Origin of the sequence: Schaalia odontolytica (assembly GCF_002847525.1) — a bacterium.
GTDB classification, from domain to species: domain Bacteria; phylum Actinomycetota; class Actinomycetes; order Actinomycetales; family Actinomycetaceae; genus Pauljensenia; species Pauljensenia odontolytica_B.
The window spans coordinates 1-57036 of sequence record NZ_PKKM01000004.1; the positions used below are offsets into that span (position 1 = coordinate 1).

The following is a 57036-nucleotide window of genomic DNA, read 5'->3' on the forward strand; positions in this document are numbered from 1 at the left end:
GCCGACGCTACCTCAGCCTCGATGTCCTCACCAAATCACGACTCACACCCCAACCCACCCAACAGGAGGACACCACACTCAAACTCACCGCATAACCCACTCCGAAGGACACAAAACGATTACACCACTCCACAGGACTTGACCCCGACCGAAGACAACAACCTTTATCGTTGACTTCTACCCGCGCAGCGGGATCATTAAGGCCATCCGTGAGGCGTGAGCCGAACGCCCCCCGGCAGTTTTCTGAAAGCAGGAGGAATTGAGCATGTATCCGCGTCGTTCGCGTTTCTCCCCTGAGATACGTCCGGGCAACGCTCGGCAACAGCTCAGCATGACCATATGGGCCTGCGTGTTTCTCGCGTCCATAGTCGTCATGTTCGCTGCGTTTGTTCTGTCCGGTAATTTCGGTGTCCGTGAGTTGGTCTGTGTGATGATCGGCTCTGGCGCAGCGGTTGTCCTCGGCATCTGCTGCTTTGTCGCCCTCCCAACGCTCGTTCGCGCAATGCGCGATGCGCTGCAGGGACCGGGCGACAGCCGCCCAGCAATCGGTACATTCATCATGATTGCTGCCGCAGCACTCATCGGAACGACTATGGTCGTCATGGGAGGCGGGGCCTTCGCAGAAGGCTACGAAGACGCCCGTACCGGCCCCCAGACGAAGGCCGTCACAAGCTGCGAAAGATTCCGTACTGAGACCGAGCGAGGGCGTCGTGGCAGCACATACTACCGCAACTATTTCACTCTCCATTTTGACGACGGAAAGTCGCGTCGCTTCGAGATCAGGACGGACACGAAAGACGAGTTCGCACAGCCGACGAGCCCCTACTATGCCCTCTATCAGGCCTGTGTCGTCCGCCCTTTCACAACGTCTATCGTCGTCGACGTCTACCCGCGCAGCGGGATCATTAAGGCCATCCGTGAGGCGTGAGCCGAACGCACCCCGGCCTCGTCAATCCCAAACACGTCAGTGAGACCATGAGCAACCAGTCCCCCTTCTTTCCCTCGAGCGGTTTCCCCAGCCACGGCCAGGCCTCATCGTTTCTCGGGCACATGCCGCGGCTCTCGACGCGCGCGAACCTGATCGCGTTCGTCGTCATCGGTTTCTTCGGCACCATTGCCTACGCCTTCGCGTCGCTCGGCAAGTACGTGCACTTCGGGTTCTGGCGGCTCGTGTGGGTGGCCGCATGGTGCACCATTGGCCTGATTGCCGCGATCGCGTGCGTGCTCCTCTGTACCTATCTGCGCAGGCGTGGGTGCCGCGCGCAGGCCGGAGGGAACGCATCCTCCGGCAAGCTCTACGCCATTGTCACAATCGCGGTGGGTGTTATCGGAACCGTCGTCGTTGTTGTCTCGGGTGTCTACGGGATCGCCGTGATCCGGGACTTCGTGGAGGGGCCACACACGATGAAAGTCACCTCGTGTCAGCTCACCCAGAAGGAGCACTACAAGTCATCGGACGATTACAGCAAGGTCATCGACTACTACGACAATCACTTCGCCATGACCCTGGAGGACGGGACAACGCGCACACTCACGCTCGAGACCGAGAGCTCCGATGACCTCGCCAAGGAGGGCGGTGTCTCTCAAACCATCTACGAGACCTGCAAGGCGCGTTCCGGCGCGACTTCCCTGACCGTCGATGTCTACAGCCACAGCTGGATCATCGTCGACGCGCGGGTGAAATGAGCGGCACATGACCAAGGAGAAAACCACCACCCGCGAGAATCTGCTCGTCTGCGCAATCATCATCGCTTTCATGTCCCTCAACATCGTCTTAGGGTCCTTCTTCTCACCTCGCTCATGGGCACCGGCCGTCGTCACCGCAGCGGCCTCCTATCTGATTATCTTCATCGTGGTCGCAGCCGCCGCCGGCATCCGATTCCTGTACAGGGATTGGAAGACGCCTCCCCGCCACGGCGTCGGCCACCCATCTGCGACACTGCCCGCGAACCTCACTGGGCCTACCCCGACCCCTGCCCGCGCCCAGGCGGCCAGCCGCGAGCGCCCGGCCGCTCCCACACCGCCCGGCAATTTTGCGACCATCGACGGTGCCATCAGCTACGCGCAGCAATCCGGCTTTTCCATCATCAACCTGTTCGCCGAGCACACGCCGCTCAACGACTTCCGCGAGGCCGTGGGCGCGGAAATCATCTACCTGGTTCTCTCCCACATCGCCGAGCTCGACAAGAACGCCTCGGTCACCGTCACCGGGTCCGCGATGGACGGGGCGCTGACGCTGACCATCAGCGCCCTCACGCCTGAGGCATCCGTCCTGGGCGCGCGTCGCATGGGTGAGATCCGTGCCCTCATCGATAGCGTGAGCGGTAGTGTTGAGACTAACGAGCAGGTAGGTGCCTGGTCGCTCACCGCGCACATACCCGCCGCGGAGGACACACCTGCCTAGCCACGGCCTCGTCGATCCCAACCACCAAGAGAGACCATGAAGCCCTCCGACGCCCTCCCAGCCCCGTCCGGCGAACCTATCCAGGTCGACCCTCCGCTTTCTGCGAGCGGAGCCGGGACGACTCCCGTCACCAACGGCACATCGTCCCACGGCGCTGCGCCCACGTCCTCGAGGCTCTCCAGCGGCCAAGGAACCCGAGCATCGACGCCAACTCAAAAGGCCAGCCCCCTCGCTCTCTTTGTGGGTTTCTCGCTCGCAGCGTTGTTTCTGATCTTCTTTGTGTCCGCCGGCGTCTTCAACGCGCTCTTTCAAAGCGGTCTCGAGGCCCTGGTCTGGACACTCGTCAAGTCCCTCGCTGCACTGATCGCGGCGTTTCTCTGTTTTCCCTTCCGAGCGCTCAAACAGTTTCTGGAACGGGAGCTTCGGGGTGAGGCTCACGTCGAGGAGCCGTCCACACGCCAGGGCATGCGTGTCATTGCGGGCATCGCCGGAGTCGCGCTGTGCTTGTACGGGCTGGTCACCGGAGTACCCGCGGTCATCGATGCCGCAGTAGGTCCCCAACCCAAGGCAGTGTCCTCGTGTCATTTCTCGGAGAACCAGATCACCCAGAAGACTCGTCGATACGGGACCCGCACCTCCTACGACAATATCTTCGAGCTCACCTTCGAGGATGGCACGTCGCATACGACAACGCTGACAACCTCCGGCAGAAACGATATCGGGGGTAAGCCGGGCGTGGGCACCGATCTCCTCAGAGCCTGCGCACATCGTTCTCCCGACAAGATAACGGTGTACTACTACCCCTTCACGTGGATCCTCGCGGACGTGCGAATCGACGACTAGTCGCCGCACGGTCCCCGGCCTCGTCCAGGTCTGCCCCATCTGAGAAGGTCCCTATGAGCAACGATTTCTCCCCATACCTCTCTCAGCCCCCGGCGGCCCGGGAGCCACTCTCCCCCAGTACAGCGGCGCGGGTGTCACCGACGAACGTGTTCGCGACGCCCCCGCCCCCGCGCACGCCAGAAGGCCCCTCGAGGGGAAGGGCTCGCGGTATCGTCGCGCTTGTCATCACTGTATTCATCAGCGAGTGCATGGCGATCTTCCTGTGGGTAAGCACCACGACCTATGGCTTCACCAGGATCCTGTCGCTCGCGTTGGCATACAGTGTTGCGTTCCGGATCATGTTCGTGTGTCTGGCAGCGATCATCTGGCAGCTGCCCCGCTTTCGACGGGCCCGTCGGGCAGGATCGGCATCCGGCCATCGCAAGCGGCCCGCAGCCCTCGCGTTGTCGGTCTTCCTCCTCGTTCCGAGCGCATACATTGCTCTGGCCCACGGAACGCCCGTCGTCGTTGACCTCATAACGGGGCCTCGCACCGTCACCGTGTCCTCCTGCACCCACGAGATGCGTACGCACCAGATTAAATTTGTAGACTACCGAGGCAGACCGACGTTCAGTCGAGAATTCACGATGACTCTTCCCGACGGAACCACCCGTCAAACAGTGATCGGGCTTCGCCAGTTCGGGCATGCCGCTGAGATCGAGAAACCTCTGTTCGAAGCGTGCGTCAGGCATGACGGGGAGACCTCGATGACACTCGACGTCTACTACCGTTCCTGGGTGATTAGCGGCGCCAGGCTGGACTGACGAGGCTCGCCGTCTCTCCGTCCGCACGTACGCTTCGGTTGCTTCTCGTCTTCGTTCAACGAAGCCGTGAACCGGGGCGTGAAACGGGTCGGCTCACACCTGGGTGAGATGCGCGCCCTCATCGAGGCCGTGAGCGGTAGTGTGGAGACCGACGAGCAAGTCGGCGCTTGGTCGCTCACCGCGCACCCGGATCCTCCCGGAAGCGCACCCGTTCCCGAGGAAACACCCTAGGCTCGTCGTCACGCACCCGTCCGACAGGTAGCAGCCATGAGCAATCAATACCCTTATCTCTCCCCCTACGATCCGTCCACTGACGGCAGTCAACCCGCCAACCAGCCGCAGGTGCCGCAGCCGCAAGCGGGCGACGCGCAGCCTTCCTTGCCGCCGCTGTCATACCAGGGCTGGGAATACCAGGGGTCCCCATACGGGGAGGCGTATGCCGCGTCGTCCGACGCCGACGAGGTCTCTCAGAGTGTTCCTTCCCCCACCGATCCTTCCGGCGAGGACACAGCACCGAAGAAGCACACGGGGTGGTGGCTTCTCCTCCTGCTCGTGGGACTCCCCGTCGGCATGGTCTTCTATTTCTTCGGCGAGATGTTCGACTTTGGCACGGAACGGATCGTCTGGACCCTCATCAAGTGCGCCGTCGCGCTCGTCTTCGCCCTCGCCACGATCCCCCTCTATGCTGGTGCACGGCGCAATGCCCTCATGGCGAGCGCACGGGGCGACGAGAAACTGGCACAAACACGGCAGCTCGGCAAGGTCATGGCATCTCTCTTAGGCCTCGGGCTGTGCTTATACGCGCTGTCGAACGGCGTTCCCGCGGTGCTTGACGTCGCCGACGGCCCACACACCGTCACGGTCACGTCATGCAGCTTCGACCAGTACAAGACGAGTCGGTCACGCGCCCGCGGCGGCACCTCGACCGTGTATAAGAACCAGTTCATCATGACGTTTGAGGATGGCTCGACCCACACGCAGACCGTTGAGACGGACAGCAAGGATGAGATTGCGAGGCAAGGGGACGTGACGGCCGTCCTCTACGAGGCCTGCGCCCTGCGCTCCGGCAACGCAACCATGACCATCGGTTACTACACGCATTCGAGGGTCGTCGCGAGCGCGAGGATCAACAACTGATCGGTCCGCCCGCACGCGCGGCAGGCCCGCGCACGGGCCCCGGCCTCGTCCCCAACCTCTGCAACCCGAGAAAGACCCCATGTCACGCACCCCCGCTTCCTCTCCTCGTCGGGCGTCCTCACCCGCGCAAGGCCCGACAGGCGCAGGCGTCCTCAAGAAGGTCGCCACCGCCATCGGGGCCGTCCTCATGGCTCTGGTCATTGCTGCCATTTCCCTCTTCTGGTTCATCGGAGATCACACGGATTTCGGCCGCGAGCGCGTCGTGTGGAAAGCGCAGGCCTGCGGCGTTGGGCTCGTCCTCGTCGCCGGGCTCCTCATCGCGTGCGCGTTCGCGTACCTCGGCGTTTGGCGGGCCAAGCGCGACGTCGATATTGAGAAGTACAACCAGCGTTCCTTCGGCATCGTCGTCCTGTGCGTCACCGCGTTATTCGTGGGATTCCAGTCGATCAGCCGCGGCCTTCCCGCCTTCCGCGACCTGAAGGAGGGCGCCACCACCGTCACCGTCACCTCGTGCAGCTTCGAGCAGATGCCGCGGTCAAACTCGAAGACGCGCACTGATCGTGCGCCCGACAACGGATGGGACAACACCTTCACGATGACCCTCGCTGACGGCACCAAGCGCGCCACGGTCATCGAAACAGACAACGCTGACGACATCGCCTCGCGCAGCGGTCTCACGGGCGTCCTCTACGAGGCCTGCGCTCGGCGCTCCGGGTCCGCCTCCATGACCATGGAGGTCTACCCCCACACGTGGTCCATCGTCGATGCACGCATCGACTGAGACTGCCGCCTCCCGCCGCTCGGTAGTGTGCCATTGGCGCGCACGTCCCTCGCCCAATCGGCCCCTGGTGTGCGAGCCTCGACTAGTCGTATCGGTACCGGGCGACGCGGGGTTGCCTGCAACCGTCGTCCTCGATCAACGAAGCCGTGAAACGGGTCGTCTCACGCCTGGGTGAGGATCCCCGAGATGAAGCGCGCGCTGTGGTCGAGGGCGGCCTCGGCCTCGGGAATGACGGGGACTGAGAGCACGTAGACGTGGAATCCATCCGGCTCCACGCGCAGGCGCACGTCCACGCCAGCGCGAGCCGCCTTGCGGGCGAACTCGATCGCGTCTGGGCCCAAGATATCCGCGTCACCCTGGAAAATCCGCATCGGCGGCAGTCCCGACGGGTCACCAAAAAGGGGGCTGACCCGCCAGTCTGCGGGGTCCAGATCGCCCGCCCACGCGCGGCCCGCCCACTCCAGTCCGGGCGCGCGCAGGATCCTATCGCGGCCCTGCACCTCCTCAATCGCCGGGTTCGTCATGGTGACGTCCACCCACGGCGCGTACAGGACGAGGCCATCCACCTGGCGGTTGCCCGCGTCGCGTCGCTGCATGGCGAGGGAGAGCGCCAGGCCGCCACCCGCCGAGTCGCCGAAGACGATGACGCGACCGAACTCGGCCTGCGCCTCGTCGATGATGGGCTGGACGAAGTCGAACGCTTCGGTCGCGGTGTGCTCGGGGGCAAGGGGGTAGTCCGGAATGATGACGGGCAGGCCCGTACGGTCGATGAGGCCCTCAACGATGCCCCACTGGCCGTCAACCAGCGGGAAGAGGTAGGCACCGCCGTGCAGGAAGATGAGGGCACCACCCGAGCGCAGGCCCTGCTTCGGGAACACGCGGGTCACGCCTTTGTTGCTCGTCGCCGTGAAACGCGCTCGCATCGACGCGGGCATGGGGTGCTGCTGCGGGGCGTGCGCCGCCATGTCGCGCGCGGATTCCTCGGTGTGCAGCGCGGGAGGCGTGAGCCCCTTGCGGGCGTGAACGAGACGCATCTGGAGGGACATGGAGCCTCTTTCGCTCTGGCGGATCAACAAACGGTTTCTGTTCGCATCGGGACGCACCCGCGCGCCAACAGGTACCAGGATACGCTGCGTCCGCCCATCCTCACCCATCGCAGGGATTCTTCGCCACTGCCCCAGGAGTGTGAGTCCGGCACCCCGCAGGGGCACGAGTCCGGTGCCTTCCACGCCGAAGTCGAAGGCTTCTGCACTTCTCACGGAAGTTCGAGGCGCCCGGTTGTATCAGGATCTGACACGAGCACATCGGCCGATATCCGGATGCTCGTCCAAGTGTCGCGCGCACGTATTCGGCTCGCTGGAAATTGTGGAGTTGGCTTGTGGATAGGAAACGTTGTTCTGGATAGGAACTAGTTATCTGGATAGGTTATTAAGCTATCCAGAACGCAATAACCTATCCAGATTTCCGTTTCCTATCCAGATGGTGCGTGAGGCTCCTCCTCGTTGTTCTCTATGGGGCGTTCCTCACTCCAACAGCGTGCAATCAGATATCTGCTCCCTCACACACCCCATCGCTAACAGCTCTCCGCGCGCGTCCGCCCTCATCCTGACAGGCAACTCCCGACACCTCACTCCTCGCCGTTATGCACAGGGGCACAGAGAGAGACCCGGTTATCCACAGGCCTTCCTTTTCGACTACCCCCAACTCGAAGCTCTGTTCGAAGCTGGATACATGAACCAGGTACCTGTTGTCGTCACGGATGTCTTACAGACACCAAAGAGCCAAGCGCATTCGCCCGTCACCGTACGCATCATGCGCGGCATTGCAGCTGCTATCCCACTCCATCCAGACGAGTCAACTCCTTGGGAAATATGGAACGCAGTTGCCCTCGCCCGAATCCATGCAGTGAATGCCTCCCTGCAACACCAAGCACTGTACGTAGGACGTAGCTGCCTTCTACTCAACGGAATTCAGGGATGGTCCGCTAATCCACAGATAACCATCTACAGGCCAACAAGACGATCCACTTCCCGACTTCCAGCGTGTTCGGTCGGCTCAACGACAGTACCCGAAACAGGTGTCACCTGTTCCAGCATCCCTCCACTCTCTGAGGAACGCAGACGCACTAACGGATTGGAAACGGAACACCCGTACGATGCACTCATCCGTTGCGTTCAGCAAGAGGAACCATTGGAGGCTTTCGTCCTCGGATGCATGGCACTGCATAAGTGGAGCAAATTTTCAATGTTTGAGCAGATGGAATCACGTGAACGGGCAGAGGAAATCCGCGTAGCGCTCCTCAAGCGCCTCGAACGCTCCCCCACGAAAAGAGGACTGCGCCGAGCACGCGCCATTCTTCGCGCGATTGATCCTGGATGCGAAAATCCTGCTGAAGCAGCCTTGCTTTGGCTTGTGCGCTCGATCAGCCCATTCCCATCACTGACTCAAGTGCACATCGAGGTCCGGGGCCGTCACTATTACGCAGATATTGTCATCGCAGATGTTCGAATCATCATTGAATTTGACGGCATCGGAAAACTAGGCGACAACCAATCCGATCTTACGCGCGCAAAACGGGAGTGGATCCGCAGGGATCAGGATCTTCGCGATGCAGGGTGGAACGTTATTCGTGTCAGCTGGCCGGACTACAACGACTGGGAGGATCTACGGTTGAGGCTCATGAGAGCGCTAGGGCGTACGAGCTCATCACTCGATCATCGCCTTCTATGGAGCCCTCCCACCGAGCGCTGTGATGGGCGAAATAGACGTTTCCGGATCGGACGCACCCCACAACGAGTTCATGTTCTGGATAGGAAACAGCGTATTGGATAGGTTATCGCGTTCTGGATAGCTTAATAACCTATCCAGATACGTGGTTCCTATCCAGATGCGTGGTTCCTATCCAGAACGAGGGCCGGTGGATTGACACCACCCATAGACGGGCTACTCACGCCACCACGAGCATCCTCAACACCAGCCCAGCACACGGACAACCTATCCGCATGCACGGGTGCGCGATCACGCTCTGCAGCGAAGGATAGCCTCGCACCCCGTTTTGATGGGCTGCAGGGACGCAAGCAAGCGTCACGTGCCCACCACAGGGCACGCCACCAAGCAGCGTGCACCCAGCACACTGCGCTCGCCCCTCGCGCACCGTTTTGCTGCGCTGCGAGGCCACGAACCATGCGTTGCACGCCCCAGACACGGCGCACGCCTGGTCCCGCACCCGCGCGCCTCGCGCGGCCGCACCTGGTCCCCACCACCCGCGCATACAAAACGCGTATACAAAACGCGCCCGGACCAACCGGTCCGGGCGCGCAACGTATTCGGCTCAGGCGTTAGGACGCTTGCCGTGGTTCGCGCCGTTCTTACGACGATCGCGACGCTTACGACCCCGCTTCGACATGTCATTCTCCTTGGGTTTGTTGTCTAGACTGAAGCATTTTTGCACACATTGGCCCAAACCACCAAGGCACAGGCCGTTCGCGGCGACGAAGGTCACCGAAAAACGGGCGGCAACCCCGACCTCGTCAGCCGGCGTCACGCCACGCGGCCGCGCGTTGTCGCAGCGCGCTTAGCGCCAGGTGACGGACACGCTGGTGATTGAGGCGACGACGCGGGCACGCAGCGCATCCGAGGCCTGCTCGGTCTCGTAGCAGCCGCGCATGAGGGCGCGCACGTGGCGTTCCGCGTCCAGGGCATCGGTGCAGTGCGCGCAGGTGGCGACGTGCTTGATCATGAGGGCGCGGGCGCGGGCATCAGGCCCGGGTACGGATCCGGCGTCGATGAGGCCGCTGCGGCGGTCGCACTCCTCGCAGTCGATCAGTTCGTACAGGGCGTCCTGAACATCCTGGCAGGTGATGTGCGTGGTCACTTGGCTCCTCCGATCCCGTATTCCGCGGCGACGTCGGCCAGCGCGGAGCGCAGGTTCTTGCGCGCCCGGTTCAGTCGGCTCATGACGGTCCCCATGGGAACTCCTAGTTCTTCGGCGATTTCCTTGTAGCTCATACCCTCAACGTCAGCCATGAGAACAACCATCCGGTGTTCCTCTGAGAGCGAATCGAGGGCGTCGCGCAGCTGCGAGGAGGGCAGCGCCTCGAGGGCCTCGACTTCCGCAGACTTGAGGCCGACCTCCGAGTGGGAGGCGGCGTCGGCCAGCTGCCAGTCCTCGACGGTGTCGCTGGAGGCGCGCTTGGGCGAGCGCTGCGCCTTGCGGTAGCTGGTGATGTAGGTGTTGGTGAGGATCCGGTACAGCCAGGCCTTGATGTTGGTGCCGGGCTGATACTGGTGGAACTTCTGGTAGGCCTTGAGGTACGTCTCCTGAACCAGGTCCTCGGCGTCGGCTCGGTTGCGGGTCATACCCAGGGCCGCGCCGAAGAGTTGGTTCATGAGGGGCATCGCTTCGTCCATGAAGCGGGCCTCGAGCGTGGCGCCGTCCGGGGTGGACGAGGCCGGGGCAGGCTCGGGTGCCTGCGGCGTCGGTGAGGGGGTTGTCGTATCCATCGCGTCCCAGCGTAGTCGCGCGGGCATGCGGCGCGACTGGGAGTGGGCGATGAGTGGTCATACTGAGGGCAACGCCTCACGCCCCTCTTTATTCCACAACCCCCACTAACTGTGCGTTGCGCCACTTTCATCCCGTTGTTTGGGAGTAGCCGGGCCGTTCGGCTTCCCCCGAGGGCAAAGGTGTCGAACAATAGGGGTATGAATCTGCTGCGCGTTGTTGCCCGTCCCCTGCTCGCCGCCCCGTTCATCGCTGACGGGGTTGATGCCCTCATGCATCCGCATTTCCACGTGGAGCGCGCCGCGGGCGTTCGTCCTCTCATCAACAAGGCGACCGACGCGGTCGGCCTGGAGCCGCTCACGGATCAGCAGCTGGCTGTCGCGACCCGTGTGACGGGCGCGGTGACGGTTGTCGCGGGCCTGCGTTTCGCGTTGGGCCGCAAGCCCCGCGTGGCCGCCCTGACCCTGGCTGCAATCGGCGCGCCGATGGCCCTCGTGAACGCTCCCCTGCCCGGCACGACGCGAGGCCTGTCCAAGGAACAGATCAAGCGCCGCCGCTACCGCACGCTGAATAAGGCGGGTCTGGCCGCCGGCGTCCTTCTCGCGTCGACGGACCGCGTCGGACAGCCCTCGGCCCTCGTCGCCCACGCGATGCGCCGCGACCAGCGCCGCGCGATCGCTGCGGCCGAGGCCGCCGTCGTGGAGCGTCTGACCGGCACCGCTTCGTGAGCGCGCCCTGGCCCGCTCCCCTGGCCACCTCCCCCGTGGATGCCACGGTCGAGGTGCCGGGCTCGAAGTCGATCACGGCACGTGCCCTGTACCTGGCGGCCGTCGCCGATTCTCCCTCCGTCATTCGCGGTGCCCTGGACGCGCGCGACACTCGCCTGTTCGCGGCTGCTCTGGAGGTGATGGGCGCGCGCGTCGAGGACGAGGGCGCGGGCACGCTGCGCGTCACCCCGATGGAGCTTCCGCCGCGCGGCGGTCGCATCGAGTGCGGCCTGGCCGGCACGGTCATGCGTTTCCTGCCTCCCCTAGCGGCGCTGTCGCCCGAAGAAACGCTCTTCGACGGGGACGAGCAGGCCTACGCGCGCCCGCTCGGCCCGCTCCTGGACACCCTGGTACGCATGGGCGCGACGGTCACCTATCACGGTGAGCGCGGGCACCTGCCCTTCACGATCCAGGGCCCGATCCACACGCCGCTGGGCGCGCAGGCCTGGGTGGACTCCTCGTCCTCTTCGCAGTTCCTGTCCGCCCTGCTGCTCGTCTCTCCCCTGGTCGGCGATCCCCTCTTCGTGTCGGCTCCGGGCATCGTCCCGTCGATGCCGCACGTGGAGATGACGCTGGCGTCCCTCGCGGGCGCGGGCATCGACCTGGAGGTCGTGGACGAGGGCCGCGCGAACCTTTCCACCTGGCACATCTTCCCGTCGCGCCCCCTCGGCGGCGACATCACCGTCGAGCCGGACCTGTCTAACGCCGGTCCCTTCCTGGCCGCCGCAATGGTGACGGGCGGGCGCGTGCGTATCCCGGCGTGGCCGGGGGAGACGACGCAGGCGGGCGACGCCTGGCGCGCACTGCTGGGCCACATGGGCGCGACTATCACCCTGGACGAGGAGGGCCTGACCCTGAGCGGTCCGGGCGCCGGCAACTACCCGGGCATCAAGGCGACCATGGCCGAGGTCGGAGAGCTGACCCCCACCCTGGCCGCGATCTGCGCCTACGCCTCGACTCCCTCGCACCTGAGCGGGATCGCGCACCTGCGCGGACACGAGACGGACCGCCTAGCGGCGCTGGTCGCCGAGATCAACCGCGCGGGCGGGCAGGCCGAAGAGACCGAGGACGGCCTGATCATCACGCCGCGCCCGCTCCACGCCGCGCAGATCCGTTCCTACGCGGATCACCGCATGGCGACCTTCGGCGCGGTCCTGGGCCTCATCACGCCCGGCATCACGGTCGACGACATCGCGTGCACCTCCAAAACCCTGCCCACCTTCGAGGCCATGTGGGCCACGCTCGTGAGCGAAAACGGTCAGGGAAGCACCCCGCCTGCCCCGGCCTCGTTGATCGAGGAGGAACAGTGATGGCCCGCCGCGACACCGGGACCGACGACCCGCGCGTGCGCGTGCGCGCCGGCAAGGGCTCGCGCCCGCGTACGAAGGACCGGCCTGACTGGTCCTCTAAGCCGCTTGGCCGCATCATCGGCATCGACCGTGGCCGCTACCAGGTGAGCCTGGAGGCTGACGGCACCCGCGTGGTCGCCGTGCGCGCCCGCGAGCTGGGCCGCGGCTCCGTCATCATGGGCGACCGCGTGCGCCTGACCGGCGACCTGTCCGGGCGCCCCGACACGCTCGCGCGCATCGTCGCCGTCGAGGAACGTTCCTCGGTGCTGCGCCGCTCCCTCGAGGACGCGCCGGATCAGCGCGGCGAAAAGGCTATCGTCGCGAACGCGGACATGATGTGCATCGTCGTGGCGCTGGCGGATCCGCCGCCGCGCACCGGCATGATTGACCGTTGCTTGGTCGCGGCCTTCGAGGCAGGCCTGGACCCCGTCCTCGTGCTGACGAAGGCGGACCTGGCCAGCGCGGACGAGCTGATCGCCGCCTACGAGGACTTCGACGTGCGCGTCGTGCTCACGAGCGCCGAGGCCGGGGAGTCCGATCCGGGCGTCGCCGAGCTGCGGGACCTGCTGGCCGGCCACTGGTCGGTGCTCGTGGGGCATTCGGGGGTCGGGAAGTCCACGCTCATCAACCTCCTGGTGCCGGGCGCGGGCCGGGCGACGGGCCACGTCAACGAGGTGACGGGACGCGGGCGCCACACCTCCACGTCCTCGGAGGCCTTCGAGCTGGACGAGGGCGGCTGGATCGTGGATACGCCCGGCGTGCGTTCTTTCGGGCTGGGGCACGTGAGCGTCGCCGACGTGCTCGGTGTCTTCCCGGACGTCGCGGAGGCGGCCGCCTGGTGCCTGCCGCTGTGCTCGCACGGCGAGGAGGAGCCCTCGTGCGCGCTTGACAGTTACGCGCGAGCCACCGGTCCTTTCGCCCTCGACGAGGCCGGGGATGAGGATGCGGATCAGGTGCGCTCCGAGCGCGCTTCCCGTGTGGCGTCGGTGCGCAGGCTCCTCGAGGCCGTGGCGACGGCGGAGGCCGCCAGCAAGGCGGCTCGGTAAGCAAAAATGTGTGCCGAAAGGCCTTGACAGCGCTCCCCCTGCGTGGACAATGAGGATATAGCGATGGTCGCTATCTCTGGTTCACAAGGTCGTGATCGCTATGTCCACCATTGAGTCTCTCTTTATCGGCAACACTGCGGGGCTTTCGCGTGGCGACAAGGCCCTCCGCTACTTCTTCTTCGCGCTGTTGATCGGCACAGTAGTCTATTCGATTGGCGGCACCTTTTTCGGGATAGACAATCGGCTCAGGGACTACACGCTTGCTGCGGCGGTGGCGGGCCTCGCTTCTCAAATGCCAGGATATTCGCGCGCGATTCCTGGCGCTCATCCTGTCCTTCGAGCCTGCGAGTGGGCGGTGATGGGTTGCGCCCTCGTATGCACCGCCGCTGTCATCGTCGGCGATATCACGGACGGGGGCGTCGACCCCGAACCCTACAACACACCATGGAACGTTGCCATGGGGGCCGTGTTCGTTGCCCTCTGTTTCTATACGATTCTCCTCGTCTCCAAGGAGCGTGCACGCCGACGCGGGCTTCTTCCCCCCGCCCGCTAGACACGCAGACAGGCGCCCACGGCGAGAGTCCGCGGTGAGGGTGCCCCTCGCCCGCTAGCTGGCGAGGGGTGGCTGCCTCGTGCCGCGTCCCACTAGAGTGGTGGGCATGTCGAATCCCGAAAACTCTTCCCCGGAGCGCCCTGACAGCGAGCAAATGATCCGCGTTGTCTTCATTGTTGCTCTCATCGCCATCGTGTTTCTCATGGTGTACTCATTCACCGAACTTGGCCGTTTGAGGACTTCTTCCTTCACGTTGGCTGTCTGCGCGACCACCTTTGGCATGCAGCTGCCGGGATCTGCGCGCAAAATTTACGCGCCAACCCGTGCTAACTTCGTTGTCGAGCGCATCGGCCTCGTCTGCGCGGGTCTGTGCGTCATCACAGCAATGGTGAGCGCATTCGTGCCGCGCACGGGCGAGATGACGGCCTACCGCCACTCAATGATGACGACTTCCGTCCTGGCCATCGTCACCATGGTGATCTTCTTCTACCTACGCCGCAAGGCCCGCTAACCGCACCGCGCAGCGCGGCCCCGCGCGCCGGGCGGCACTCAGCGCTGGAAGCGGCGCACGAAGTTTTGGAGCACGAGGCGCGAGGGATCCGTGTCCACGGTCGCGACCTGGGCGCGGATCGCCTCGGCCTTCTCCACCGGGTAGTAGCGGCCCGCGTACTGGTCGATGCGCACGTTGACACCCTCGAGGTCCATCTCGGGGTGGAACTGGGTCGCCCACGCCGCCTCGCCCACGCGCACCATCTGGATCGGGGTGTCATCCCCGGCCAGGAGAACCTGCATGCCCGGGGCCAGCTCGCGCACGGCCTCGTGGTGGCCGACGTATGAGTGGAAGCGGTCGGGCGTGCCCTCCAGGAGGGGGTCTTCGCGCCCCGCGTCGGTCTTCGTCAGCGCGATGCCGCTGATTTCCTCGCCGTGGTGGGTGTCGATGACGCCGCCCAGGTGCAGGGTGAGGGTCCCCAGCCCGTAGCACAGTCCCAGGATCGGGAAGGATTCGCCCAGCGCCCGGTCGTAGAAGGACCGCAGCCACGCCTCGGCGCGCACCTGGCGTTCTTCCTTCAGGTGGTCGTCGGCGTTCGCATCCCACGGGGACCCGCAGATAAACGCACCCGAGTACTCGGACAGGTCGAGGTCGGGCAGTTCCCTCTCCATGCGTACCTGGCGGACCTGGTCGGGGGTGAGTCCCGAGAAACGAGGCAGGTCGGCACACTCGGCGGCCAGGACGGGGCCGTCGTCGCGCGAGGTCAGCATGAGGAAGGGCTTGGTCATGCCCACCATGCTATCGACTACCTGCGCGCATGCAGAAGGTGTCCGCCTTCCAAGCGTGTGTGACGGACGCAGATGTGGGCGCCCTCTGCCACACTGGGAGCATGTTGATTCTGCACACCTCCGACTGGCACCTGGGACGCACCCTGCACGGCGCGTCCCTGGGCGACAGCGCGGACGCGTTCATCGAGTGGTTGGTGGCCCTGGTGCGTGAGCGCGGCGTGGACGCCGTGCTCATCTCGGGCGACGTGTTCGACCGCGCGGTCCCGCCCGTGGATGCGCTCGCGCGGATGCGCCGCGCCCTGCGCGAGCTGACGGAGATCACGACGGTCATCCTGACCTCGGGAAACCACGATGGGGCGGCGCGCCTGGGGCTTTTCGCCGACATGCTGACCCCCTCGCTGCACGTGGTGACGGACCCCGAGGCGATCGGCACGCCCGTCGAGGCCGGGGGCGCCCTCGTCTACCCGATGCCCTACCTGGAGCCCGACCTCGTGCGCCAGAGCCTGTCGGACCTGCCTGTGCGGGGCGAGGACGACCTGCCCGCTCCCCTGCCCCGCTCCCACCAGGCGGTCCTGGCGGCCGCCCTGCGCCGGGTGCGCGCGGACCTTTCGGACAGGCGCGACGCGGGCGACGAGCGTCCGGCCATCGCGATGCCGCACGCCTTCGTGACGGGCGCCCAGGCCTCGGACTCCGAGCGCGACATCCAGGTGGGCGGCGTGCCCTCCGTATCGGCAGACCTGTTCGACACCCTCGGGGCTGAGGAGCCGCTGGCCCACGGCCTGGACTACGTGGCCGCCGGGCACCTGCACCGCCCGCAGGACATCTCGGGCGCATCCGTCCCGATCCGCTACGCGGGCTCCCCCATCGCGTATTCCTTCTCCGAGGCCGGGGCCGCCAAGTCGATCACCCTCGTAACCACGGACGCCACCTCGGTGACAGACATCGAGGTGGTTCCCATCCCGACGCTGCGCGCCGTCGCGGTGCTCGAGGGAACCATGGATGAGCTGCTCGCGGATCCCGACGAGGCCACCACGGCCTCGTACCTGTCGATCACGGTTACGGACGACGCGCGCCCCGAGCGCATGGTTCCGCGTATACGCGAGGTCTACCCGCACGCCCTCGTCGTCGTACACCGACCCTCCCAGGCCCCCTCGCTGGCTCCCGCGATGGCCGTGCGCGCATCCCGCGATCCGCGTGAGGTCACGGAGGAGTTTTACGAGGCCGTGGGTGGGCGGGCGCTGAGCGCTCAGGAGCGCGAGCTTGCCCTGGACGTGTGGTCGGCGCTTCGAGGAAAGGACATGCAGTGAAGATTCGGTGGCTGCGTATCACGGGCATCGGCCCCTTCGCGGGCGAGCACACGGTCGACTTTTCGGCCTTCGAGGACTCGGGCCTGTTCCTGCTGGACGGGCCGACGGGCGCGGGAAAGTCCACGCTCATCGACGCGATCACCTTCGCCCTATACGGCGACGTGGCGCGCACGAAGGACGCATCGAAGGACCGGCTGCGCTCCAACCACATTTCGGATTCGGATCCGTCGGAGGCGGACCTGGTGTTCGAGGTGGCGACGGGCATCTACCGCGTGACGCGTACGCCCGCGTACACCCCGTCGGGCAAGAAATCCCAGCGTAATTCGAAGTCGACGCTCACTCGCGTCGTGGAGGACCCGGACGCTCCGGACGGGTGGCGCACGGTCGAGCCGATCGCGTCAGGTCCGCGCGACGTGGGCTACGAGATTCCGCGCATTGTCGGTCTGGATAAGGACCAGTTCCTGCAGACGATCGTCCTCCCGCAGGGCAAGTTCTCCCAGTTCCTCAACGCCACGTCGGATGCTCGCGAGCAGATTCTACGCGACATTTTCGACACGCAGATCTACGTGGACTTCACGAAGGCTCTCGTCGATGCGGCTGCCTCGTCGAAGCGCGGCATCGAGGAGCGGCGCCTCGCCGCCGTTGGCGCTTTCGAGCGCGTGCGGTCGCTGGATGACGCCCTGAGCGAGGACGCGCACACGGATGCACCCAGCGCGCAGGAGCGCTCAGCCGAGATCGAGGAGGCCGCTCAGTTGGATGCGGGCGCAGAGGATTCCAGCGCCGTGACGCGCTGGGCCGAGGAAGCATGCAATCGCGCGCGAGAGGCGCACGCGCAGACCCTGCGCGTTGCCGAGGCGGCCACGGCAACCGCGCGGGAGGCTTCCCGTGCCCTGTCCGAGGGGCGTGCCCTCGCTGAGGCCCAGGCGGAGCACGCGCGCGTCAGCGCGACGCTCGCCGAGCTCACCGCGTCGGAGGAAGCAATCGCATCCGACCGTGAGCTCGCGGGGCAGGCCCGCCGAGCGCTGGCCGTGGCGCCCCTCGACGCGGCCGAGGTCTCGGCACATGCTCGCTTGGAGGCCGCGGGAGACCAGGTCGCGGCCCTGTCCCCCGCCCTCGGAGACGAAGATTCCATCGATCCCTCCTCCCTCACACCCGAGACCGTGTCCGCTCTCGGCGAGCGGGCGCAGGACCTGCGCGACGAGGCGACGCGCACGCGCGGCTCGCTCGAGGAGGCCCTGGCCGTCGAGCGTTCGCTGCCCGAAGCACGCGCCCAGATCGAGTTGCTGCGCTCCCAGCGCGAGCAGGCATCTGCGCGCATCGCGTCCATCGAGGCCGAGCGCGAGGAATTGCCCCTCGCGATTCAGCAAGCCACCGAGGCCCTGCGCCTCATGCGAGCGGATGCCGACACGCTGCCCGAGGCCGCGTCCGCGCTGCGTGCCATCAACGAGCGACTGGACGCCTCCATGCAGGCGGATCTGCTGCGCTCGGCCCTCCTCGGCGCATCGGACGAGCTGCGCGAGGCCACGGTCACCGCAAAGCTCGCGAACGCCGCGGCGGCGGACGGCCACGACCTGTGGATCGCGCAGAGCGCATCGGCGCTCGCACGCGAACTCGAAGAGGACATGCCCTGTCCCGTGTGCGGGTCCACCGCTCACCCCGCTCCCGCACCTGCCGCGGACGGGGAGATCACGCGCGAGCAGGTCGCGGAGCTGGACCAGGCGCGAGACCGCGCGGAGGGTGCGCTCCGAGATGCGCAGGCTCGCCACCAGGATCTCGTACGCCGTATCGCCCAGCTCAACGAGGTGGCCGGCGCCCCCACTCCGACTCTCGAGACCGAGCGGGATCGGGCCGCCGAACTCGTTGCGAAGCTCGAGGCTCTCAGCCCGCAGATCACAGAGATCGAGGCGGCCCTCGCGCAGGAGCGAGCCCGCCTCGATGGACTGACGGATGCCCTCGCGAGCGCCCGAGAGGCCGCCGCGTCCCTCGCCTCCACCCTGCAGGAGCGCGAATCCGCCCTGGCTGCGGCTGTGGCTCGCGTGGAGACTGAGCGCGCCGACTTCGCCTCCCTCGATGCGCGCGCGGCGCACCTGGATGAGCGCGCACACCGGGCGGCGGCCTTGGCCGGGGCCTGCGCCGATTGGGCTAACGCCCGCGCTGCGCTCGCACAGGCGCGCCACGCCCTTGCGGATGCGCTGACGGAACAGGCCCTCGAGGCGGACTCGTGGCGCGCGCTCCTGCTTCCTCTTCCCCAGGTCGAGGCTCTCGAGGCGCGCGTGGCCGCGCACGAGAAGGCGATCTTCGCGGCACACGAAGCTCTTGCTTCGGAGCGCCTCACCCGCGCGACAGCAGCGTCCGCACCGGACCTTGAGGCTCTCACCGAGAGCGCCCGCAAGGCCGAGGAGGACGCCGCTGCAGCTTCCCGAGCCTCGGGCATTCTCGAGCAGCACTGCGCGCAGCTCGACGCCGCCCACGCCTCGCTCGAAGATGCGTTGGAGGCACTCGCGCGCGCCCGGGAGCAGGCCGGCCCCATCCGCCGCCTCGCAGACATTGCCGCCGCGTCCGGTCCCGAGAACCTGGCCTCCACTCCCCTGTCGGCGTGGGTGCTCATCGCGCGACTAGAGGAGGTCCTGGCGGCCGCGAACCCGCGCCTGACGGCAATCTCGTCGGGACGCTACGAGCTCGTGTCCGTCCCCGACGACGGCACCGCCTCGCGTAAGTCCGGCCTCGGCCTGGCAATCATCGATCACGATACGGACGCGCTGCGCAGCCCGCGCACGCTGTCGGGCGGGGAAACGTTCTACACATCCCTCGCGCTGGCGCTCGGCCTCGCGGACGTCGTCTCAGCCGAGGCCGGAGGCGTCGAACTGCGCACGATGTTCATCGACGAGGGCTTTGGCTCGCTGGATTCGCACACGCTGAGCCTGGTCATGGCGCAGCTCCAGGCGCTGCGCTGCGCGGGCCGAACGGTCGGCGTCATCTCACACGTGGAAGAGATGGCGACCCAGATCGCGGATCAGATCCAGGTGCGGCCTCTGCCGGAGGGTGGATCGACCCTCAGCGTGCGCGCATAGGCGTCAGCCCTTGTGCAGGGCGAGGACGGCGGGGCGCTCGGAGCGGTCGAACCACGCCAGGGAGGACTCCCACAGGGCGGCCACGGCCTCGTCGGCGCTCTCCTGAGTGTCGGCGCTCAGGACGGCCTGGACCGCGGGCGAGGCGTCGGGCAGGTCCGCGAGGATAGCGGCCACGTCCGACCAGGTGTATTCGAAGGCCGCCGCCTCGAAAATGTGGGGTTCGATCTGCTCGCCGGGAGTCAGCGTCGTCGAGGTCGGGGTGTCGACGGCGAGGACGACGCGCGCCAGCCCCGCCCCCTCCGTCTCGCGCGCTAGCTCGAGGGAGGACAGTGCCGCCTCGGTGATGGCGTCATCCTCGAGGACCTCGATGTCCTCGCCGCTCATGCCGCCCTCGGGCACACACAGGACTCCGCTGCGCACGGGCGGCAGCAGGACGGACAGGTCGGACAGGACGGCGGGAACGTAGACGCGCATGATCACAGTGTAGGCATCCACTGCTCGACAATGGCTTCCAACGCGTCGGAAGCGGCGCAACGCGTGCCGTTCTCGCCGAGCGCTTTGCCCCGCAGAGCAGCCCGACGAACGCCCGCGTCTTCATCGACGACATGAAAGAGACGATGAGGCATGAAGGCACCGATCGCGGCTTGTAAGGATGGGACCGGGTGCGGGCCAATCGCGTCCGTGCTCACGCGGTTGACGATGATGTCGACCGGAAGATCACGCCCATGTTCCTCCCACCAACGCGCCACGAAGGAGAGGCGGTTGATACCGACGATATCCCCGCGCGCGACGATCACGAGTCGGTCGGCGCGCTCGAGCACCCCGAGGGCAGCGTCGTCACGGTTGGCCCCTCGAGCGGTTTTTTCCAGGGAGGTCGAGGCGACATCAACGACGCAGTAGCGGGCGCTCAGACGCAGTGCGCCGACAATCGTTTCGATGCTCGGACGACTGACTTCGCGCCAGCGGTGCGGGGTCACGAGGCCGGTAACGACGCGCAGCCCCTCGGAGCGAGGGACGCTGGCGGCGTTGATGTCCTGGGGTGTGAGGGGTCCACGCGAGGCTGTACGCGCCAGGATCGACAGGCCCGAGGCCTGGACGGGCATCCCGAGGAGGTGCGCAATCGTCGGGTTAGCCGTGTCGGCATCGACGAGGAGGGTCGGTGCACTGCGCGCAAGAATCGCCGCGAGGCCACTCGCGATGGTCGTGCGTCCGGGTGCCCCACTGGTGCCCCACACGGCGATAACCGTCCCGGGAGAGGAGGGAGGGGGCGGAGGCGGGGGTTGCTCGTCGGATGCAGCCGCATGGACGCGGACGTTACGCGTGGCCGCGATGAGCGAATTGACGACCTGTTCGGGACTTCCCGGGGCCGCAACGGAGGCAACTCCGAGGGATGCAAGCCGAGACCGATCTGCGTGCGCTGCCAGAGCGACGACCGCCATGCCACACGAGCGCAGTGCATCGAGAGACTCGGCCGTCAGGTCCGGATCGCTGCCGTCGATGACGGCCAGGTCCGCAACGCCCGCGCGGGCCGCTGCGATCACCTCGGCGAGGTCAGCGCAGCGTCGAACAATCGCCAGGGTATCGCCGTGGCGCTGTATCGCCTGGATGAGGGGTGCTTCGTATCTCTGATCAGCCAGTATGACGACCCCGTGAACCGAACTCATGGCGCACCGACGGGCACGGCGGCGAGTCCATCCGTGGAACTTTGAGCGGCCAGGAGAACCGGAAGAGACTGGGAGTCGGCGAGAATCTCGATGCGTTGTCCCCGCCTCGTCTGGGATGATGCGGTCGCCTCAATCCTGCGCACGAAGGTAAAGGTTCCCTCGATTTCGCGCGCCGGTGCGATTCCTTGGGCCTGAGTTCGCGTCGGCACCGTCCACAGACGAATCTTGGTGCCGTCTGCCACCCCATCCGGAAGGCCGGTGGTTACGGTCACGGCAAGACGAACCGTATCTGCCGCGCTTTCCGCTGCCCCCTGCGTAATATCGGAGCGCATGAGGATCTGCCCGGGCGCAAGCTGACGCGTCGCGACGGACCCCATGGGAGCCTCGGATGTTGGGGCATAGACGGAGGCGTCCACGCGAAGGACGATTTCGCGCACGTTGTCGGCGGTGATGGCATCGCCGGGCGCAATCGTGGTCGTCACGGTGTAGACGCGGGTTCCTCCCCGGAGGAGCCCACTGAGGACACTGAAGGCGATCACGGACGCGATAACGAGGACCACTCCGATAATGAATCGGCGGTCCACCTTGCCGGGGGCGCGCGTCGGAATCGACACTGAAGCTGAGACGCGTTTCACTCTTCTATGATGCACGCTCAATCGAAAAAACGGTAGGTTGCCCACTACTCATCACAACCAACCGATCTGATCGGCGAAGTGACGCGTAAAAAATTGCCGACTCAAACCAATCAAACGAAGCAACCTCAACTGATAGCATGTTGCCATGGCAACACGATTCCTCACTCTCGCTGATGTCGCCGAGACCCTGAATCTCACGATGTCAGCCACCCGCGCCCTCGTTTCCTCCGGCGAGCTCCCGGCCATTCAGGTCGGCGGCAAGCACGTGTGGAGGATCGAAGAATCGGTCCTGGAGCAGTTCATCCAGGATCAATACGTCGCGACGCGCGAGCGTCAGAAGGCGGAAAACACTCAGTAATCGGTCGACCATCGCTGGCCGATGACGCGGAGTCGACGAAGCCCCGCGAGTGCCAGCGAGACGGTCACCCCTTCCTGTTCATCGCGGCCGTCATAGGTGATGGCCGCACCGCTGAGGGCAACATCGACATGGTCCGCATAGACCGCGTCGATGACTCCCCTGCGGTCACCACCGTCGGACTCAATGGCGACGCCGACTCCTCGCGCGCTCAGCTCTCGCAGCACGTGCCCGACACCGACCCCACCCCTGATCGACGATTCTCGGGCGGCACTACGACCCAGAGGCCACGCGCCGACGATGGCAGACAGCATCACAAGGCTGTCGCCGCTTTCTCCACGCATGAGCACCCACGTTCGCGTTGAGTCAAGGATCTGACCCGACACGACCTGTCCGCCACGCAACGCGAGGGTAACGATGCCCGAGGCGCCAGCGAGCCGCGCCGACAGGGTCACCGACGCGCGCTCAGCATCTGTGAGTTCATCGATGAGTTCTTCGAGGTCGCGCACGCGCTGCTCATCGAAGCGCGCTTCCAGTTCGGCAATGAATGCTGACATGTCCATATCCCTACGATGCCACACTCCCACCCACAAAGCGCTCCACATCACATTTTCATATCATTTTGACAAACGTATTGACACATACTGACATGAAGCGGATAGTTAGATGCAACGAATCCGTCTCACTCGATGAAGAGTTCACCATGACTGATGATTCACGCACTCCCCTGGGTCAGGAACACCTGTCCGATGCTTTTCTCTGGCTGGTCGGTACCCCGCTGACCATCCTTGATTCGCTCTACCTAACCAGACTCGCCCCACCCCTCGAACCCGAGCACCCGGACACTCTGGTTGTCTGGATACTCGGCGTGCTTGCGCTCTTCCTGCTGATCTGGGGCCTCCTCAGCTCGGCGTGCGCCCACCTCGCACTCCTGCGTGGCGCCCCGCCGGCCGTCCGCCGCGTCGCACACGCGCTCGTCGCTCGCTGCGGAACCAGGCTGGCGCGCTCAATGCTCGCCCGGGCGGGCGCCAGCGCACTCATCGGGTCCGCGCTGGTGAGCGCCGCACCGGTTGCTGCTTCGATAGCGGCTCCGCAAGAGAGCTCATCACCGGGGGTTTCGCTCACGTGGGCGGATAGCCCACACCCCTCAGAGCCCACCCAGGAGCCGCCGCACGCCTCGCCGGATTCTTCCTCCGCACCGGCATCGACCTCCCCCAATTCGATCACAGTCGCGCCGGGCGATTCCCTGTGGTCGATTGCCGCGTCCCTGCATCCCGGAGCTGACGACGCCCGCATCGACGCAACGTGGCGCGCTATTCACGAGGCCAACGCGGGCACAGTACCCGACCCGGACCTCATCCATCCCGGCCAGCAACTCACACTCCCCCAGGACTTGCCATGAGCGCACAAATCGCACCCAGGCCTCGCAGCATCGAGCCGAGGATGAGACGGGCGGCCTCAACGCGGCCCAGCCCCACCCATCCGGTCCAGCCCGCGCCTTTCCGATGGAGTCGCAACGAGGCACTTCCCCACGGTCACTCACTCTCGCAGGCGCCACAGCGCACGGATGCGCCCACGCCGCGCAATCTGCCCGATGCCCAGCAGTGGGCCGCCACGCTTGCGCGTGCAATCATCGAGGTGGTCACGGGGGCACGCCAGGCTCCACAGCTGCGGCGCTGGCTCCTCCCAGAGCTCTACGGCGCGCTCACAACCGTCCACCTCTCCCCCTGTGCGCGCAGCACTCGTCCAATTCACGTGCGCACGTGTCCGATCGATGCGGCGACCACCGAGGCAGCCGTCATCGTGTCCACCGCGGCTCGCACGTACGCGCTCGCCCTGCGCCTCGAAGAATACCGCGGGCGCTGGATGATGACGGCACTCGAGCTCGCCTAACCACGGCGACGAGGCCCCGGCTTCGGATACAACAAACGGGTGAGGGGCTCCCGCAGGAACCCCTCACCCGTGTGCTGTAGCAATCAGCTCAGCGGCGGCGACGCTTCTTAGCAGCCGCGCGACGCTCTGCGCGGTTACCGCTGGACGACGACCCGGCCGATTCGGTGCCCTCGGCGGAGCTGTAGCTCACGCGACTCGGCGCCTTCGCGCGGCCCACGTTACCCATGACGGAACGGGCATGAGCCACGGCCTCGCGCGCGGCCTCGGAGGTAGCGGACTCGGCGGCAGCAACCTCTTCGACGCTGGGCTCGGCGGTCTCCGACGAGGCGGGAGACTGCTCGGGAGCAACAGTCGCGGACGCAATCGAGCCACCCGCTTCTTCCTCGGCAGCAGCCAGGGCGCGCTCGAACTGCTTGGCGTAGGAGAACACCTGCTGGACGGACTCCTCGCGGATGCGCTCAACCATCGCCTGGAACATCTGCGCGCCCTCGTCCTTGTACTCGACGAGCGGGTCGCGCTGACCCATCGCGCGCAGGCCGATGCCTTCCTTCAGGTAGTCCATCTCGTAGAGGTGCTCGCGCCACAGGCGGTCCACCACGGAGATGACGACGCGACGCTCGAGGGTACGAATGGGCTCATCGCCCAGCTGCGCCTGCGCCAGCGGGTTGGCGTTCAGGCGATCCTCCGTGTCCGCGTAGACGGCGTGGATGTCGCCGACCAGCTCGGTCACCAGATCGTCGCGCACGAGGGACGCAGCACCACCGTGCTCCTCCTCGACCTCTTCGATCGTGACCGACGGCGGGTAGTAGGCGCGCAGGTGCTCCCACAGGGTGGGCAGATCCCACTCGTCCACGGACTTATCGGCGATAGCCTCGTCGACCAGGCCGGTCACGAGGGACTCCATGAACGCGCGCATCTGCGGGCCCATGTCCTCGCCCTCGAGCACCTTGCGGCGCTCGGCGTAGATCGTCTCGCGCTGACCCGTCATGACGTCGTCGTACTTCAGGACGTTCTTACGGATCTCGAAGTTGCGGGCCTCCACCTGGTGCTGGGCCGACGCGATCGAGCGCGACACCATGCGGTTTTCCAGGGGCATATCCTCCGGGTATGCGCCCGAGGCCATGATGCGCTGGGCCATGCCCGAGTTGAACAGGCGCATCAGGTCATCTTCCATCGACAGGTAGAAGCGGGACTCGCCCGGGTCTCCCTGACGGCCGGAGCGTCCGCGCAGCTGGTTGTCGATACGACGCGACTCGTGGCGCTCTGAACCGAGCACGTACAGGCCGCCCAGCTCGCGCACCTCCTCGCGCTCGGCCTCGACGGCCTCTTCCGCGGCCTCGAGAGCCTTGGGCCACGCCTCGCGGTACTCCTCCGGGTTCTCCTTCGGGTCGAGGCCCTCGGCAGCCAGGTTCGCCTGGGCGAGGAACTCTGAGTTACCACCCAGCATGATGTCGGTACCACGGCCGGCCATGTTCGTGGCCACCGTGACCGCGCCCTTGCGGCCGGCCATCGCGACGATGGCGGCCTCGCGGGCGTGCTGCTTGGCGTTGAGGACCTGGTGCGGAATGTGCTTCTTCTTGAGCATCTGCGAGAGCAGCTCGGACTTTTCCACCGAGGCGGTACCGATGAGAACCGGCTGGCCGGCCTCGTGACGCTCGACGACGTCCTCGATGATCGCGTTCAGCTTGCCCTTCTCCGTCGGGTAGACGAGGTCGGACTGGTCCTTGCGGATCATCGGCTTGTTCGTGGGGATCGGGATGACGTCGATCTTGTACGTCGACGCGAACTCCGCGGCCTCGGTCTCGGCCGTACCGGTCATGCCCGAGCGGGAGCCCTCGGGGTACAGACGGAAGTAGTTCTGCAGCGTGATCGTGGCGAGCGTCTGATTCTCAGCCTTGATCTCCACGCCTTCCTTCGCCTCAATCGCCTGGTGCATGCCATCGTTGTAGCGGCGGCCCGGCAGGACACGGCCCGTATGCTCGTCGACGATGAGGACCTCGCCGCCGTCCACAATGTAGTCGCGGTCCTTGAAGAACAGCTCCTTGGCGCGGATCGCGTTGTTGAGGAAGCCGATCAGCGGGGTGTTCGCGGCCTCGTAGAGGTTCTCCACGCCCAGCTGGTCCTCGACCTTGTCGATGCCCGGCTCCAGGATGCCAACGGTCTTCTTCTTCTCGTCGACCTCGTAGTCCTCGTCGCGCTTCAGCAGACGCGCGATGCGAGCGAACTCCACGTACCAGCGGTTCAGGTCACCATCCGCGGGGCCCGAAATGATGAGGGGGGTACGGGCCTCGTCAATGAGGATCGAGTCAACCTCGTCGACGATGACGAAGGCGTGGCCGCGCTGGACCATATCCTCGGGCACCTGCGCCATGTTATCGCGCAGGTAGTCGAAGCCGAACTCGTTGTTCGTGCCATACGTGATGTCGCAGGCGTACATCTCGCGGCGCTCGGCAGGCGTCTGACCCACGAGGATACAGCCGCAGGTCAGGCCCAGGAAGTTGTAGACGCGGCTCATGATGTCCGACTGGTACTTCGCCAGGTAGTCGTTGACCGTCACGACGTGCACGCCCTTGCCGGTCAGCGCGCGCAGGTACGAGGGCATGGTCGCGACCAGGGTCTTACCTTCACCGGTCTTCATTTCGGCGATCTTGCCCTGGTGCAGGGCGATACCACCCATGACCTGGACGTGGAAGGGACGCATGCGCAGGATGCGCCACGAGGCCTCACGGACCGTCGCAAACGCCTCGACCAGGATGTCGTCCAGGGTCTCGCCCTCTTCGAGGCGGTCCTTGAACTCCTGGGTCTTAGCCTGCAGCTCCTCGTCCGTCAGAGCCTCGAAGTCCTCCTGCAAGGCATCAACCTGCGACGCAAGCCGGTCCAGCTTGCGCAGCATACGTCCTTCGCCCGCGCGAAGGATCTTGTCAATAATCGACACGAATAGCTCCTGACGTCTATAGCCCGCCCCCTTGTAGAGCGGACAGTCAAATCCACCCATTAGTTTACGAACTAACTGCCCAAAGTGGAAACGCCCGCGCGAACATGGACGCATTTAACGCTCACAGCGCACACGGGGGCGCCCCGGGCACGGTGCCCGGGGCGCCGCGGTCCTTCAACCGTCAGATTGTCGTGTTCAAGCGAAGCACGCCGTACGTCCACCCGTGGCGGTGGTAGACGACGCACGGCTGGTTCGTGTCCTTGTCGACGAAGAGGAAGAAGGGGTGGCCAACCATCATCATCTGGTCCAGGGCCTCGTCCACGCTCATCGGCGGGGCCTCGTGCACCTTCTGACGGACGATGATCGGGGTATCACCCCACTGCTCCTCGCGGGCCTCTCCGACCTTCAGGTCCTCAGCGCTGCGCAGCGGCTTGGGAGCCTCGGGTTCGGGTGCAGCCACCTCTTCAACGACGGGAGCTTCGAGGATTTCGGCTTCGGCCAGGTCGCGCGGGTACCGACGGCGGTGGTCCTTCACGCGATCACGCAGGCGGCGCAAGCGCTCGTAGAGCTTGCCGGCGGCAATGTCGACGGCCGCGTAGCGATCAGCGGACTGAGCCTCAGCGCGAATGATCGGGCCCTTACCGTAAACGGTCAGCTCGATGCGCTCGGCGGTGTCGGCCTGGCGGGGGTTACGTTCGTGAGTCAGCTCCACATCGACGCGCTGAGCGCGGGGGTAGAACTGAGTGATCTTCGAAACCTTCTCCTCCACGTATTCCCGGAAATTCGGGTGAATCTCGGCATTACGTGCGACGACGGTGATGTCCATGTGTTTCCTCCATGGTGTGCGGCGGGCATCGTTGCCCGCAGGTGGGGATTGTTCGGTGCTCACTGCCCGAACCGTGGTCTGAGCTATCACCTCCCGCACTGACGTGAGGAGCGTCCCTGCTGCTCACGCTATCGAAAGTCTGTAGCCACATCATACCGCAGCCGGTGACCTGCGTCATGTGATAAGTCCGGGTCGGCAGATCGCCACAACCGCGTCGAGCCCACCCAGCACACGCTCCATCTCCCGGATCGTCGCCCCCGTCGTCACCACGTCATCCACCGCCACCACAAGAACACCGCGCGGAGGAACCGCGAGCGCGCGCATCGACCCCATGCGCCCCACCGTGCGCTGCGCCCCGGCCTTGCCCGACTGGGAGGTTGCGCCGATGCGCAGGCGCACCGCGTCCACCACCCGCACGCGCACGCCCGGCCGCGCACCTGCCGCCAGGGCACGGGCAACAGCGCGTGCCAGCGGCAGCGCCACCTGCCTGCCCCGCAGGCGCCTCTTCCACGACGAGGGCGCGGGCACCACCCACACATCCACCGCTCCCCCGGCGCACGAAGCCCTCCCCTCCAAGGAACCCGCAGCGGCGGCGGGCGACCCCGCCACGCCCAGCACCCCGCCCAGCGCGGCGCCGAGGCGGGCCCCGGCCTCGTCGAGAAAATCGGAGAGATCGGTGCGCGAGGAGTGCTTGGCGGCCAAGACGATGCGCCTCAGTGATCCCGCGTAGTCGCCCATGGCTAGCGCTGGCAGGTCGCCGCGCGCACCGTCAACGACGGTCGGGATTGGCTCCGCCTGCGCACGGCGACGGCACGACGGGCACAGGACCTCGTCCCAGGCGCGACACCCGGCGCATTGCACGGGAAGCAGCGCACCCACGAATCCTCTCCCAAGGGCACCCAGGCCGCGCACTCCCGCCACGTCTCTCACCCCGCGTAGCGCGCGGAGGTCAGTGTGTCAGGGGCATTTTGCCACAGGGCGCCCGAACGGATGAGCACCTGTTCCATACCGGCGGCATCGGTGCCCGTAATGACGACGGCAGAAGATGACCCACCGGCGCTCATCGACGTCACATGAATCGGAAGGGACACGTTGGACGGCAGACCGCCCAGGGGCATCGTGACGAGCTGATCGTCCTCACCTGTCGCGCGCACGACAAGCGCGAGACCCGTCGGCGTCGTCCACGAGGCATCGACAACCGAGCCGTGTTCGAGGGGAATCTCTTCGAGGGAACGGATTGCCAGCGGACGCCCGCTCGCTCCACGTTCAACGACGCCTACCCACGCGGTTGCGTCGCTGCCCCGCAGGACGAGGGCGCGCGTACCGTCGGGCGAGATGCGAACCGCGCGGATCTGCCCGGCACTTTCAGACTCAACGCTCACACTGAACGCGCCGTCGACTCCCCCGCCGACGCTCACCGACGAGACCGTGGCCGGACCCCACACCCATCCGAAGCGGTCCACCGACGGACCGAGAGGTGCTTGTCCGGGCAGGAACGCAACCGTCGTCCCACCGCGCTGCGCGTACACCCCGTCAGTGCCGCTCCAGGCCACGAGAGAAGAGTCGACGGGCGACACCGTCGGATTTGAGGCATCGGTGACCGCGGCCAGCTCCGTCACCGATGAGGAGGAAACGAGCCCAACCCCGCCAGGACCGGCACCCACAAGGGTGTCCAGCGAGTAGGTGGGCGGTACCGGAATCGCCTGCGTATCCAGCACATCACCGGACAGGGAGGCATTGACACGCGACACGTCCGCTACCTGAGTCAGGGTGCGGACCAGTTCCCACGCGAGGGTCGTGCGCGCACTCTCGCTGCTGGGCATCACCGCGTTGAGCTCGACGCGCGCAACCCCATCGGCGACGTCCAGCCCCTGGGACGGGACGGTCGTGCCCGCCGGGATCGCGTTCGCCGTCACCGGAGCGAGGGATTGACGGGGACCTTCGACGAGGCCCGCAAGCAGGTGCGAGGCCAGACGCCGAGAGGGATACCAGCGCGGGTCTGCAACCAGGTCACCACCCTCCGCCGTCGGAAAGTAGAGGTTGGCGAGCGAGAACGAGGCCGTGAAGGACGCCCGGCTCATCAGAACCATGTTCTCGGGGTTGTTAATGCGCCACTGTCCCTCCTCACGCACGAGGGTGAAGGTACGAGACACAGTCGAGGCGGCCACGCGGGTCAACACGCCAAAGGCATCGACGCTGGCCACACCGAGCACGGCGACCGTCACATCGACCTGCGTTGCGGTCTCGGAGCCGGCAGTAACGGAGGGTGCCGTGTCTGTGTCGTACACGAGGATCTCGGTCTCCGGCTGCCAGGAGCGCGCCGAGGCTGCACTCAAGAACAGGCGAGCCGTCGCATAGTCGTCCTGGGGGCCGGCGGCACAGGCGAGCAGGAAGTCATTGACCAGGGTCGCGGCATCGGCGTCCGCGGAGGGACCCTCCGCGGAAAACTGGATGCCGCTGCCGTCCTTGGCGGACACGTCGAAGGGGGCCGGGGCCGATGAGGTGGGCAGCGAGGTACACCCGGCGAGGGCCAAGCAGGCGGCGAGAGCGAGAGGCATCAGTCGGCGTTTCATTCGTTCTCCCACAGGGCCAGGGGGCGGCTAACGATGTCCTCGCCGGCTTTCTTCGGCAGCGTCATCAGGAAGGAAGCCCCGCGTCCGGGCTCCCCGTATGCCTGAAGGCGCCCACCGTGGATGGCGACGTCTTCCGTCGCAATCGCGAGGCCGAGGCCGGTTCCACCGGTCGTACGTGCCCGCGCGGTGTCCGCCCGGTAGAATCGATCAAAGACGTGGTCCGCAACCTCCTGGGTCATGCCCACTCCACGGTCGCGGACGCGGCAGGCGACATCGGTCTCGGTCGTTGCGAGCGTAATCGTCACGGGCGTGCCGTCGGCGTGCTCGATCGCATTGACGACGAGGTTGCGGATGACGCGTTCGATGCGGCGCTCGTCAACCTCGGCGGCGACGCGGGTGGGGGCGACGATCTCGACCGCGACCCCCTGACGCTCGGCGAGATCGGCGCACGCCTCGACGACGCGGGTGACGATGGGACGCAGGTCGCGGTCTTCTGCGTCCAGCAGGGCGCTCGCCGCGTCGTAGCGAGAGATCTCGAGCAGATCCGCAAGCATCTGTTCCATGCGTTCGGTCTGGTCATGCAAGAGCTCAGCGGAGCGGCGCGCGTGCGCGGGTAGGTCGTCGCGATTATCCCAGACGATGTCGTCTGCCATACGGATAGTCGTCAGCGGCGTGCGCAGCTCGTGGGACACGTCGGACACGAAGCGCTGCTGCAGTTTGGCAAGCTCGTCGTATCGCGAAATGGTGTCTTGCAGCGAGGACGTCATCGCGTTGAAGGCGCGCCCCAGGTCCGCCATCTCATCGTCACCGCGAACGTCGACGCGCACGTCCAGGTCCCCCTCCGAGGCTTTCGTCGCGGCCGCAGCGGTCACGCGCACGGGCAGGAGCAACCGGTGCAGGAGCGCAAACACGCCAATCGGTAGGGCGATGATGATCGGCAAAGCGGACAGGAAGAGAACCCGAAGGACCACGTCCACCTGCGCCTGATCGGCGGAGAGCGAATAGAGAATGTAGAGCTCGTGTGTGCCCGCGCGGGGCAGCTGGACCTGTGTACCGACCAGGATCCCCGGCTCTTCCCTCTTGTCCTCACCGGAACGAATGGCGACCGACTGCCACTGCGCCCCTCCCCCAGCGACCGCCGCACGCATCTCGCTCGTCACGAGGGCACGCATCTGCTCATCTTCGATCTGATTGATGCGCAGCGAGGCTGTGGTGCCCTCCGAGCGCAGCAGCGCCACGTTCGTCGCACCCGCGCCGGCCGCCGAGGCCTTGAGCGAGGCCAACGCCCCCCGCGCGGATTCCTGGACCTGCGCCGGGGACGAGGCGGTCGAGGAGGAGAACACGGACTGAGCCGAGGAGAAACGCAGTGACGCATCCGCCAGGATCGCATCCCTGCGCGTCTCGAACATGGACGTGCGTAGCTGGGAGGCGATGATCACGCCAAAGACAAGAACGATGATGAGAGTGGCGACCGTGATCGCGAGGGCAATTCTGGCCGACAGGGAGTGTCGAATGCGGCTGGCGAGGTGCGACGAGGCGAGGAGGGCCCACGGCCTCGAGCCTGTGATGGCGCGCAGCAGGTGCCTCAGCGTGTCCCTACGCCCCTGCGCCTGCACGGTACCCAACCCCGCGGACGGTCACGACGAGCTCAGGACGCTCGGGATCTCGTTCAATCTTCGAACGCAGACGCTGCACGTGAACATTCACGAGCCTCGTGTCGGCAGCGTGGCGGTATCCCCACACCTGTTCGAGGAGTTCCTCGCGAGAAAAAACTTTCCAGGGCGCGCGCGCCAGCGTCACCAGCAGATCGAATTCGAGGGGCGTCAGGGCGATCACGCGGCCCTCACGCTTGACGATGTGTCCGGCCACGTCGATGGACAGGTCCTGCAAGCTGAGGCCCTCTTCCACCTGGGCATCCTCGCGTCCGCGCAGGCGAGCACGCACGCGGGCCACCAGCTCCTTCGGTTTAAAGGGCTTGGGCACGTAGTCGTCCGCCCCGGCTTCGAGCCCCGTCACCACATCAGAGGTGTCAGAACGAGCGGTCAACATAACGATCGGGGCATCCGACACGCGTCGAATCGCGCGGCACACGTCGAAACCGTCCATGCCGGGAAGCATCACATCGAGAAGAACCAGGTCTGGGTGATGCTCCTGGAACTGAGCCAACGCCTGGGATCCGTCGGCACAAAAGACGACGTCGAAGCCCTCGTTCTGGAGGACAATCCCGATCATCTCGGCCAGGGCGACGTCGTCGTCGACGACGAGGATGCGCGAACTCATGTCACGATAGTGTCACGAAATCGTCACAAACGCAGAAGACTCGCGCATCAACGGCCCAATTTCTCAACCGGACAAGGTTTCACGCAACGGCGCTGTGTGGCAGGATTGATGACAGACCAGCACCATCAACATGGAGGCACGAATGAGCACCCCGTGGACCGCTCCCGACTCGTCGACCCCGTACCAGTCTTCCCCGACCCCTTCAGGTGCGGGCAACCAAGGCTATGGCGCTCAGCCCTCCTACGGTGCGCAGCAGGGTTATGGCGCTCAGCCCTCCTACGGTGCGCAGCAGGGTTACGGCGCGCAGCCCGGATACGACGCCCAGCAGGGTTACGGCGCGCAGCAAGGCTACGCGCAGCAAGGCTACGCGCAGCCCGGATACGACGCCCAGCAGGGTTACGGCGCGCAGCAAGGTTACGCGCAGCCCGGCTACGGTGCTCAGCCAGGATACGGAGGCCAACAGAGTTACGCGTCGTCGCAGCCCGGTGCTTCCGGCTACAGCGTCAACGCCAACCAGTGGGGCTGGGAGGCCAAGCCCGGCATCATCCCCCTGCGTCCGCTCACCATCGGTGACCTGATGAGCGGCTCCTTCGCAGCAATCCGCCAGAACCCGAAGATCCTTTTCGGCTTCACCCTGGCGGTCATGGCGGTCATTTCTCTCCTCACCATGGTGACGTCGTTCCTCCCGACCTCCCTCGGGTCTATCACCGGATCGAGCGATCCCCAGGGTTCCCTCACGGGTACGGAGGACTTGGCCATCATGCTGCTCGGTAGCCTCGCGTCGCAGGGTGTGCAGACGCTGGCGACACTCGCGGGCACCACCATCATCATGGGCATGCTGGCAACCACGGTCTCGCAGATGATGATCGGCAACAAGGTGACGCTCTCGCAGGCCTGGACCATGACCCAGCCGCGCCTGGGTGCTCTCATCGGCACGTTCCTCCTCACCGGCATTGCGACGTCGATCCCGCTGATCATCTACGCCGTGCTCATGTTCGTCCTGTTCTTTGCTTTCATCGGGTCCGACTCGGTCAGCTGGCTTGTTCTGATCGGAATCCTTCTCCTCATTCCGACCTTGGTTGCCACGTACTTCGTGACCATTAAGCTTGCCTTCGGCTCCGTCATCACGGTGCTCGAGGAGATCGGACCGATCGCGGCCATGAAGCGTTCGTGGACCCTGAGCAACGGCTACTTCTGGCCGACGCTCGGGCGGTTCATGCTCATCTCCGTGGTCGCCGGCTTTATCGGTGGTTTCATCGGTGGTTTCGTCGGCGGTTTCGCGGGCGTGGCGATGTTTGCAGCGGCCGATAGCGAGACCGGTTCGACAATTGTCTTGGCTGTGACGGCAGGTCTGACCACGCTCGTGAGCGGCCTCGTCACGCCGCTGACGGCCACCTACGAGACGCTCATGTACGCGGACCTGCGCATCCGTAAGGAGAACTTCGCAGCGGTCCTCATCCAGGCGAGCACCCAGCCTCAGTGAGCCCCATGCTCGGATGCGAGATTCCGCTGACGCCCGATCAGGGCGAGGCTCGAGACTGGCTCCTGGAGGAGCTTTCGAAGGGTGTATACGGTGAGATTTCGGGCCCTATCGTCAGCTTCGTCTCGGACCTGATCGATGGTTTTTTCCATCTCTTGTCGTGGAGGGGCGAGGGCACCCCACCGATCTCGTTGATCCTCACGATCCTCGCGATCATCGCGATTGCCGCCCTGATCGTTGTGCTCATCCTCCACCCGATTCGACTGGCCAAGCGCCGGTCCGGATCCGTTTTCGAGGAGGAGACCAGCACTCCGCAGGTTCGGGCCTCGTTCGACGAGGCCGTGGCCTCCCAGGATTGGAACCTCGCGTACGTGTGGGCCTACCGTCTCATGGTCCTAGGCCTCGACGACCACGACGTCGTCTCCTCGACTCCGGGCTTGACCGCCCGCGAGGCTGCCGACGCCGCGACCCGTGTCGCACCCGGGCTTGCCCCGCAGCTGTCCGCCTACGCCGAGACTTTCGACAAGGTGCGCTACGGTCATTCCACGATCACTCGCGAGGAGGTGGATGCGCTGCGTTCCTTCACGCCGGTCCTCCTCGATGTGTGTAGCCACGCGGAGGACCTGTCATGAAGTCCCGGCAGGTTTCCATCGTCACCCCGACGGCGCGTGAACGTTTTTCGACGGCACGACCGATGCTGCTCCTCATCGCCATCACGGTGATTGCTCTGATGGGCTCTGTGGTCCTCAGCCAGATGGGATACAACAACGAGCCCGTCGGTATTCGCAACAGGCACGGCGACGGCGCCCGGGCGCTCGCCCAAGTTCTTGGCAACCACGGAGTATCCGTACGCGAGGTCAACGCCGATCAAGCCGCCACTGTGGACGATGACACGACTCTCGTCGTCATCTTTCCCTCGCGCATGCGCGACTCTGTCGCCAAGGCGATAGAGACTCGCGCGAATGTCGTCTACGTCGGTCTCGAAGAACAATACGATTCGTCCTCCCCCTATCTGGGTGGACTGCGCGCGCAACGCGACTGGGAGAGCCCGCGTGTCGTCACGGCCGGGTGCCAATCCGAAACCGCGACTCGTGCGGCCTCATTGACATCCTCTGCCTACGTGATCACGGGCAGTGCTCACGGCTGGGAGCTGTGCTTCTCAGGGACGAGCGACGCCTACGGGTACGCGGAAAAGATCGAGGATGGGCGTTTCCGTGCGATCATCCCCGATTCCCTTCGCCTGCGTAACCGCGCGATCACCGACGAAGGAAACGCCGCCCTCGCTGTCAACGCGATCGGGCGCACCCCGAAGGTCGCATGGTATTCGCCAACAGAAAAAGATACCCTCGGCCACGGTGAAGACCTCAGCACCGAGGCTCCCTTCCTCGCGCCCGCATTCCTCCTGACCATCGGCGCGTGCCTCATCGCTGCCGTTGCTCGAGGCCGACGCCTCGGCCCCTTGACACCGGAGAATCTGCCGATCGAGGTTCCCGCCTCTGAAACCGTCATCGGTAAAGCCCGCCTGATGCGCTCTCAGCGTGCCTACGAGCACGCCGCCACGGCACTGCGCAGCGCGAGCGCGTCACGTATCGCGACCGCGCTTGGCGTCGCCCACACCGCTGACCGTGAGACTCTCACCCGCGCGATTGAGCAACGAGGCCTGCTCACGTCACGCTCGACCGCTGTCTTGTGGGGGCCTCCCCCCACCTCCGAGAAAGAACTCGTCCGCCTCGCCCATGACCTCGACGCTCTCGAAAAGGAGATTCGCCAATGACTAGCCCGATTCCCGGCCCCTCATCCGACGGCGTGCCCCAGCCCGGGCCCGCCCCCACGGGAGCACCCCAGCCGGTTCCGGCACCCACGGCGGCTCCGGGCGGTTACGCACCGCAGGGAGAGGTGCCCACGCATGGCGCCCCCGCCTCGTACGTGCCGACCGCGCCCACGGCCCAGGCGGCCGCACCTCAGGAAGGTGCACCCCAGGGGGCTCCGCAGCAGGTCCCCTCCTACTCGGCCCCGACGGGCGAAGGATGGTCCGGTCGTTCGCTGAGCGAGAGTGAACGACGCACGCAGGAGTCTCTCCTCACCCTCAAGTCGGAGATCGGCAAAGCCGTCGTCGGCCAGGACGGAGCTATCACCGGCCTGATCGTCGCCCTCGTCGCCGGCGGTCACGCGCTGCTGGAAGGCGTCCCCGGCGTCGCCAAGACGCTGCTCGTGCGCACGCTGGCCCGCGCCCTCGACGTCGACATGGCGCGCATCCAGTTCACCCCCGACCTCATGCCCGCGGACATCACGGGCTCCATGGTGTGGGACGCGGGTCAGTCCAAGTTCGTGTTCCGCGAGGGCCCGGTGTTCACGAACCTGCTGCTCGCCGACGAAATCAACCGCACTCCCCCCAAGACTCAGTCCGCGCTGCTGGAGTCCATGGAGGAACACACCGTCTCGATCGACGGTGAGACGCGCATCCTGCCGGATCCCTTCATGGTGATTGCCACCCAGAACCCGGTCGAATACGAGGGCACCTACCCGCTGCCCGAGGCCCAGCTGGACCGTTTCCTCCTCAAGCTCGAGCTGCCCCTGCCCTCGCGTGAGGCCGAGATCGATATCATCGCCCGCCACCAGGCTGGCTTTAACCCGATGTCCCTGGCCGAGGCCGGCATCCAGCCCGTAGCGGGTGCCGCCGACATCCAGGCCGCTCACGAGGCTGCATCCCGCATTGAGGTCGCCCCCGCCGTCATGGCCTACCTCGTGGACCTGTGCCGAGCGACGCGCACCTCCGCCGCCGTGCGCATGGGCGTATCCCCGCGTGGTGCGACTGCTCTGCTGCGTACCTCGCGCGTGTGGGCGTTCCTCCAGGGACGCGGCTTCGTCACCCCTGACGACGTCAAGACGATGGCCCCCGTCACCCTCGCACACCGACTCGGGCTGCGCGCCGAGGCCAACCTCGAGGGCGTCAGCGCTACCGACGTCATCACGGGTGTCCTCGCGGCCACTCCCGTGCCCCGCTGAGGCTGCCCGTGGCGATCTCGGCGCGCAGCGCGCTCCTCGTTCTGGTGGGCTTGATTCCGCTCGCCTTCGCCCCGTCCCGCGGCTTTGCGTGGATGTGGTGTGGCATCGTCGTGCTCGTGTGTCTGCTCGATGCTCTCGCGGCGCCCTCACCGCGCACCCTGCGCATGAGCCGCGAGGTGACGGGCTCGATTCGTGCTGATCAGACAACCGAGGCCTCGCTGCGGCTGACGAATACGACGAGGCGCCAGATGGTCCTGGACGTGCGTGACGCGTGGCCGCCCTCGTTGCGCCAGTCGCCGCCGCGCCAGCGTGTGCGCCTGCACCCGAAATCCGCTGAGAAAATCACGACACTTCTGTCCCCCACCAGGCGAGGAACCCGCCACGCTGACGTCGTGACGATCCGGTCCTGGGGTCCCCTGCACCTGGGGGCCCGCCAGGTGTCCATCGCTGCGCCCCTGAGCCTGTCTGTGCTCCCCGAGTTCAAGGCGCGAGTGCTCCTGCCCTCGCGCCTGGCTCGTTTGCACGAGCTCGAGGGCACCACGCCGACGACGCTGCGCGGCGCCGGTACCGAGTTCGACTCGCTGCGCGCCTACGTTGTGGGTGATGACCCCCGCGATATCGACTGGCGCGCCTCCGCCCGCTCAACCGAGCTGATGGTGCGTCAGTGGCGCCCCGAACGCGACCGTCACGTTGTGATCGTCGTGGACTGCGGTCGCGCGTCCTCCGCACTTCTCGGAGCGCCCGAGCACGAGGAGGTCGACTCCATTGCGCTGGGGCGCGCGCCGCGCTTGGATTCCTCGATCGAGACCGCCCTGCTTCTGGCGGCGCTGGCTGACCGCGCCGGCGACAAGGTCCACCTGGTAGCCGTTGATTCGCGCGTGCGTGCGCGCGTCTCCGGCGTGCGCGGCGCCAAGATCATTGAGACTCTCGCGCAGACCTTCATGGACTTGAACCCGCGCCTGGACGTCACCGACTGGTCGCGGGCAGCGGACGCGGTCGAGCAGACCGTGCGTCACTCGGCATTCGTCGTCATCGCCACCAAGATTCCGCCCGCCGGACTGGAAACAGAGTTCACCGACGCACTGGCGAGACTCAGCAAACGCCACACGGTCCTCGTGGCCTCGGCAACTGACCCCGACGAGATCCGCGCCCGTAACGGACGCGAGGATGCCGAGTCCGTGTTCCTTGCAGCTTCGGCCTCGCTCGCCGAGCGTTCCGATGCCGCTGGGGCAGCCGACGTGCGCCTCGCCGGTGCCCTGACCCTGCAGGCATCGGCTGGGCTGCTCCCCGCGCGTACGGCCGACCGCTACATCGAGTTGAAGAAGAGCGGACGCCTGTAACCGCAGGTAGCGACGCTCAGCCCGATACCGGCTGGTAGTAGCCCGCGTCGATACCGACGTCGGCGTTCTGGCCCGCAAGGTGGGCCCTGCGGCCAAGGATCAACGTGTATGCCCAAACAGCGGCCGTCATAAGGGCTCCCAGCGTAATCTTGACGGCGTCGGGCAGGTCGGAAGGAGTCACGAAGCCTTCGAGGACACCGGATCCCGCGAGGAGGAGTGCGCAGCCGACAGCCACCGTCATGGCGCTACGCGCGGCCACGCCCACGGCCTGGAAGCGCGTCGCTGGACCGGGAACGAGGAGCGACCAAAATACGCGCAGGCCCGCTGCGACGGAGATGAAGACGGCGGTCAGTTCGGGCAGCCCGTGCGGCAAAATGAAACGGAAAAAGTGCCAGGGGCCCGCGTACACATACACGATTGCGCCAGCCATCCCGACGCCCGTCGCGTTGCCCCACAGGATCCTGAGCGGGTACACACCGGTGATACCCGTGACGACTGCCTGGAGAGCGATCCACGCGTTGTTCGCCCACACGGACAAGCCGAACTCCGCATTGGTGTCCTGGTGGTAGTACTCGACGAAGTCGCTGTGGGCATAGCGACGCAGCTGCTCCGGTGTCCCCAGCTGATTCATCGCCTCCGGTGTGGTGATCAGGTAGTGCGCCTCCAGCACGCCAATGGCGATGAAGACGAGCATGACACCGACCGTTACCCATCGGATCTGATAGAGGGCGTACGGGAGGGACACCTTGAAGAAGCGTGCGATCACAGTCCCGCTGATCCCTCCCGTTCCCGCCAGACGCCCGCGCGCCGCGGACAGGATACGCGAGAGCTCGGCGATGACGTCGGGATCAGGACTGGTCGTGCGGACGCGCGCCAGATCCGTTGCCGCAGAGCGGTAGAGGCGATCGAGCTCGTCGATCTCCTGCCCCGTCAGAGAGCGGGTACGCGTCAACTCCTCAAGACGTTTCCACTCCGTTTTTCCGCTCACCCGCAGCACATCGATGTCCATTGGACTAGCGTGTCATACATGAGCGCGCAACGCAGTCAATCACGCGTCATTCAAGACGACTACGTCCGGACGGGTGAAGCCGTCACCCTCGACATGACCCCAGCTTCGCCGCCCGTACGTTTCGCCGCCGCGATCATGGACGGCATCACGTACCTCGGGGCAGGACTTCTCATTCTTCTCTCTGCGGCACGTACGTGGTCAGGTGATTCTTACTCCCTCGTGCGCGTGTTCGTCGTTGGGCTGATCTCGTCGATCATGTTTTTCATTCCCCTTATTGTCGAGATTGCCACGGGTGGCCGTTCGCTCGGCAAGTGGGCCATGAACCTGCGGGTCGTGCGCGACGACGGCGGCGCGATTACCGCACGGCACAGCGCTGTGCGCGTCGGCGTCGGGATCTTGGAGAACTGGCTCATGTGGGGCGGGCTGGCGTTCTTCGTCGAGCTCTTCAACAAGAAGGGCAAGCGCTTGGGCGACCTGGCCGCGGGAACAATGGTCTGTTCCCAGGGGGACTCGGTGTTTTACCCACCCCTCGTGATGCCCCCGGGGCTTCAAGACTGGGCGCGCACAGCGACAATCCTGCCCCTCGACGACGCACTGGCTGCCGAGGCACGCGCTTTCCTGGGAACGAATCGCGGCATCGCACCGAAGCTGCGCGGAGAGGTCGCCTCATCCCTCGCTGATCGGCTCGTCAAGCGCGTTCAAACGCCTCTGCCACCCGGATTACACCCGGAGATTGTGATTGCCGCGATTCTCGTGGCTCGCCGTGATCGCGAGTGGGAGCGTGAGCGTGAGCGCCGAGCGCGCGGCAAGGCACGCTTCCACGAAGCAACACAGGCGCGCTTCGGGCTGTAGCTGCTAGTCCTCGTCGCCCTTCTCAGAACCGTCCACCACCGTAAACTGCGCGCGTCTACGCGCGTACGGGCTCGACGGATCCAGGGGACTCGAGGTGTCGGGAGTGCCGACGGAGCGAGCGGGCCCGAAAGGTCCCGCCTGGGGTCGGCGCGCTGTGTGAGCGGGGGCGGGCTCGGCCTGCGCCTCCTGAGCGACACGACGCACGGCGTCGACGAGCGCGGCGAGGTCGTCACCGGACGGCGGGGCCGGCTCGAAATTCGTCGCCAGTCGAACGACCTGCCAACCCAACGGTGCAGTCAGGTTCTGCGCGTGTTCCTCGCACAGATCATAAGAGTTGGGGTCGGCGACGGTCGCCAGGGGGCCGACAACGACCGTCGAATCACGGTAGTCGTAGGTCAAGGTGGCGACGGCGGCCGTCGAGCAGCCGGGCTTCGAGCAGTGGCGTTGGGCAATCACGTCCCTAAGAGTACGACACTCTGTGCGCGTATGGCCCACTCCAGCGCGCCATGCGCCTACCCTGAGGGGGTGTTTTCCACGCGCCGCCACATCTCGAGCCGCAACCGCCACGGTCGCGGCCCTCGTGGTCCCCTCTTTTTCCCGGGAACTCCGGCATGGCGGACGCGTCGCGAAGACTTCGATTCTATGGTGAGTGAGCTCGTCACCGAGCTTATTCGTCGCTGGCCTCAGGTCTCCACGATCGAGTTCGCGGTCGAAGATGTTCCGCCATCAGATCCCGCGCCATGGGAGTCACACAGCGTCGTTGTCGCGCGTATTTTCCCCGCTGATAGGCGCCGGGGTCTGCGGGATCGAATCGTGGTCTACCGCCTGCCGATCACGTTGCGATGCCCGCCCGAGGAGATTGCGATGATGACGCGCAGGGTGCTCGTGGAGAGGATCAGCCACATCCTGGCGCTCCCGCCGGACGAGATCGACGAGGCGATGCGCTGAGGAGCGCCCTAGTTTATGGTGCGGATCGAACCGGTCACAGCGCTGATGCCCTCGGTGCCGACGTTCCAGGTGGTACTCATGCGTCCCACCGCCGTATCTGCGGAGATCACCAGGGCAGCCTGAATGGGGGTGTCCGCACTCATCTGGCTGGCTGAATCGGGGAGGCTCACCAGGGTCGGGACGCCGGGCGCGACGTAGATCGTGCGTCCTCCCACGCGCACGGCGACGGCGCCCGGGGTCGAGGCTGAGGTGCCGCTCGACTGCGCTTCCTGCGAGGCGCCCGACTGGGATGCGCCTGACTGGGAGGTCACGGGCGAGGGCGAGGCCCAGATGTCGGGTGTTGCGCTCGGTCCGGGCTGGGCCGATTGAGGCGTTTCTTCCTGGCTTGCGGCCGCGGCGGCAGCATCTGCGGGCGCGTACAGCAGGAGGCTAGCAGACGTGGCGCTCACCCCGGAGTCGGTGGCGAGCGAGGTTGCTCGGATGGGGGTCGAGGAGAGTACTGAGGTGGTCATCGCGCTCAGCTGGCTTGTTCCCGGGATCGTGGCTTCGGTGAAGGGCGTCGCGGGGCTCGCGTTGGACCGCATGATCCACGCGCTCGCACGCTGCACCCACGGAGCCCCCAGGGTGATCGTCGTCGTCTGCGCCACGACCTCGCGATCGGAGGTGACGATCAGCGCGATCGGCGAGGAGTCGCTCGATGCACCGTCGAGGGGCATTTCCAGGGTGGTTCCCTCGGCGACGGTCGCCTGGCCGCCAGGCAGGGGATGCACGCCGGTGGAGTCAGCGACGGAGACACTCACGTGCGCCTCACCCGAGGGCGACACCAGGCGCAGAAGCGACGTGCCCTTGGGATCAACACCAAGGATCGTCTGCGAGGTGGCGGGCACGACCGCGGAGGCGAGCGTGGCGCCCTGGGGAACCTCGCCGTTCATGAGAGAGGCCTGCACCCAGGCGGCGACCCCTCCCCCGTCTGCACGCACGTGTACGGCAAGGGAGTTTTCGTCGGGGAACCATCCCGCGAGAAGAACCGACACCGAGGAGGTAGCGGGGACAGTGACCTGGCGCGATGAGGCGTTCAGGGGGCCCGACGCCCCGTATCCGTCGATGCTCACGACCGAGGCCGTTGTGCCAGGATTGGACAGGATGAGCACCATGTCCGCACCGGAAATCGTCGCTCCGGTGGCGATCCACTGGGAGGTACGCGGGGCCGCGCATCCAACGGCACTCAGACCGGCGAGTTCGCCTCCGCCCTGTCCGGCGAGGGTCAGCGCCGAGGGGATGGCTCCCCCGTTGCCCGTCACAGACGCGGGTGCGGGGCTCGTGGGGGCGGATGCGAGGGAGGACCAGGTGGTCCCTGCTGCAACGTTGGTCGTCTCGAAAGGATCGACAATGCCCGAGGGGCACGCGAGGCGCACCTGCGACGGGTGAGCGCTCTGCACTGTCCCCTCGACCCGGCTCGGCGATGCGCCGACCCACATGGATGCGCCAGCCATAACAGCCACGGCGATCCCCGCGCCCGCGAGCGTCGTCAGCGAACTAATGCGGGGCTTTGTCATCTCTTCCTCCACGCGGATAGGGCGCTGGCCATGGCGACGATCAGGCATGCGGCCGCAGCAATGCGCCACGGGACAACCCACCATGCGTTGTAGGTGACGGTCAGGTGCCCCGCGGTGGGCATATCAAACGCCTGCGACCATCCGTCGGCGGCTTCGACGGGGGTCAGCGCCACGCCGTCGACCCACGCGCGCCATCCGGAGTCGGCGCGTTCAGCGAGGATGAGGGTGCCGGAAGCCTGCACATCCCCATCCACACGCAGCTGCGAGGACCCGACAGGGGTGGTGACGCCGCTGGCGGACTCAACGCGCACGCGTGCCGGTGTCAGTCCGTCGGGACGCAACCGCCAGACGGTACCGGAATTCGTATCGCCGACCTTCTCAAGCCCATCGGCTCGGTCGAGACCGGAGGTCAACGCGACGGATCCGCTCGCCCCCAGGGGCACGAGGATCGTGTCGATGTCGTGCGCGGCCAGAGTCTGAACGGTAGCGTCGTCGGGGTAGACGACCAGGGTATAGGCGGCCTGGGCGAGCGAGGCGGTGGCCGGGTCACTCAGGGTGCCCGTTGCTGCACCGTTGCGCGCCTGCGCGAGAGTGAGAGCGTGAATGGCCGGGGTCGATGCCGTGAGCGACGGGCCGTTTCCACGCCACAGCATCGCGTTGACGGTGTCGGTGGTCGGGTCGCCGTCGAGGACGAGGATGCGTCCGGCGCGCGTAGAACGCTGTGCCTGGGATGCGACGGCGGAGACGATGGGCGACGACAGAGCGGACACCGTCTCGCGCTGGGACATCGTAAAGGTCGGGATCTCATCAGCCTTGGAGCGCCCCTCGACGGCGGACACGCTCACGGCGGATCCCGATCCGAGGAGGGCGATGGCGACGAGGGCCCCCGAAGCGCGCAACACGAACGGCCTGGACGCGTCCCATGCCACACGCTGACTATCCGAGTCGGCAGGCAGCACGGACCTCGTGCGCGTCGACAGGATCACCAGCAAGCCAAAGGCGAGGGACAGCGCGGGCGATGCCCACGCGGAAGCCACCGACGCACCGGTCATGCCCACGCCAACGTGGGAGGCACCCCAGGCGAGTGCGGAGGCGATAAGAGCACAGCAGAAGGTGAGCATCGCGGCATGAGAACGCGAGCGAAGCAGGGCAACGGCCGCCAGCAGCACAGCGCCTCCACCGACGACGTACAGCGCGACTGCCTCGAGTGTGCTCGAGGGGGCAGCGGGCAGACCGATCAATGCCATCCACGAGGGGGCACGAGTGTAGGCGTGGATGCCTCCGCTCGTTGAGGCGAGCGCGGGCCATGCGGCGGGGCGCACCAGGATAGAGACATAGGTGGGCAGGAGAAGCGTCAGCGCGGGCAGGGCCACGAGAAGGCTGCGCCGGGAGCGCCACGCGAGCGCGAGCACAGCGACGGGCAGCGTCCACGGTGCACAGCAGGACAGGATGACAAGCGCGAGGCCAGCGCATCCTGCGTTGATGCCACGAGGTGCCAGGGGCGCGGGCTCAACGCCGGAGGCACCCGCCACGAGCAGAGGCTGGGGTGCGCCGGCGCAGAACGCAGCGACAACGGGCAACACGATGTGGGCGAGGGTCCCGGCAAGGACGCCGTGGGTTGCACTCAGCACCAGTGCGGGCGCGACAGCCCAGGCGAGCGAGGCGAGGAAACGCACGCGCAACGAGGCACTCAGGCTACGGCTCGGGATCCAGGCGACCATCGCGGCGAGCGGACTGGAGGCCACAAGCAGGAATGTCGCGAGCGCTCCGGGGCTGATTCCCAGCGGCGCGACGGGTGCACTCAGGAGTGCCAGCACTATCGTGAGGGGGTCCGCTCCGCCCGCATATCCGTCGCCACCAGGCACCCACGCGGACCACGCAGCGTTCCACAGCTCGGTCCAGGTCGCGGGCATGGACACCCACGCTCCACCGACGAGGCCAGCAGAGGTCCCCCACCACTGGGCGGCGGCAAGCAACGAGGTCACGAGAGCGAGGCCGAGGCAGGCGGATACGGAACGGACGCGGTATCGCCGCATCGAGGAGACGATGAGCGGATCAATGCGCTCCCCGTGCTCGTCTTCGTCGACACCGGCCGGTTCCTTGCGCAGCGAGGCGGGAGCCGTCTCGAGAGCGCGCAGGGCAGAGCGGGGAACAGTACGAGACTGGGCGGCGCGGGCACGACCGGCCAGGAGGCGCGGGGTCGCGCCGATGAGAGAGACGAGCGCTCCCATTTCAGGTAGTGCCAACGAGGCACGCCCCGTGAGAATCCGTCCCAGGGCACGCGCGGGGCTCCATACGAGGAGCCACAGGGCGAGGAAGGGAAGAAGGAAGGCAGGAACGGCCTTGCACCAGTTGTACATCTGGGCATAGCGGCGTTTACGGAACGATCCGTCGGTCGCGACGTCGCCGTCGGCGATGCCGTCCGAAACGTCACCCGTCGGCTCACTGTGCTCTGTGTCGTGGGTGGTGTCGAGGCCGGAGTAGAGGGATACGCGGGCGTGACGCACGCGGGCCTTGGGGGCGACGATCACGCGGTATCCGGCCAGGTGGAGCCTGCGCCCCAGGTCAAGTCCGTCGCCGAAGGGCCCGAGCGCGGTGTCAAATCCTCCGACGGTCTCGTAGGCCTCGGCGCTGATGAACAGGCCGGCGGTGCCGACGCCAAGAACGTCACTCGTACCGTCGTACTGTCCCTGATCAATGTCGTCGTCGCCGACGCGCTCAAGGCGACGGGCGCTCGCCGTTGCGAAGATTCCCAGTTCAAGGAGGCGAGAGCCGTCCCAGCTCATCTGTTTGACGCCGACGGCACCGACGGTCTTGCCGACGGTGGCGGCCTGGATCAGCTCGTCGAGGCACTCGGGTTCTGGGGCACTGTCCTCGTGAAGGATCCACCACCACTGTTCCGAGGTGAAAGCAGCTCCCTGGGCGCGTGCACGCTTGATGGCGTCGCCCAGGTTGCGGGCACGACCGACGCGCACGAGCTGCGCTCCCTCGGGAACTCGGTCGGCCGGGAAGGGCGTCACGTGACGCCCTGCGACGTCAATGATGGTCAACGAATGCGGGGCCACCGATTGATTCTCGATGGCCCGCACAACGGACTGAGTGAGCGGCGCGTCTCCCCTCGTGACGAGGATCGCACCGACGGAGCGCTGCGTCGGACTCAACCGGCCATACGGCGCAGGCGCCGCCTCTCGCGCTCGGACATGCCGCCCCAAATACCAAAGCGCTCGTCGTTAGCTAGCGCGTACTCGAGGCAATCCTCGCGCACCTGGCAGGCCTGACAAACAGCCTTCGCCTCGCGAGTGGAGCCACCCTTTTCAGGGAAGAACGCCTCCGGATCCGTCTGCGCACAGAGCGCGTGCTGCTGCCACGCAAGGGGGCCGTCAATGCGGGCGTACTGCGCCGCGTCGGCATCCTCGGACCACTCGAGGGGTCCGTCACCGAAGATGTTCCACATTGCGGGAGCTCCTTATAACGAATCAATCACTACGAGAATTACACGCGTGTCATTGCAGGAAGTCAAGCCGTTTCGCGATAATGAGACCTTTTCCGTAGCACTTGACCCAACGGTAAAACAATGCCCTATTTCAAGGACTTCACAGTTACTAAGTATTTGGAATGTCTAGGACCTTCGATATACTTGAAACCATGAACAATAAGTCCTTAGAAACTATGAGCAGGCTCACCCACTGTATCACAGTGATTAACGAATGGTCAGGGCCAGCGCTGACCCAATACGGCCAGGAGCGCGTTGAACTGGGAGGACCCGTGGTCAGCCGGTGGCTAGCGAAGATCGCCAACTACCTGACAAACGAACTTGCGGCCGACCTATTCGGCACAGGCGAACCAACACCGACTCGCATCTACACGACTCTTCAGCCTTGGCAGGACACCCTCTGGCAGATCGCCGCGCGGGCGATGGGATGGGAAGTTCTCGATACACGACGCCCCCTGCCCGGGGACCTTTTCGTCACCAATATTCTCGGTTCCGAAGCATCCAACGCGCTGGACGCTGGCGCGCATGTTCTCGCCCAGCCCGCCCAGTACCTCTCCTTCGCGTGGGATGGTCCCTTGGAGGGCGCAATGGACGGCCTCGCGGAAATCGCCATGCAGCCGGACGCCCTCGTCGTTGACACTCCCCCGCTGCTCGGGGCGGCCCGGGACGAGGCCCTGGCCGGCTTGCGCGCGTCGGTACCGGTTCACGGTCGGCGCGTCGCGCTGCTGTGGGACGCACGAACAGGCGCGGGACAGGTGCTGGATCAGTGGATGCAGGGGCGCTCGGTCGTCATCATTGACCCGCAGGCCGTCTCGCCGGATAATCTCCCCCAGATTCTTGCCACGGAGGACGTGGACGGAGGCCTCGTGACCTATCAGAGGTAGAAGTCACCACACGCCCAGGACGCGCGCAGCTGCGAGCTTGAGGCCCTCCATGCGGTCGCGACGGATCTGATGCCAGCGCAGGGCGAAGCGCAACCTCGAGGCGATGCCCTGTCCCTCGAGCTCGCGCAGGATGGCGCGCAGCTGGCGCGCGCGGCGCTCGTCGAATACGCCGACGTTCTGAGCGGTGCGGGCAGTCAGAATGAACTGGTTGCGATAGAAACCGCTGCGTAGCTTGGCCATGCGGGCATCGCGCGCCCCGGAGCCGGAGTTCGCACCCTGCACGTTGCCGCCGTGCTGACGGTACTCCAGGGTGGGTTCCTCTCCGATCACCCAGGTCAGGCCGATTGAGCGAGCCAGCGCGTAGACATACCAGTCATGCACGCCGATCTCGCTGTAGTCAAGGCCCCTCAGCACGCGCACGAGGGCTTCATGCGCCTGCGGACTGAAGACGTAGGTGGATCCCGGCCCCGCAGCCTCGAAGAGGAAGTCCCAGGCCCGCTGTGGCTGCGACTTGCGGATCAGGCGTCGCTCCCCCACTTCCCCGCCGGGCAGCGACTGGAAGGACGTGACATTCGAGGAGACGACGTCAGCCCCCGTCGCCTCCATGAGGGCCAGCTGAGAACTGAGTTTATCCTCGTGCCACACGTCATCCTGGTCGGTGAATGCGACGTAGGAGCCGTCGGGGACGTGCGTCATGAAAAGGTGGAGGAAGTTGCCCGTCACGCCGGGCGTACCGTCGCGCTGGGGCAGAACCGTGATCCGAGGGTCGGCAGCGGCACGCGCCTCCACGTGCTCGCGTGTTCCGTCACTCGACGCGTCATCGGACACGACGAGACGGACGTCCACGCCCACCTGGGCGAGCACGGAGTCCACCTGTTCGTCGAGCCACGCCCCGCCCTCGGCCATCCCGTTGTAGGTGGCCATGAGGACGGTGACGCGGGGACGAGGCATCGCCTCGTCTCGGGTCACGTTGCCCAAGGACTCAGTGTCCTTCGGCGGCGTACTTCGCCTCGACGGCTTCCTTGAGGGGAGCCCACCACGCCTCGTTCTCGGTGTACCAGGCGATCGTGTCGGCCAGGCCGTCGCGGAAGTTCGTGAACTGGGGTTCCCAGCCGAGCTCGTTGACAAGCTTGGAGTTGTCGATCGCGTAGCGCAGGTCGTGGCCCGGGCGGTCGTTCACGTGATCGAAATCGTCGGGGGCGTAGCCCATGAGCTCGTTGAGGATGGCGACGACGTCGCGGTTGTTCGTCTCACCGTCTGCGCCGATCAGGTAGGTCTCGCCGATGCGGCCCTTCATGAGGATGTCCCACACGGCAGTATTGTGGTCGCGCACATGGATCCAGTCGCGCACGTTCAGGCCGTCGCCGTACAGGCGGGGGCGCACGCCACGCAGGCGGTTCGTGATCATGCGGGGAATGAACTTCTCGATGTGCTGGTACGGGCCGTAGTTGTTCGAGCAGTTCGAGATCGTCGCCTCGACGCCGAAAGAACGCACCCACGCGCGGACCAGCAGGTCCGAGCCAGCCTTGGACGAGGAGTAGGGCGAGGAGGGGTTGTAGGGCGTGGTGGGCGTGAACTTCGCGGGATCGTCCAGCTCGAGGTCACCGTAGACCTCGTCCGTGGAGATGTGGTGGAAGCGGACCTTGTGGCGGCGCACGGCCTCCAGCAGGGTGAAAGTGCCCACCAGGTTGGTCTGGATGAAGGGCGAGGGGTCCAGGAGGGAGTTGTCGTTATGCGACTCCGCGGCGAAGTGCACGACCGCATCGGCACCAGCCACAACGCCGTCGACGAGGTCGGCGTCCGCAATGTCGCCCTCGACGACGGTCAGGCGGGCGGCGAGCTCGGCGGGCACGTCAGTGAGGGACGCGCGGTTGCCCGCGTAAGTGAACTTATCCAGGACGACGACATCGACGTCCGGGTGGTCCTCCAGCAGCGTGTGAACGAAATTCGCTCCGATGAATCCGGCACCGCCGGTCACAACGATCTTCATGAGGTCTTCTCCTTTGCGCGCCCGCGGGCGTCCGAGGGTGCTACTCACCCGATTCCTGACCCTATTATGCCGTAGTTCTCACGCATTCCCCGCCACTGACTTCCACTTCCCCGTCGGATACGTCACTATTCGCCACGCTGGAGGTCCCCTGAAGGGCCGCACGGCGCTGATAGATTGGACGTATCCCCCAACAGAAACGGACCACTCGTGACTCGTCTCGTCCCCTCGCTCGCACTGCTCGCCCTGTGCGCCCTAGCCACGGCCTCGTGCTCCCCACTCGAGGACACCCAGAGCGCTCAGTCGACGCCCGCGGCCTCCGTTTCCCCGGGGGACCCCGGCCAGCCATCCAATTCGGCGATGCCGACCCTGCACGCCGCCTCCCCCGGCTGCGCGGCAATGGATGAGATCTTCTCCGAGGCTCTCAACGGTTCCGAGACCGGCCAGGCCTACAGGTCCCTGGCGGCCAAGCGCTCGGGGGAAACGAACGCGGAGGAGCGTCACCGCGCGTGGGAGGCATTCGCGGCCGCCTTCAAGAACGACTACTCCGACCGCCTCACCCAGGCGGCCACGGATGAGACCTCCAAGCAGGCCCTCGCAGCCCTCGCGGTCTACGTCGAGCGCAACGCAGCCCTCGACTCCGGCGCGATCCCCGAGTTCGCCGATCAGCAGGGAGCCGAGGAGGCACTCAAGCGCGGTGAAAAGCCCGAGGTGAACCCCGCCTACACCCAGGCCCTCGCCGAGGCCACGAGCGCCCACGCCACCCTGACGAGCTGCATGCCTCACTGGCCCGTCGTTTTCTAGGCTCTGCGCGGCTTCGCGCCCGCCGGTCCACGCACGGACTCGTGTACATTAGACGTACCTATCCCGGACAGATTGGCTCATTTCATGGCACGTGCGCTCGTCGACCAGATCGCCTCCGCGCGGGAACGATTCGTCTCTACCGCAGCGCGGCCCCTGGCCTTTGTCCTTCTCACCCTCGGCATCCTCGCGGTGGCCACGGGGTGGATCTTCGCCTCTCCTCCGGGCGCTTCCCCCGATGATGACTACCACCTCGTCTCCACGTGGTGCCCGCGTCCCATCGAGTCCACGGGCTGCGGGACGACCACAATTGACGGCGACCTGTACGTCTTGGCCCCCGTGACCACCTCCCACGCGCAGTGCGAGGCCTTCAGCCCCGACAAATCGCACAAGTGCATCAGGAAATACTCGGACGACACGATGGCCCCGTCGTACCGATACAACGACGGCCAGTACCCCTACGGCTTCTACCAGTTCCACCACCTCTTCGCGGGCCACAGCGTGGAGCACTCCGTGTGGATCATGCGTTCGATCAACGTCGGCATCGCCATGGCGCTCATCGGAGCGGTCTGCGCGCTGTCAACCCGCGAGGTACGCCGCGCGACCGCGCTGGCCGCGCTCATCGCGTGGACACCGATGGGCCTGTACTTCATCGCCTCCAACAACCCCTCGTCCTGGGCGATTACGGGTGTGTTCACCTACGGCGCGGCTCTCTACGGCGCACTGAACGCGCAGGGCTGGCGTCGCTGGACGCTCCTGGGCGTGGCGACCCTTGCCTCCCTCCTGTGCTACGGCTCGCGTGGCGATGCGGCCTTCTACGTCTTCGTAGCATCGCTCGGCATTCTCATCCTGGCAGCCCACCGCCGTCACCTGCCAGAGATCGCTATCGCGGCGGTCCTGAGCGCCATCGGCATCTGGTGCATGCTCGGATCCGGCCAGTCCGGCCAGATCGCACGCTCCGAGGCCTCGGTGACCCTGAGTGATCGCATCGAGGTCGCGATCATGAACATCCGCTACCTGCCGGAGTACTTCGCGGGCTTCATCGGATTGAACTCCGGCCCCGGCTGGCGCGACACTCCCCTGCCCGGATACACGACGATCCTCGGCCTCCTCGTCCTGGGAGCGGTCCTCTTCTACGGCGCCCGTACCATGAGCCTGCGTAAGGCCCTGGCGGCCTTCATGGTGTTCGGGGCGATGGCCGGCATCCCGCTGCTGATCGCAACGCCGACCGCGTTCCCCAACCTCGGTGGCTACCACTCCCGCTACGCCTTGCCGCTGCTCGGCACGTGGCTGCTCATCTGGCTATCCTGCGTGGTCAAGAAGTCCTCAATAACCCGAGGCCAGATCGTCATGTTCGTGTTCTTCCTGAGCGTCGTCGACGCCGTCGCGATGCACACGACGATCGCCCGCTACGTCCGAGGACTCCTCGAGATTCGCCACATCGGATGGATCGCACCGGGTAACCTGAATGGTGACATCCAGTGGTGGTGGGCCGACATGCCGCTCAGCCCGATGGCCCTGTGGGGCCTGGCCTCGCTGGGATATGCACTTGCCCTGGCGAGCGCCATCTACCTGCTGCGGAACCGCCAGGTGGAGGCGTCCGCCTCGACCGCTCCGACCGAAGAGGAAGAAACTGCATGAGCGCAACAGTCACCGTCGTCGTGCGCACGCGTAATCGCCCGGCGATGCTTACCCGTGCCCTCGCATCGATTGCTTCTCAGACCTTCGACGACTACGAGGTCGTCATCGTTAACGACGCCGGCGACGAGGCCGAGGTTCGTTCGATCGTCAAGAAGCAGAAGAGCGCCGTTCGTTCGAAGATCACGATCGTCACGAACAAGGTCTCGAAGGGCCGCGAGGCCGCGCTCGAGTCGGGCCTGGCGGCATCGCACAACCGCTACTACGCGGTCCATGACGATGACGACTCGTGGCACCCGCACTTCCTGAAGAAGACGGTCGCCTACCTCGATGAGCATCCGAAGGCGGGCGGCGTCGCCACCCGCTGCGAGATCGTCCGCGAGCGCGTGCGCGCCGACGGCACCTGCATCGAGATCGAGCGCGAGGTCCTGTCAACGGATAACTACGGCTTGTCCCTCGTGGACATGATGGTGGAAAACTACACGCCGCCGATCTCGCAGCTGATCCGCCGCGAGGTTGCCGACCGCGTGGGCCACTGGGACGGTTCGCTGCAGACGCAGGCGGACTGGGACTTCAACCTGCGCCTGCTGGCGGACTCGCCGGTCGGCTTCATCGACGGGGAGCCTCTGGCCTACTGGCATCACCGCGACACGATGGATGCATCCCTGGGTAACTCCGTCGTCACGGACGCGTACCTGCACAAGTGGGACAACCTGCACATCCGCGACCGCTACCTGCGCGCCATGCTGGCCACCGAGGATCCCTCGTCCCCACACCTGGGTCAGGCCCTGCTGTCGGCGGAGTACTACCGCCGGATGCGCGAGGAACTCGCACGCGTGGATGGGGGTTTCCATTCGTCGCTCAACCTCGTGCACGTCGACATGCTCAATACGATGACGGCCCTGCACCAGCAGGTGCATGAGTTGCGCGAGGAGGTGACGTCGCTGCGCGCGGAGCTCGCGGCAGGCTCGCAGATCAAGCGTTCGGTGAGGAGCGCGGCGTCGAAGTCGAAGCGTGCCGCCAAGAAGCTAATGGGTCGCGGCTAGACATCGGTGCGCGCGTTGTTGCGCATGAGGCCGGGCCGGTCGCGGGTGTTCCCGTGGCCGGCCCGGCCTCATTGACGCAATGCCCGTTAGGGCAGCGGGCGCACGACGTCTGGCGTCATGCGGTCCCATCCGTATCCGGCGGTGATGTGCTGCATGCGGGCGGGGCGCCCCATCCAGTCGGTGTGAACGATCATGTCGTCGCCCAGGTAGATGGCGACGTGCGTGACGGTGCCGCTCGTCGTGTAGAAGATGAGGTCACCGCGTTGACGCTGAGCGAGGGGCACGTGCTGGAAGCGCGGGTATGCGTAGAGCTCCTGCGACGTGCGGTAGGACGGCCACGCGTGCTTGATCACATCGATGGGCTGGGGATCCAGGCCCGCGGAGTAAAGGGATTGAAGGACCAGGCCCGAGCAGTCGAATCCCTGGTCGTAGGGGCCTGCCCCTCCCCACGTGTAGGAGGAGCCGGTCTGGTTCCACGCGTACCCGATCATGGCCTCGATGCGCTCGGAGCGGGTGGCCGTCAGGGGCAGGGGCGTGGCCTGGTACTGGTCGACGGTCCACGGGTAGCCGGTGTCCATGGCATCCCAGGTGGCCTTGTCGACGACGCCGGTGACGGGTAGGCCTGCACGCTGCTGGAAGTTTTTGACGGCGGCGACGAAGGGCGCGTCGACGGAGGCGAGTTTGTTTGCATGCCACAGGCCGAGGCGTACCTGGACGATACGCACCTTGGTGCCGTTCATACCCCAGGTGAGCGTGTTGGTCGCATCCCCGAGGCTCGTGATGTGGTCGGTGGGCTGCAGGTAGCCAGCCGGGGCCTCGTACCCGCGCCACGCGCCCGAGGCGTCGAATTCGTAGCGGCGGCCGTTCAGTTCCAGGGGCGCGGTGCGCATGATGCCGGTGTCGGGGTCGAGGTAGTACCACTCTCCCCCGTCGCGCAGCCAGCCTCCCATCTGGGCGCCGTTGGACGCGAAGAAGTGCCAGCCGTCGGCCAGGCGTTCCCAGCCGGTGCGCATCGCGCCCGACGATCCCAGGTAATACCACGTACCGTCCACGGGCGTCAGGCCCGTGCGCATCACGCCGCTGTTCGGGTCGAGGTAATACCACTGGCCCCCGTCACGCAGCCAGCCTCCCATCTGGGCGCCGCTGGACGCGAAGTAATGCCACCCGTCGGCCAGAGCCACCCAGCCGGTACGCATCGCACCCGAGGAGTCCAGGTAGTACCATGTGCCGTCCACGCCGGTCATACCCGTACGCATGACGCCGCTGGCGGGATCCAGGTAGTACCAGGAGCCGCCTTCCCTCAGCCAGCCGCCAACGAGCGCTCCGGAGGGAGCCAGGAAGAACCAATCGGCACCGTCACGAAACCAGCCGGTGGCCATGTAGCCACTGTCGTAGAAGAAGTAGCGCGCACCCCCAATCCGCACCCACTCGGAAGCCGGGTACGATCCATCGACGCGCCGCCACCACCAGCCGACCGAGTCACGCATCCAGGTGCCCCGTCCGGTCTCGTCCTGCGCGCCCATCGTCGGGGGTTCGTCACTCTCCGACGAGGCCGGGGCCGCCCGGTCCTCGTCGCTCGCGCTGGGGGTGGCGGGCTCGAGCGCGTCCGTGGTCTCGGGGCTAGGCAAGGCCGACGGCGCGGCGGGAGAGCCGGACTGGGCCGCGGTGGAGCTCTCTGCTGCGGACTGCGGCGCGGCCTCGTCCCCGGCGTCGGCGCGGGCCTGCGCGGGCAGGGCGATGAGCGCGAGGGTTAAGACGGCGGTGAGGGCGCGAGCGATCGCGCGGCGGGCGAGTGTGGGCGTCGGTGCCATGACAGTGCCTTGTCGCTGGAGAACAGTTCTCCTATAAGTGTAGGGCACTCATCACACTGCGCGGGTGCCTTTGAGTCGTCAACTCGACAAAAAGCCGGGGCCCGGCGGCATCACACCGCTGGGCCCCGGCCTCGAACGTTGATGCGTCCGTCAGTCCTCGTTCTCGAGCGCGTCGGCCTGCTGGGCCTGCATGCGCGCGAGGTGCTCGTAGTCGGCGGCGCCGCGCCTGGGCACGTCGCGCATGGGGCGCGCGGGCGTCAGGTCCATGAACGACGCTCCCAGGTTCACCAGGCCGCCGGACTCCATGCCAGGGCCGGGCAGGACGTCGAAGCGGCGGGCCTTTTGCAGCGCGTCGATAACGCTGGTCATGTCCTGGTTCTGGATGGCCGCAGAAATCGTGTACGCGCCCGGGTTGAAGGTCAGACGCGGAATGTCGATGTCGAGGTGACCGGTGCCCGGCTCGATCGAGGTCGGGACGTAGCAGGCGTCCATACCGTGCAGGCCCCACACGAAGACGCCCTCGCGGGTGTCGATGGAGGCGCCGAAGACCGGGGACTCGATACGCTCGTTCGCGCGGTAGTGCAGGCGCAGGCGCACGGGATCACCCGGGTACACGAGCGACGTAGGCTCGCCGGAGGCGTTCAGCAGCTCGATGCGTTCGATCATGGCCTCGCCGCTGCCGAATCGCGTGCCTCCGCCCTCGACCTCGACGGCGTGGTGGGCGACGTCGGAGTAGGTGTCGATGACCTCGGCGGCAGCGCCCACGTCAACGAGCGTGCCGTGGTCCAGCCAGGCGGCCTGGTCGCAGAAGGTGCGCATCTGCTCGAGGCCGTGGGACACGACGACGACCGTGCGCCCCTGGTCCTTGAGCTGGGCGAACTTGTCCATGCACTTGTTCTGGAATTCCATGTCGCCCACGGCCAGGACCTCGTCGACGAGGAGGATGTCCGGCTCAACGTGGATGGACACGGAGAAGCCCAGGCGCACGTACATGCCGGAGGAGTAGTTCTTCACGGGCTGGTCGATGAAGCGCTCGACGCCGGAGAAGTCGATGATCGCATCCAGCTTGGAGTCGATCTCCTTCTTGCTCATGCCCAGGATCGCGCCGTTGAGGTAGATGTTCTCGCGGCCCGACAGCTCGGGGTGGAAGCCGGAGCCGACCTCGAGCATGGCGGCCATGCGTCCCGTCGAGGAGATCGTTCCTCTGTCCGGAGTGAGGATCTTCGCGATGCACTTGAGCAGCGTCGACTTGCCCGAACCGTTGTGTCCGAGCAGGCCGAAGGTCTTGCCCTGCGGGATCTCGAAGGAGACGTCGTCGAGAGCCCAGAACTCCTCGAACTGTGCGCGCGAACGCTGCAGGAACGCGCCCTTGAGGGACTGGTTGCGGTTCTTGTAGATGCGGAAGCGCTTGGAGACGCCCTCCACCGAAATCGCGTTCGTCATCAGAGTTCCTCCACGATTCGTGCCGAGAAGCGGCGGAAGATCAGCGAGCCGAGGCCAAAGATGCCGAAGGCCCAGGCGGCGCAGCCGAGCCACACCTGCCAGGACGGCATCGCGAAGCCGTACAGCGTCGAGCGGTAGGCCTCAAGGAAGAGCTCGGCGGGGTTGAGGCGGAAGATCGTGACGATTGGAAGCGGCTCGCCGCCCCACGTCCAGCCCTTGGCTGCCAGGTCGGTCTGGACCTTGTTGAGCATCGACAGGGAGAAGACGACGCCGGAGGCGTACATCCAGATCTGGTTGAAGATCTGCCACAGGTGCGAGATATCGCGGAAGTAGACCGAGGCAACCGACAGGATGAGGCCCATGCCGATCACGAAGAGCATCGCGAGCAGCGTGATGACGATGACCGCGGGGATCATGAGCAGCACGCCGGGGCCGCCGGCGATGCACATGATGAGGATGATGACGCCCAGCTCGAAGGCAAAGTCGTAGGCCAGGGCCAGCACCGAGGAGTAGATGAGGACCTGACGCGGGAAGTAGACCTTGGTGAGCAGGCCGGAATTACCCACGAGAGAATCCATGCCGCGCTGGATACCGCTCGACATGAAGTTCCAGGCGATGACGCCCACGCCGATCCACAGCGCGAAGGAGGACAGCCCCGAGTTCACGCCCTTGTCGGCCTCGCCGCGGAAGACGACACCGAAGATCAGCGCGTACACGGCGATCGTGGCGATCGGGTTGATG

The 57036-nt window shown here is 66.0% G+C and carries 55 protein-coding genes (1 of these 55 only partly in view); 30 read left to right on the top strand and 25 right to left on the bottom strand.

What is annotated here, in order from left to right; all coding sequences use genetic code 11:
* The first annotated feature begins 265 nt into the window (after positions 1 to 265).
* The 8 genes from CYJ22_RS03155 to CYJ22_RS03185 all read left to right on the top strand — a co-directional run bounded on the left by CYJ22_RS03155 (position 266) and on the right by CYJ22_RS03185 (position 5968).
* A complete protein-coding gene (locus tag CYJ22_RS03155) occupies positions 266 to 928 on the top strand; it encodes a hypothetical protein (RefSeq protein ID WP_101601028.1) in 663 nt (220 codons plus the stop codon).
* A gap of 47 nt (positions 929 to 975) precedes the next feature.
* A complete protein-coding gene (locus CYJ22_RS03160; protein ID WP_243390442.1) occupies positions 976 to 1686 on the top strand; it encodes a hypothetical protein in 711 nt (236 codons plus the stop codon).
* A 7-nt stretch (positions 1687 to 1693) separates the two neighbouring features.
* Positions 1694 to 2404 carry a hypothetical protein gene (locus CYJ22_RS03165; protein ID WP_009053982.1) on the top strand — a complete coding sequence of 237 codons (711 nt, stop codon included), beginning with the start codon at positions 1694 to 1696 and terminating at the stop codon, positions 2402 to 2404.
* Between the two features lie 240 nt (positions 2405 to 2644).
* Positions 2645 to 3247, top strand: a complete 603-nt coding sequence (locus CYJ22_RS03170) for a hypothetical protein (RefSeq protein WP_207760500.1) — start codon at positions 2645 to 2647, stop codon at positions 3245 to 3247.
* Positions 3248 to 3495: 248 nt separating this feature from the next.
* Entirely contained in the window at positions 3496 to 4050 is a 555-nt protein-coding gene (locus CYJ22_RS03175; protein ID WP_101601035.1) for a hypothetical protein, read from the top strand.
* A 78-nt stretch (positions 4051 to 4128) separates the two neighbouring features.
* Entirely contained in the window at positions 4129 to 4281 is a 153-nt protein-coding gene (locus CYJ22_RS10155; RefSeq protein ID WP_165782117.1) for a hypothetical protein, read from the top strand.
* Between the two features lie 36 nt (positions 4282 to 4317).
* On the top strand, positions 4318 to 5187 hold the full coding sequence (locus tag CYJ22_RS03180; RefSeq protein WP_101601037.1) for a hypothetical protein: 870 nt from the start codon (positions 4318 to 4320) through the stop codon (positions 5185 to 5187).
* Between the two features lie 79 nt (positions 5188 to 5266).
* Complete coding sequence (locus CYJ22_RS03185; protein ID WP_101601040.1) at positions 5267 to 5968, top strand: hypothetical protein; 702 nt, start codon at positions 5267 to 5269, stop codon at positions 5966 to 5968.
* Between the two features lie 161 nt (positions 5969 to 6129).
* On the opposite strand, the gene CYJ22_RS03190 is transcribed toward CYJ22_RS03185, so the two are convergent.
* On the bottom strand, positions 6130 to 7014 hold the full coding sequence (locus CYJ22_RS03190) for an alpha/beta hydrolase fold domain-containing protein (protein WP_101601043.1): 885 nt from the start codon (positions 7012 to 7014) through the stop codon (positions 6130 to 6132).
* A gap of 1168 nt (positions 7015 to 8182) precedes the next feature.
* On the opposite strand from CYJ22_RS03190, the gene CYJ22_RS03195 reads away from it, so the two are divergent.
* A complete protein-coding gene (locus tag CYJ22_RS03195; RefSeq protein WP_243390443.1) occupies positions 8183 to 8800 on the top strand; it encodes a hypothetical protein in 618 nt (205 codons plus the stop codon).
* 499 nt (positions 8801 to 9299) lie between these two features.
* Here CYJ22_RS03195 and CYJ22_RS10435 read toward each other — a convergent pair whose 3' ends face one another.
* From CYJ22_RS10435 to CYJ22_RS03205, 3 genes are all read right to left on the bottom strand, one after another.
* Entirely contained in the window at positions 9300 to 9374 is a 75-nt protein-coding gene (locus CYJ22_RS10435) for a 50S ribosomal protein bL37 (protein WP_370465157.1), read from the bottom strand.
* 168 nt (positions 9375 to 9542) lie between these two features.
* A complete protein-coding gene (locus CYJ22_RS03200) occupies positions 9543 to 9842 on the bottom strand; it encodes an anti-sigma factor (protein ID WP_101601047.1) in 300 nt (99 codons plus the stop codon).
* Positions 9839 to 10471, bottom strand: a complete 633-nt coding sequence (locus CYJ22_RS03205; RefSeq protein WP_101601049.1) for a sigma-70 family RNA polymerase sigma factor — start codon at positions 10469 to 10471, stop codon at positions 9839 to 9841. Before CYJ22_RS03205 ends, CYJ22_RS03200 begins: the two co-directional genes overlap by 4 nt.
* Before the next feature lie 198 nt (positions 10472 to 10669).
* Here CYJ22_RS03205 and CYJ22_RS03210 point away from each other — a divergent pair, with 198 nt between their 5' ends.
* The 5 genes from CYJ22_RS03210 (at position 10670) to CYJ22_RS03230 (ending at position 14695) form a co-directional block, all read left to right on the top strand.
* Complete coding sequence (locus CYJ22_RS03210) at positions 10670 to 11197, top strand: DoxX family membrane protein (protein WP_101601052.1); 528 nt, start codon at positions 10670 to 10672, stop codon at positions 11195 to 11197.
* Positions 11194 to 12546 (top strand): 3-phosphoshikimate 1-carboxyvinyltransferase, encoded by a 1353-nt coding sequence (gene aroA, locus CYJ22_RS03215; protein ID WP_101601054.1) that lies wholly within the window; start codon positions 11194 to 11196, stop codon positions 12544 to 12546. Before CYJ22_RS03210 ends, aroA begins: the two co-directional genes overlap by 4 nt.
* Positions 12546 to 13631, top strand: coding sequence for a ribosome small subunit-dependent GTPase A (rsgA, locus tag CYJ22_RS03220; protein ID WP_101601056.1), 1086 nt, complete (start codon positions 12546 to 12548; stop codon positions 13629 to 13631). Before aroA ends, rsgA begins: the two co-directional genes overlap by 1 nt.
* Before the next feature lie 100 nt (positions 13632 to 13731).
* A complete protein-coding gene (locus CYJ22_RS03225) occupies positions 13732 to 14184 on the top strand; it encodes a hypothetical protein (RefSeq protein ID WP_101601295.1) in 453 nt (150 codons plus the stop codon).
* A gap of 106 nt (positions 14185 to 14290) precedes the next feature.
* The gene (locus CYJ22_RS03230; protein WP_034497384.1) at positions 14291 to 14695 is read left to right on the top strand and encodes a hypothetical protein; all 405 of its coding nucleotides are present in this window, start codon (positions 14291 to 14293) and stop codon (positions 14693 to 14695) included.
* A 38-nt stretch (positions 14696 to 14733) separates the two neighbouring features.
* Here the strand turns inward: CYJ22_RS03230 and CYJ22_RS03235 are convergent, their stop codons facing one another.
* Positions 14734 to 15462 carry a glutamine amidotransferase-related protein gene (locus CYJ22_RS03235; RefSeq protein WP_101601298.1) on the bottom strand — a complete coding sequence of 243 codons (729 nt, stop codon included), beginning with the start codon at positions 15460 to 15462 and terminating at the stop codon, positions 14734 to 14736.
* Between the two features lie 101 nt (positions 15463 to 15563).
* Between CYJ22_RS03235 and CYJ22_RS03240 the strand changes: the two genes are divergently transcribed.
* On the top strand, positions 15564 to 16769 hold the full coding sequence (locus CYJ22_RS03240) for an exonuclease SbcCD subunit D (protein WP_165782118.1): 1206 nt from the start codon (positions 15564 to 15566) through the stop codon (positions 16767 to 16769).
* Positions 16766 to 19840 (top strand): AAA family ATPase, encoded by a 3075-nt coding sequence (locus CYJ22_RS03245; RefSeq protein ID WP_101601059.1) that lies wholly within the window; start codon positions 16766 to 16768, stop codon positions 19838 to 19840. Before CYJ22_RS03240 ends, CYJ22_RS03245 begins: the two co-directional genes overlap by 4 nt.
* Positions 19841 to 19843: 3 nt before the next feature.
* Here CYJ22_RS03245 and CYJ22_RS03250 read toward each other — a convergent pair whose 3' ends face one another.
* The 3 genes from CYJ22_RS03250 to CYJ22_RS03260 are packed head-to-tail and all read right to left on the bottom strand — an operon-like array spanning position 19844 to position 22139.
* A complete protein-coding gene (locus tag CYJ22_RS03250) occupies positions 19844 to 20314 on the bottom strand; it encodes a DUF6912 family protein (RefSeq protein ID WP_101601302.1) in 471 nt (156 codons plus the stop codon).
* 2 nt (positions 20315 to 20316) lie between these two features.
* The gene (locus CYJ22_RS03255; protein WP_101601061.1) at positions 20317 to 21504 is read right to left on the bottom strand and encodes an AAA family ATPase; all 1188 of its coding nucleotides are present in this window, start codon (positions 21502 to 21504) and stop codon (positions 20317 to 20319) included.
* The gene (locus tag CYJ22_RS03260) at positions 21501 to 22139 is read right to left on the bottom strand and encodes an SAF domain-containing protein (RefSeq protein ID WP_431768512.1); all 639 of its coding nucleotides are present in this window, start codon (positions 22137 to 22139) and stop codon (positions 21501 to 21503) included. The genes CYJ22_RS03255 and CYJ22_RS03260 overlap by 4 nt, the downstream gene beginning before the upstream one ends.
* Before the next feature lie 145 nt (positions 22140 to 22284).
* Between CYJ22_RS03260 and CYJ22_RS03265 the strand changes: the two genes are divergently transcribed.
* A complete protein-coding gene (locus tag CYJ22_RS03265) occupies positions 22285 to 22497 on the top strand; it encodes a helix-turn-helix domain-containing protein (RefSeq protein WP_009054023.1) in 213 nt (70 codons plus the stop codon).
* On the opposite strand, the gene CYJ22_RS03270 is transcribed toward CYJ22_RS03265, so the two are convergent.
* Positions 22491 to 23057 carry a hypothetical protein gene (locus CYJ22_RS03270; RefSeq protein ID WP_101601064.1) on the bottom strand — a complete coding sequence of 189 codons (567 nt, stop codon included), beginning with the start codon at positions 23055 to 23057 and terminating at the stop codon, positions 22491 to 22493. The two genes, CYJ22_RS03265 and CYJ22_RS03270, sit on opposite strands and share 7 nt — an antisense overlap.
* A 140-nt stretch (positions 23058 to 23197) precedes the next feature.
* On the opposite strand from CYJ22_RS03270, the gene CYJ22_RS03275 reads away from it, so the two are divergent.
* Together CYJ22_RS03275 and CYJ22_RS10270 are read left to right on the top strand one after the other, a co-directional pair.
* Complete coding sequence (locus CYJ22_RS03275; RefSeq protein ID WP_101601066.1) at positions 23198 to 23896, top strand: LysM peptidoglycan-binding domain-containing protein; 699 nt, start codon at positions 23198 to 23200, stop codon at positions 23894 to 23896.
* Positions 23893 to 24387 (top strand): Rv3235 family protein, encoded by a 495-nt coding sequence (locus CYJ22_RS10270; RefSeq protein ID WP_243390444.1) that lies wholly within the window; start codon positions 23893 to 23895, stop codon positions 24385 to 24387. The genes CYJ22_RS03275 and CYJ22_RS10270 overlap by 4 nt, the downstream gene beginning before the upstream one ends.
* An 88-nt stretch (positions 24388 to 24475) precedes the next feature.
* On the opposite strand, the gene secA is transcribed toward CYJ22_RS10270, so the two are convergent.
* From secA to mtrA, 6 genes are all read right to left on the bottom strand, one after another.
* A complete protein-coding gene (gene secA, locus CYJ22_RS03285) occupies positions 24476 to 27322 on the bottom strand; it encodes a preprotein translocase subunit SecA (RefSeq protein WP_101601068.1) in 2847 nt (948 codons plus the stop codon).
* A gap of 181 nt (positions 27323 to 27503) precedes the next feature.
* A complete protein-coding gene (gene hpf, locus CYJ22_RS03290; protein ID WP_009054039.1) occupies positions 27504 to 28148 on the bottom strand; it encodes a ribosome hibernation-promoting factor, HPF/YfiA family in 645 nt (214 codons plus the stop codon).
* A 174-nt stretch (positions 28149 to 28322) separates the two neighbouring features.
* Complete coding sequence (locus CYJ22_RS03295; protein ID WP_101601070.1) at positions 28323 to 29069, bottom strand: competence protein ComF; 747 nt, start codon at positions 29067 to 29069, stop codon at positions 28323 to 28325.
* A 5-nt stretch (positions 29070 to 29074) separates the two neighbouring features.
* Positions 29075 to 30721 (bottom strand): LpqB family beta-propeller domain-containing protein, encoded by a 1647-nt coding sequence (locus tag CYJ22_RS03300; protein WP_034497693.1) that lies wholly within the window; start codon positions 30719 to 30721, stop codon positions 29075 to 29077.
* Positions 30718 to 32337: an MtrAB system histidine kinase MtrB gene (gene mtrB / locus CYJ22_RS03305; protein WP_101601072.1), complete on the bottom strand. Its 1620-nt coding sequence runs from the start codon at positions 32335 to 32337 to the stop codon at positions 30718 to 30720. Before mtrB ends, CYJ22_RS03300 begins: the two co-directional genes overlap by 4 nt.
* Positions 32318 to 33001, bottom strand: a complete 684-nt coding sequence (gene mtrA / locus CYJ22_RS03310; RefSeq protein ID WP_009054826.1) for an MtrAB system response regulator MtrA — start codon at positions 32999 to 33001, stop codon at positions 32318 to 32320. Before mtrA ends, mtrB begins: the two co-directional genes overlap by 20 nt.
* 142 nt (positions 33002 to 33143) lie before the next feature.
* Here mtrA and CYJ22_RS03315 point away from each other — a divergent pair, with 142 nt between their 5' ends.
* Genes CYJ22_RS03315 through CYJ22_RS03335 form a run of 5 tightly spaced genes read left to right on the top strand, consistent with a single transcriptional unit; the run spans position 33144 to position 38827 of the window.
* Positions 33144 to 34484 carry a hypothetical protein gene (locus CYJ22_RS03315; RefSeq protein WP_101601074.1) on the top strand — a complete coding sequence of 447 codons (1341 nt, stop codon included), beginning with the start codon at positions 33144 to 33146 and terminating at the stop codon, positions 34482 to 34484.
* Positions 34485 to 34489: 5 nt separating this feature from the next.
* On the top strand, positions 34490 to 35113 hold the full coding sequence (locus CYJ22_RS03320) for a DUF4129 domain-containing protein (RefSeq protein ID WP_101601077.1): 624 nt from the start codon (positions 34490 to 34492) through the stop codon (positions 35111 to 35113).
* Positions 35110 to 36255, top strand: a complete 1146-nt coding sequence (locus CYJ22_RS03325; protein WP_101601079.1) for a DUF4350 domain-containing protein — start codon at positions 35110 to 35112, stop codon at positions 36253 to 36255. The genes CYJ22_RS03320 and CYJ22_RS03325 overlap by 4 nt, the downstream gene beginning before the upstream one ends.
* On the top strand, positions 36252 to 37487 hold the full coding sequence (locus CYJ22_RS03330) for an AAA family ATPase (protein ID WP_101601081.1): 1236 nt from the start codon (positions 36252 to 36254) through the stop codon (positions 37485 to 37487). Before CYJ22_RS03325 ends, CYJ22_RS03330 begins: the two co-directional genes overlap by 4 nt.
* Before the next feature lie 8 nt (positions 37488 to 37495).
* Complete coding sequence (locus CYJ22_RS03335) at positions 37496 to 38827, top strand: DUF58 domain-containing protein (RefSeq protein WP_009054784.1); 1332 nt, start codon at positions 37496 to 37498, stop codon at positions 38825 to 38827.
* Between the two features lie 16 nt (positions 38828 to 38843).
* Here CYJ22_RS03335 and CYJ22_RS03340 read toward each other — a convergent pair whose 3' ends face one another.
* Positions 38844 to 39836 (bottom strand): stage II sporulation protein M, encoded by a 993-nt coding sequence (locus CYJ22_RS03340; protein ID WP_101601083.1) that lies wholly within the window; start codon positions 39834 to 39836, stop codon positions 38844 to 38846.
* Positions 39837 to 39854: 18 nt separating this feature from the next.
* On the opposite strand from CYJ22_RS03340, the gene CYJ22_RS03345 reads away from it, so the two are divergent.
* The gene (locus CYJ22_RS03345; RefSeq protein ID WP_165782120.1) at positions 39855 to 40688 is read left to right on the top strand and encodes an RDD family protein; all 834 of its coding nucleotides are present in this window, start codon (positions 39855 to 39857) and stop codon (positions 40686 to 40688) included.
* 3 nt (positions 40689 to 40691) lie between these two features.
* Here the strand turns inward: CYJ22_RS03345 and CYJ22_RS03350 are convergent, their stop codons facing one another.
* Entirely contained in the window at positions 40692 to 41144 is a 453-nt protein-coding gene (locus CYJ22_RS03350; RefSeq protein ID WP_009054791.1) for a DUF3499 domain-containing protein, read from the bottom strand.
* A 186-nt stretch (positions 41145 to 41330) separates the two neighbouring features.
* On the opposite strand from CYJ22_RS03350, the gene CYJ22_RS03355 reads away from it, so the two are divergent.
* Positions 41331 to 41636, top strand: a complete 306-nt coding sequence (locus CYJ22_RS03355; RefSeq protein ID WP_101601088.1) for a metallopeptidase family protein — start codon at positions 41331 to 41333, stop codon at positions 41634 to 41636.
* An 8-nt stretch (positions 41637 to 41644) separates the two neighbouring features.
* Here the strand turns inward: CYJ22_RS03355 and CYJ22_RS03360 are convergent, their stop codons facing one another.
* Genes CYJ22_RS03360 through CYJ22_RS03370 form a run of 3 tightly spaced genes read right to left on the bottom strand, consistent with a single transcriptional unit; the run spans position 41645 to position 46646 of the window.
* Positions 41645 to 43192, bottom strand: coding sequence for a DUF5719 family protein (locus CYJ22_RS03360; protein WP_101601092.1), 1548 nt, complete (start codon positions 43190 to 43192; stop codon positions 41645 to 41647).
* The gene (locus CYJ22_RS03365; protein WP_101601094.1) at positions 43189 to 46353 is read right to left on the bottom strand and encodes a glycosyltransferase; all 3165 of its coding nucleotides are present in this window, start codon (positions 46351 to 46353) and stop codon (positions 43189 to 43191) included. The genes CYJ22_RS03360 and CYJ22_RS03365 overlap by 4 nt, the downstream gene beginning before the upstream one ends.
* Positions 46350 to 46646 carry a WhiB family transcriptional regulator gene (locus CYJ22_RS03370; RefSeq protein WP_009054857.1) on the bottom strand — a complete coding sequence of 99 codons (297 nt, stop codon included), beginning with the start codon at positions 46644 to 46646 and terminating at the stop codon, positions 46350 to 46352. The genes CYJ22_RS03365 and CYJ22_RS03370 overlap by 4 nt, the downstream gene beginning before the upstream one ends.
* Positions 46647 to 46957: 311 nt before the next feature.
* Here CYJ22_RS03370 and CYJ22_RS03375 point away from each other — a divergent pair, with 311 nt between their 5' ends.
* Positions 46958 to 47569: a hypothetical protein gene (locus CYJ22_RS03375; protein WP_009054794.1), complete on the top strand. Its 612-nt coding sequence runs from the start codon at positions 46958 to 46960 to the stop codon at positions 47567 to 47569.
* A 3-nt stretch (positions 47570 to 47572) separates the two neighbouring features.
* On the opposite strand, the gene CYJ22_RS03380 is transcribed toward CYJ22_RS03375, so the two are convergent.
* Entirely contained in the window at positions 47573 to 48547 is a 975-nt protein-coding gene (locus CYJ22_RS03380) for a glycosyltransferase family 2 protein (protein ID WP_101601096.1), read from the bottom strand.
* Between the two features lie 4 nt (positions 48548 to 48551).
* On the bottom strand, positions 48552 to 49559 hold the full coding sequence (gene rfbB / locus CYJ22_RS03385; protein ID WP_009054855.1) for a dTDP-glucose 4,6-dehydratase: 1008 nt from the start codon (positions 49557 to 49559) through the stop codon (positions 48552 to 48554).
* Positions 49560 to 49766: 207 nt separating this feature from the next.
* On the opposite strand from rfbB, the gene CYJ22_RS03390 reads away from it, so the two are divergent.
* From CYJ22_RS03390 to CYJ22_RS03400, 3 genes are all read left to right on the top strand, one after another.
* On the top strand, positions 49767 to 50360 hold the full coding sequence (locus CYJ22_RS03390; protein WP_009054799.1) for a hypothetical protein: 594 nt from the start codon (positions 49767 to 49769) through the stop codon (positions 50358 to 50360).
* An 84-nt stretch (positions 50361 to 50444) separates the two neighbouring features.
* Positions 50445 to 51998 carry a DUF2142 domain-containing protein gene (locus CYJ22_RS03395; RefSeq protein ID WP_101601099.1) on the top strand — a complete coding sequence of 518 codons (1554 nt, stop codon included), beginning with the start codon at positions 50445 to 50447 and terminating at the stop codon, positions 51996 to 51998.
* Positions 51995 to 53041: a glycosyltransferase family 2 protein gene (locus CYJ22_RS03400; protein WP_101601101.1), complete on the top strand. Its 1047-nt coding sequence runs from the start codon at positions 51995 to 51997 to the stop codon at positions 53039 to 53041. The genes CYJ22_RS03395 and CYJ22_RS03400 overlap by 4 nt, the downstream gene beginning before the upstream one ends.
* 86 nt (positions 53042 to 53127) lie before the next feature.
* On the opposite strand, the gene CYJ22_RS03405 is transcribed toward CYJ22_RS03400, so the two are convergent.
* From CYJ22_RS03405 to CYJ22_RS03415, 3 genes are all read right to left on the bottom strand, one after another.
* Complete coding sequence (locus CYJ22_RS03405; RefSeq protein ID WP_101601103.1) at positions 53128 to 54852, bottom strand: NlpC/P60 family protein; 1725 nt, start codon at positions 54850 to 54852, stop codon at positions 53128 to 53130.
* 150 nt (positions 54853 to 55002) lie between these two features.
* Positions 55003 to 56295 (bottom strand): ABC transporter ATP-binding protein, encoded by a 1293-nt coding sequence (locus CYJ22_RS03410; RefSeq protein WP_009054843.1) that lies wholly within the window; start codon positions 56293 to 56295, stop codon positions 55003 to 55005.
* Positions 56295 to 57036 carry the 3' portion of an ABC transporter permease gene (locus tag CYJ22_RS03415; RefSeq protein WP_009054832.1) on the bottom strand. It continues 101 nt past the right edge of the window, so the window shows 742 of its 843 coding nt (coding positions 102–843); the start codon falls outside the window, past its right edge — the gene reads right to left on this strand; its stop codon occupies positions 56295 to 56297. Before CYJ22_RS03415 ends, CYJ22_RS03410 begins: the two co-directional genes overlap by 1 nt.

Coding starts and splice junctions, on each gene's coding strand:
- CYJ22_RS03190 (WP_101601043.1), bottom strand. CDS start 7,014: ATGTCCCTCCAGATGCGTCTCGTTCACGCCCGCAAGGGGCTCACGCCT.
- CYJ22_RS03325 (WP_101601079.1), top strand. CDS start 35,110: ATGAAGTCCCGGCAGGTTTCCATCGTCACCCCGACGGCGCGTGAACGT.
- CYJ22_RS03370 (WP_009054857.1), bottom strand. CDS start 46,646: ATGTGGAACATCTTCGGTGACGGACCCCTCGAGTGGTCCGAGGATGCC.
- CYJ22_RS03235 (WP_101601298.1), bottom strand. CDS start 15,462: ATGACCAAGCCCTTCCTCATGCTGACCTCGCGCGACGACGGCCCCGTC.
- CYJ22_RS10270 (WP_243390444.1), top strand. CDS start 23,893: ATGAGCGCACAAATCGCACCCAGGCCTCGCAGCATCGAGCCGAGGATG.
- rfbB (WP_009054855.1), bottom strand. CDS start 49,559: ATGAAGATCGTTGTGACCGGCGGTGCCGGATTCATCGGAGCGAATTTC.
- CYJ22_RS03225 (WP_101601295.1), top strand. CDS start 13,732: ATGTCCACCATTGAGTCTCTCTTTATCGGCAACACTGCGGGGCTTTCG.
- rsgA (WP_101601056.1), top strand. CDS start 12,546: ATGGCCCGCCGCGACACCGGGACCGACGACCCGCGCGTGCGCGTGCGC.
- CYJ22_RS03160 (WP_243390442.1), top strand. CDS start 976: ATGAGCAACCAGTCCCCCTTCTTTCCCTCGAGCGGTTTCCCCAGCCAC.
- CYJ22_RS03360 (WP_101601092.1), bottom strand. CDS start 43,192: ATGACAAAGCCCCGCATTAGTTCGCTGACGACGCTCGCGGGCGCGGGG.
- CYJ22_RS03195 (WP_243390443.1), top strand. CDS start 8,183: ATGGCACTGCATAAGTGGAGCAAATTTTCAATGTTTGAGCAGATGGAA.
- CYJ22_RS03175 (WP_101601035.1), top strand. CDS start 3,496: ATGGCGATCTTCCTGTGGGTAAGCACCACGACCTATGGCTTCACCAGG.
- mtrA (WP_009054826.1), bottom strand. CDS start 33,001: ATGAGTTCGCGCATCCTCGTCGTCGACGACGACGTCGCCCTGGCCGAG.
- CYJ22_RS03180 (WP_101601037.1), top strand. CDS start 4,318: ATGAGCAATCAATACCCTTATCTCTCCCCCTACGATCCGTCCACTGAC.
- CYJ22_RS03270 (WP_101601064.1), bottom strand. CDS start 23,057: ATGGACATGTCAGCATTCATTGCCGAACTGGAAGCGCGCTTCGATGAG.
- CYJ22_RS03400 (WP_101601101.1), top strand. CDS start 51,995: ATGAGCGCAACAGTCACCGTCGTCGTGCGCACGCGTAATCGCCCGGCG.
- CYJ22_RS03185 (WP_101601040.1), top strand. CDS start 5,267: ATGTCACGCACCCCCGCTTCCTCTCCTCGTCGGGCGTCCTCACCCGCG.
- CYJ22_RS03345 (WP_165782120.1), top strand. CDS start 39,855: ATGAGCGCGCAACGCAGTCAATCACGCGTCATTCAAGACGACTACGTC.
- CYJ22_RS03395 (WP_101601099.1), top strand. CDS start 50,445: ATGGCACGTGCGCTCGTCGACCAGATCGCCTCCGCGCGGGAACGATTC.
- CYJ22_RS03315 (WP_101601074.1), top strand. CDS start 33,144: ATGAGCACCCCGTGGACCGCTCCCGACTCGTCGACCCCGTACCAGTCT.
- CYJ22_RS03255 (WP_101601061.1), bottom strand. CDS start 21,504: ATGAGTTCGGTTCACGGGGTCGTCATACTGGCTGATCAGAGATACGAA.
- CYJ22_RS03240 (WP_165782118.1), top strand. CDS start 15,564: ATGTTGATTCTGCACACCTCCGACTGGCACCTGGGACGCACCCTGCAC.
- CYJ22_RS03410 (WP_009054843.1), bottom strand. CDS start 56,295: ATGACGAACGCGATTTCGGTGGAGGGCGTCTCCAAGCGCTTCCGCATC.
- hpf (WP_009054039.1), bottom strand. CDS start 28,148: ATGGACATCACCGTCGTCGCACGTAATGCCGAGATTCACCCGAATTTC.
- CYJ22_RS03230 (WP_034497384.1), top strand. CDS start 14,291: ATGTCGAATCCCGAAAACTCTTCCCCGGAGCGCCCTGACAGCGAGCAA.
- CYJ22_RS03340 (WP_101601083.1), bottom strand. CDS start 39,836: ATGGACATCGATGTGCTGCGGGTGAGCGGAAAAACGGAGTGGAAACGT.
- CYJ22_RS03155 (WP_101601028.1), top strand. CDS start 266: ATGTATCCGCGTCGTTCGCGTTTCTCCCCTGAGATACGTCCGGGCAAC.
- CYJ22_RS03250 (WP_101601302.1), bottom strand. CDS start 20,314: ATGCGCGTCTACGTTCCCGCCGTCCTGTCCGACCTGTCCGTCCTGCTG.
- CYJ22_RS03210 (WP_101601052.1), top strand. CDS start 10,670: ATGAATCTGCTGCGCGTTGTTGCCCGTCCCCTGCTCGCCGCCCCGTTC.
- CYJ22_RS03300 (WP_034497693.1), bottom strand. CDS start 30,721: ATGAAACGCCGACTGATGCCTCTCGCTCTCGCCGCCTGCTTGGCCCTC.
- CYJ22_RS03265 (WP_009054023.1), top strand. CDS start 22,285: ATGGCAACACGATTCCTCACTCTCGCTGATGTCGCCGAGACCCTGAAT.
- CYJ22_RS03355 (WP_101601088.1), top strand. CDS start 41,331: ATGGTGAGTGAGCTCGTCACCGAGCTTATTCGTCGCTGGCCTCAGGTC.
- CYJ22_RS03405 (WP_101601103.1), bottom strand. CDS start 54,852: ATGGCACCGACGCCCACACTCGCCCGCCGCGCGATCGCTCGCGCCCTC.
- CYJ22_RS03275 (WP_101601066.1), top strand. CDS start 23,198: ATGACTGATGATTCACGCACTCCCCTGGGTCAGGAACACCTGTCCGAT.
- CYJ22_RS03205 (WP_101601049.1), bottom strand. CDS start 10,471: ATGGATACGACAACCCCCTCACCGACGCCGCAGGCACCCGAGCCTGCC.
- CYJ22_RS03320 (WP_101601077.1), top strand. CDS start 34,490: ATGCTCGGATGCGAGATTCCGCTGACGCCCGATCAGGGCGAGGCTCGA.
- CYJ22_RS03165 (WP_009053982.1), top strand. CDS start 1,694: ATGACCAAGGAGAAAACCACCACCCGCGAGAATCTGCTCGTCTGCGCA.
- CYJ22_RS03330 (WP_101601081.1), top strand. CDS start 36,252: ATGACTAGCCCGATTCCCGGCCCCTCATCCGACGGCGTGCCCCAGCCC.